The 41,766-nt window shown below is 64.1% G+C and carries 39 protein-coding genes (1 of these 39 running past the window's edge); 5 read left to right on the forward strand and 34 right to left on the reverse strand.

What is annotated here, in order from left to right; translation table 11 throughout:
* From lspA to ACF07D_RS14885, 20 genes are all read right to left on the reverse strand, one after another.
* Nucleotides 1-147, reverse strand: the beginning of a protein-coding gene (gene lspA / locus ACF07D_RS14790) for a signal peptidase II (RefSeq protein WP_391505415.1). Its footprint begins 540 nt before the window's first position; only the first 147 of its 687 coding nucleotides appear in the window; the start codon lies at nt 145-147; its stop codon lies beyond the left edge, outside the window.
* A 7-nt stretch (nt 148-154) separates the two neighbouring features.
* Nucleotides 155-802, reverse strand: a complete 648-nt coding sequence (locus tag ACF07D_RS14795; RefSeq protein ID WP_119279342.1) for a DivIVA domain-containing protein — start codon at nt 800-802, stop codon at nt 155-157.
* An 81-nt stretch (nt 803-883) separates the two neighbouring features.
* Complete coding sequence (locus tag ACF07D_RS14800) at nt 884-1,153, reverse strand: YggT family protein (RefSeq protein WP_391505416.1); 270 nt, start codon at nt 1,151-1,153, stop codon at nt 884-886.
* A gap of 26 nt (nt 1,154-1,179) precedes the next feature.
* Nucleotides 1,180-1,665, reverse strand: a complete 486-nt coding sequence (locus ACF07D_RS14805; protein ID WP_119279338.1) for a cell division protein SepF — start codon at nt 1,663-1,665, stop codon at nt 1,180-1,182.
* A gap of 30 nt (nt 1,666-1,695) precedes the next feature.
* Entirely contained in the window at nt 1,696-2,394 is a 699-nt protein-coding gene (locus ACF07D_RS14810) for a YggS family pyridoxal phosphate-dependent enzyme (protein ID WP_391505417.1), read from the reverse strand.
* A gap of 8 nt (nt 2,395-2,402) precedes the next feature.
* Entirely contained in the window at nt 2,403-3,602 is a 1,200-nt protein-coding gene (ftsZ, locus tag ACF07D_RS14815; protein WP_119279336.1) for a cell division protein FtsZ, read from the reverse strand.
* A 132-nt stretch (nt 3,603-3,734) separates the two neighbouring features.
* Nucleotides 3,735-4,904, reverse strand: coding sequence for an FtsQ-type POTRA domain-containing protein (locus ACF07D_RS14820; RefSeq protein ID WP_391505418.1), 1,170 nt, complete (start codon nt 4,902-4,904; stop codon nt 3,735-3,737).
* Nucleotides 4,901-6,331: a UDP-N-acetylmuramate--L-alanine ligase gene (murC, locus tag ACF07D_RS14825; RefSeq protein WP_391505419.1), complete on the reverse strand. Its 1,431-nt coding sequence runs from the start codon at nt 6,329-6,331 to the stop codon at nt 4,901-4,903. Before murC ends, ACF07D_RS14820 begins: the two co-directional genes overlap by 4 nt.
* Complete coding sequence (locus ACF07D_RS14830; protein ID WP_391505420.1) at nt 6,331-7,647, reverse strand: MFS transporter; 1,317 nt, start codon at nt 7,645-7,647, stop codon at nt 6,331-6,333. Before ACF07D_RS14830 ends, murC begins: the two co-directional genes overlap by 1 nt.
* Entirely contained in the window at nt 7,619-8,695 is a 1,077-nt protein-coding gene (locus ACF07D_RS14835; protein WP_391505421.1) for a glycosyltransferase, read from the reverse strand. Before ACF07D_RS14835 ends, ACF07D_RS14830 begins: the two co-directional genes overlap by 29 nt.
* A gap of 5 nt (nt 8,696-8,700) precedes the next feature.
* Nucleotides 8,701-9,921, reverse strand: a complete 1,221-nt coding sequence (locus ACF07D_RS14840) for an FtsW/RodA/SpoVE family cell cycle protein (protein WP_391505422.1) — start codon at nt 9,919-9,921, stop codon at nt 8,701-8,703.
* A 3-nt stretch (nt 9,922-9,924) separates the two neighbouring features.
* Nucleotides 9,925-11,406 carry a UDP-N-acetylmuramoyl-L-alanine--D-glutamate ligase gene (gene murD, locus ACF07D_RS14845; protein WP_391505423.1) on the reverse strand — a complete coding sequence of 494 codons (1,482 nt, stop codon included), beginning with the start codon at nt 11,404-11,406 and terminating at the stop codon, nt 9,925-9,927.
* Nucleotides 11,403-12,488, reverse strand: coding sequence for a phospho-N-acetylmuramoyl-pentapeptide-transferase (gene mraY / locus ACF07D_RS14850; protein ID WP_119279322.1), 1,086 nt, complete (start codon nt 12,486-12,488; stop codon nt 11,403-11,405). Before mraY ends, murD begins: the two co-directional genes overlap by 4 nt.
* On the reverse strand, nt 12,485-13,921 hold the full coding sequence (murF, locus tag ACF07D_RS14855) for a UDP-N-acetylmuramoyl-tripeptide--D-alanyl-D-alanine ligase (RefSeq protein ID WP_391505424.1): 1,437 nt from the start codon (nt 13,919-13,921) through the stop codon (nt 12,485-12,487). Before murF ends, mraY begins: the two co-directional genes overlap by 4 nt.
* Nucleotides 13,918-15,477 (reverse strand): Mur ligase family protein, encoded by a 1,560-nt coding sequence (locus tag ACF07D_RS14860; RefSeq protein ID WP_391505425.1) that lies wholly within the window; start codon nt 15,475-15,477, stop codon nt 13,918-13,920. The genes murF and ACF07D_RS14860 overlap by 4 nt, the downstream gene beginning before the upstream one ends.
* Nucleotides 15,478-15,488: 11 nt before the next feature.
* Nucleotides 15,489-17,306, reverse strand: coding sequence for a penicillin-binding protein 2 (locus ACF07D_RS14865; protein ID WP_255809584.1), 1,818 nt, complete (start codon nt 17,304-17,306; stop codon nt 15,489-15,491).
* Nucleotides 17,307-17,338: 32 nt separating this feature from the next.
* Nucleotides 17,339-17,926: a hypothetical protein gene (locus ACF07D_RS14870; RefSeq protein ID WP_119279314.1), complete on the reverse strand. Its 588-nt coding sequence runs from the start codon at nt 17,924-17,926 to the stop codon at nt 17,339-17,341.
* Nucleotides 17,926-18,894, reverse strand: a complete 969-nt coding sequence (gene rsmH, locus ACF07D_RS14875; RefSeq protein WP_255809583.1) for a 16S rRNA (cytosine(1402)-N(4))-methyltransferase RsmH — start codon at nt 18,892-18,894, stop codon at nt 17,926-17,928. The genes ACF07D_RS14870 and rsmH overlap by 1 nt, the downstream gene beginning before the upstream one ends.
* A 13-nt stretch (nt 18,895-18,907) precedes the next feature.
* Nucleotides 18,908-19,339, reverse strand: a complete 432-nt coding sequence (gene mraZ, locus ACF07D_RS14880; RefSeq protein WP_119279310.1) for a division/cell wall cluster transcriptional repressor MraZ — start codon at nt 19,337-19,339, stop codon at nt 18,908-18,910.
* 558 nt (nt 19,340-19,897) lie between these two features.
* Nucleotides 19,898-20,266, reverse strand: coding sequence for a DUF3040 domain-containing protein (locus ACF07D_RS14885; RefSeq protein ID WP_119279308.1), 369 nt, complete (start codon nt 20,264-20,266; stop codon nt 19,898-19,900).
* 71 nt (nt 20,267-20,337) lie between these two features.
* On the opposite strand from ACF07D_RS14885, the gene ACF07D_RS14890 reads away from it, so the two are divergent.
* The gene (locus tag ACF07D_RS14890; RefSeq protein ID WP_391505426.1) at nt 20,338-21,432 is read left to right on the forward strand and encodes a polyprenyl synthetase family protein; all 1,095 of its coding nucleotides are present in this window, start codon (nt 20,338-20,340) and stop codon (nt 21,430-21,432) included.
* 1 nt (nt 21,433) lies between these two features.
* On the opposite strand, the gene ACF07D_RS14895 is transcribed toward ACF07D_RS14890, so the two are convergent.
* Nucleotides 21,434-21,784, reverse strand: coding sequence for an Rv2175c family DNA-binding protein (locus ACF07D_RS14895; RefSeq protein WP_119279303.1), 351 nt, complete (start codon nt 21,782-21,784; stop codon nt 21,434-21,436).
* A gap of 94 nt (nt 21,785-21,878) precedes the next feature.
* Here ACF07D_RS14895 and pknB point away from each other — a divergent pair, with 94 nt between their 5' ends.
* A complete protein-coding gene (gene pknB, locus ACF07D_RS14900; RefSeq protein WP_391505427.1) occupies nt 21,879-23,861 on the forward strand; it encodes a Stk1 family PASTA domain-containing Ser/Thr kinase in 1,983 nt (660 codons plus the stop codon).
* 151 nt (nt 23,862-24,012) lie between these two features.
* On the opposite strand, the gene ACF07D_RS14905 is transcribed toward pknB, so the two are convergent.
* Both ACF07D_RS14905 and ACF07D_RS14910 read right to left on the reverse strand, forming a co-directional pair.
* Nucleotides 24,013-25,404 carry a class II 3-deoxy-7-phosphoheptulonate synthase gene (locus ACF07D_RS14905; RefSeq protein ID WP_391505428.1) on the reverse strand — a complete coding sequence of 464 codons (1,392 nt, stop codon included), beginning with the start codon at nt 25,402-25,404 and terminating at the stop codon, nt 24,013-24,015.
* Between the two features lie 109 nt (nt 25,405-25,513).
* Nucleotides 25,514-26,194 (reverse strand): 1-acyl-sn-glycerol-3-phosphate acyltransferase, encoded by a 681-nt coding sequence (locus ACF07D_RS14910; RefSeq protein ID WP_119279602.1) that lies wholly within the window; start codon nt 26,192-26,194, stop codon nt 25,514-25,516.
* A gap of 138 nt (nt 26,195-26,332) precedes the next feature.
* On the opposite strand from ACF07D_RS14910, the gene ACF07D_RS14915 reads away from it, so the two are divergent.
* Nucleotides 26,333-28,162 (forward strand): AMP-dependent synthetase/ligase, encoded by a 1,830-nt coding sequence (locus tag ACF07D_RS14915; protein WP_391505429.1) that lies wholly within the window; start codon nt 26,333-26,335, stop codon nt 28,160-28,162.
* Nucleotides 28,163-28,241: 79 nt separating this feature from the next.
* Here ACF07D_RS14915 and def read toward each other — a convergent pair whose 3' ends face one another.
* Nucleotides 28,242-28,733, reverse strand: coding sequence for a peptide deformylase (def, locus tag ACF07D_RS14920; RefSeq protein WP_391505430.1), 492 nt, complete (start codon nt 28,731-28,733; stop codon nt 28,242-28,244).
* A gap of 88 nt (nt 28,734-28,821) precedes the next feature.
* Here def and ACF07D_RS14925 point away from each other — a divergent pair, with 88 nt between their 5' ends.
* Nucleotides 28,822-29,634, forward strand: a complete 813-nt coding sequence (locus tag ACF07D_RS14925) for a ParA family protein (protein ID WP_119279297.1) — start codon at nt 28,822-28,824, stop codon at nt 29,632-29,634.
* 87 nt (nt 29,635-29,721) lie between these two features.
* Here ACF07D_RS14925 and ACF07D_RS14930 read toward each other — a convergent pair whose 3' ends face one another.
* The 4 genes from ACF07D_RS14930 to ACF07D_RS14945 form a co-directional block, all read right to left on the reverse strand.
* Complete coding sequence (locus ACF07D_RS14930; RefSeq protein WP_255809743.1) at nt 29,722-30,243, reverse strand: MerR family transcriptional regulator; 522 nt, start codon at nt 30,241-30,243, stop codon at nt 29,722-29,724.
* A 209-nt stretch (nt 30,244-30,452) separates the two neighbouring features.
* On the reverse strand, nt 30,453-31,106 hold the full coding sequence (locus ACF07D_RS14935) for a MerR family transcriptional regulator (protein ID WP_391505431.1): 654 nt from the start codon (nt 31,104-31,106) through the stop codon (nt 30,453-30,455).
* A 23-nt stretch (nt 31,107-31,129) separates the two neighbouring features.
* Nucleotides 31,130-31,513 (reverse strand): FHA domain-containing protein, encoded by a 384-nt coding sequence (locus ACF07D_RS14940; protein WP_370647881.1) that lies wholly within the window; start codon nt 31,511-31,513, stop codon nt 31,130-31,132.
* Nucleotides 31,514-31,749: 236 nt separating this feature from the next.
* Entirely contained in the window at nt 31,750-33,219 is a 1,470-nt protein-coding gene (locus tag ACF07D_RS14945) for an XRE family transcriptional regulator (RefSeq protein WP_119281600.1), read from the reverse strand.
* A 263-nt stretch (nt 33,220-33,482) separates the two neighbouring features.
* On the opposite strand from ACF07D_RS14945, the gene aceB reads away from it, so the two are divergent.
* Nucleotides 33,483-35,138 carry a malate synthase A gene (aceB, locus tag ACF07D_RS14950; protein WP_391505432.1) on the forward strand — a complete coding sequence of 552 codons (1,656 nt, stop codon included), beginning with the start codon at nt 33,483-33,485 and terminating at the stop codon, nt 35,136-35,138.
* 88 nt (nt 35,139-35,226) lie between these two features.
* On the opposite strand, the gene mnhG is transcribed toward aceB, so the two are convergent.
* From mnhG to ACF07D_RS14980, 6 genes are read right to left on the reverse strand one after another with little or no spacing between them, the layout of a single operon-like run.
* Entirely contained in the window at nt 35,227-35,691 is a 465-nt protein-coding gene (gene mnhG, locus ACF07D_RS14955; protein WP_119281598.1) for a monovalent cation/H(+) antiporter subunit G, read from the reverse strand.
* Nucleotides 35,684-35,974, reverse strand: coding sequence for a monovalent cation/H+ antiporter complex subunit F (locus tag ACF07D_RS14960; protein WP_119281603.1), 291 nt, complete (start codon nt 35,972-35,974; stop codon nt 35,684-35,686). The genes mnhG and ACF07D_RS14960 overlap by 8 nt, the downstream gene beginning before the upstream one ends.
* A 14-nt stretch (nt 35,975-35,988) precedes the next feature.
* On the reverse strand, nt 35,989-36,549 hold the full coding sequence (locus ACF07D_RS14965) for a Na+/H+ antiporter subunit E (protein ID WP_391505433.1): 561 nt from the start codon (nt 36,547-36,549) through the stop codon (nt 35,989-35,991).
* Nucleotides 36,542-38,212, reverse strand: a complete 1,671-nt coding sequence (locus tag ACF07D_RS14970) for a Na+/H+ antiporter subunit D (RefSeq protein ID WP_391505434.1) — start codon at nt 38,210-38,212, stop codon at nt 36,542-36,544. Before ACF07D_RS14970 ends, ACF07D_RS14965 begins: the two co-directional genes overlap by 8 nt.
* On the reverse strand, nt 38,209-38,661 hold the full coding sequence (locus ACF07D_RS14975) for a Na(+)/H(+) antiporter subunit C (protein WP_119281595.1): 453 nt from the start codon (nt 38,659-38,661) through the stop codon (nt 38,209-38,211). The genes ACF07D_RS14970 and ACF07D_RS14975 overlap by 4 nt, the downstream gene beginning before the upstream one ends.
* A complete protein-coding gene (locus ACF07D_RS14980; RefSeq protein WP_391505435.1) occupies nt 38,658-41,549 on the reverse strand; it encodes a Na+/H+ antiporter subunit A in 2,892 nt (963 codons plus the stop codon). Before ACF07D_RS14980 ends, ACF07D_RS14975 begins: the two co-directional genes overlap by 4 nt.
* Nucleotides 41,550-41,766: the final 217 nt, after the last annotated feature.

The following is a 41,766-nucleotide window of genomic DNA, read 5'->3' on the forward strand; positions in this document are numbered from 1 at the left end:
CTCCCCTTCGGGCAGGGTCGCGACGACCCAGTTCTTCACGAGCTGGTCGGTGACAAGGACCGTCGCCGCTACTGCACCGAGCAACAGCGGCACCAATACCCGGCGAAGGGTTGTTGGTGCCGCTGCGGCTGAAGTTGTTGTCTTCACCCTCGATTTACTCGAGGCCCTCAGGCCTCACGAGCGGCTCGGGCGAGCTGTCAAGGTCACGAAGCTGCGACTGGATGTACGAGCGCAGCGTGGAGCGGTACTCGCTCTCGAAGCCGCGGAGCTCTGCGACGACCTGGTTGAGCTTCTCCATCTCGTCGCTGTGCGCGCGAAGTTCGTCGGTGCGGCGCTTCTGCGCTTCCTCGACGAGTTCGCGTGCGGTGCGCTCTGCGTCGTCGACCATCTGAGTGCTCTTGGTCTGCGCGGCGTTGATGAGCTCGTCGCGGGTGGTCTCGCCCTCGCTGACGTACTTGTCGTGCAGCTCGAGTGCCATCTGCAGCATCGCGCTCGACTTGATCGCGTCGGGGCGCTGTGCACCGTCGGCCGCAGGTGCGGCCTCGACGACCTCGGGTGCGGGCGCGACGGCGACAGGCGCCTCAACGACGATCGTCTCGTCGGCGGCAACGGGGCCGCGCTCCTCGAGCTGAGCGGTGAGCTCGGCGATCTTCGCCTCAAGCTCCTGCTTTTCTGCGTCGCGCTGACGGATCTCTTCAACGACCGTGTCGAGGAAGTCATCGACCTGATCGAGATCGTAGCCATCACGGAACTTCGTGATCGTGAACTTCTGATTCACAACGTCTTCAGGAGTTAGGGCCATCGTTAAATCTCTTTCTGTGGGTTGGATCGCTCGCGCGATCTACACATCAACGCTAACAAACTCTCATTGAGCTTACGGGGTTTACACCCAGCCAGGGATAATCCTGAGCAAAATGATGCAGGCGAACATTGTCAAGAACCAGCCGAGATCAAGGGCGACCTGGCCGAGTCGGATAGGCGGGAGGATCTTGCGGAACATGCGAATCGGCGGATCAGTGATCATATAGACGGCTTCGACGATGATCGCGAGAATCCCTTTCGGGCGGAATCCTCGGGCGAGTACAGTCACCCAGTCAAGGATGAAGCGGGCCCAAAGCAGCAAAACGAACAGCCGCAGTGCGACACGCACCACGGTGGTGAAGATATAGAGGATCTCCACTATGCGGTGGGAGCCACGAAGAATGAACCGTCGGCTTCGCTCGCGGGCTCGTCACTACCGACCTCGATGTGCTCAGGGGTCAGCAGGAAGACTTTGCTCGTCACGCGTTCGATGCGACCGTTCAAGCCGAGCGTGAGGCCGCTCGAGAAATCGATGAGACGCTTGGCCTCATCGTCGCTCATGCGCGAGAGGTTCATAATGACGGGGATGCCGTCACGGAAGCTCTCGGCGATGACCTGAGCGTCACGGTACGCGGTCGGGTGGACAGTAAAGATCTCGTTCATTGCCTGAGGTGCTTGATTGCGAACAGGGGTAACCCGGCGAAGCGGCGCCACTGCCGGGCGCGGCGTCTGAGCGGGCTTCGCTGCGGCCTGAGCCGAGGGAGCTGGGTCGCGCTCGGGCGCGGCCTGGGCGACAGGCTCCTCTTCGAGGCCCTCCTCGGCAAGTCCGAGGAACACCATTGTCTTCTTCAACGGGTTACTCATCTGTTCTCCCAACGGTTGTTTGCCTTGAGACTACCGGGCATCCGGCCGGTTTCCTGTGATTGCGCTGCCGATTCGCAGGTGTGTCGCCCCAGCCGCGATGGCCTCGGCGTAGTCGTGAGTCATTCCCGCCGAGATCGCCGTCGCTGCCGGCGCGAGGGCGCGCACTCTGTCTGAGTATCCGGCGAGGCGCTCGAACGCCCGGGGCGCCGGCTCCTCGAGTGGCGCGACAGCCATCACTCCGCGGAGCACGAGGGAGTCTGTCGCGAGAATGTGCTCGGTCAGTGACTCGATGTCGCTCGGGGCGGCGCCTCCGCGGCCAGGGTCGTCAGTGAGGTTGATCTGCAGGAAGACATCGAGCGCTCGGTCGACACTCGACAGCGCATCGACGAGCCGTGCGCGGTCAATCGAGTGAATGGCGGAGGCATACTGGGCCGCCTGCCGCGCCTTCTTAGTCTGCAACTGCCCGATGTAATGCCAGTTCAGGTCGAGAGCCGCGAGCTGCGCTGATTTTTCTTGAGCTTCCTGGTGTCGGTTCTCGCCGACGTCTCGGACGCCAAGCGCTGAAAGCGCCTCGACGAGGCTCGCGGGGTGAAACTTCGTGACGACAATCAGCGTCGTCTCCGACGCATCACGCCCCGCTGCCCGGCAGGCCTCAGCGATCCCGTCCTGCACGGCGTGCAGGCGCTCGGCGAGCCCCTCGTACGTACTCGACGCCTCAGTGACGCTCACGTGTTCGCCTATCGCAGGAAGGCTGGGATGTCGAGATCGTCGTCATCGTCGCCGTCAAACGCGGGATCGCGCAGCTGCTCCTCGACGGGCGGGTGCTGCAGCGCTCCCCCGAACTCGCCTGTCTCTTCGGTGACTTCGGTCGTCGCCGAACGCGCGCCGGTGCCCGCAAGCGCGGCGCTGACCGCCGAGGCTTCCTCGATGCTCTCAACATGTCCGGCGCGACGGCCGCGATCCGCCGAGGCGCCGCGAGTCTGCCCTGCGGGCTCCTCATCGAAGCCTGCGGCGATGACAGTCACGCGGACCTCGTCTCCGAGAGTCTCATCGATGACAGTTCCGAAGATGATGTTGGCCTCCGGGTGCACGACGTCCTGCACGAGCGTCGACGCCTCGGTGATCTCACTGAGCGCGAGGTTCGAGGAGCCCTGGATCGAGAAGAGCACGCCGTGCGCGCCCTCGATCGACGCTTCGAGCAACGGCGAGGCGACAGCGAGCTCGGCAGCCTTGATCGCACGGTCTGCACCGCGGGCCGAGCCGATACCCATGAGCGCCGAGCCGGCACCCTGCATGACCGACTTCACGTCGGCGAAGTCGAGGTTGATGAGGCCGGGCGTGGTGATGAGGTCAGTGATGCCCTGGACACCTGCGAGCAGAACCTGGTCGGCCGCGGCGAACGCGTCGATCATGCTGATGCCCGGCTCGCTGATCTCGAGGAGGCGGTCGTTCGGCACGACGATGAGGGTGTCGACGGCCTCGCGCAGGGTATTGACGCCAGCATCGGCCTGCGCGGCACGGCGCTTGCCCTCGAAGCTGAACGGGCGGGTCACAACGCCAATGGTGAGCGCGCCGATCGACTTTGCGATGCGCGCGACGACTGGCGCCGCTCCAGTGCCCGTGCCACCACCCTCGCCAGCCGTCACGAAGACCATGTCGGCGCCAGCCAGCGCCTCCTCGATCTCCTCAGCGTGGTCCTCGGCTGCACGCCGGCCAACCTCGGGGTCGGCGCCTGCGCCGAGCCCGCGAGTGAGCTCGCGGCCAACGTCGAGCTTTACGTCAGCATCGCTGAGGAGCAGTGCCTGCGCATCGGTGTTCACTGCAATGAACTCGACGCCGCGGAGCCCGAGCTCGATCATGCGGTTCACTGCATTGACACCGCCGCCGCCGACTCCGACGACTTTGATCACCGCGAGGTAGTTCTGGTTCATGGCCACCTGGTCCCCTCAACCTTCAAGTACGAGCAACATTAAAGTTCTACTTGAACTTCAAAGTTAGTATTGCCGTATACGCTTTCGTGTCAACGGTATGGCTCAGCGCCCACCCCGCGCCTTCGACACGCCGCGAATCTATTTGAAGATGGGCGACTCGGTCGACGAGACGTCAATATGACTGACCGCGCGATCGCCGAGCGACTTCAGCATCGTCTCGAGGACGAGCGACTTCCGCTTCGTCTCCTCGGTGTTTCCCCAGAACACCTCGACGCCGCTCGCCAGCGTAAACGTCACGTCCTGCCCACTCGTCGAACTCACTTCAGCGAGCTGCGCGCGGAGCGCGGCAGGCATGTCACGCACCACGCGCGAGGCGGCCTGGAACCCCTTTGACGACGTGTTGCGCATGCCAGCGCTGCCGAGCGGCACCCCCTCGGGCCGCTCCGCAACGTCGCCAAGCACGACCCCAGCGGCGTCGTACAGGCGAAGCGAGTCCCCCTCTGCGATCGCGATGACAGGCACCCGCTCCTCAATCCGCACGATAAGCGTGCTCGGTGGCACGCGCTCGATCGCATAGCGTTGAATGAGCGGGAAGGGCTCGAGCGCGCGCAGCACGTCATTCTCGTTCACGAGCGCCAGGGGCACCCCGTTGAACTCAGTGAGCGCCTCGGCCACTTCGTCGACGTTCACGCTTGCAGCACCCTCGACCTTGATATCGCGCACAGACATGATCGGGGTAAACGCGCCGACGAGCACAAACAGCACGAGTGCCGCGACTGTCCCGAGCGCTATGAGCACGCGCCGACGTCGCCGACGCGACTCAGCGGTAAAGCGCTTTGTCTCGCGCTTCACGCGCCGCTTGTTTTGCCGCTCCGCGGCGCGCAGCCGCTTCTCGGCGGCGACGACTGGGTCAACCTCGCTCACTGCACGCCTGGGCAACAGCGCGCGGACTCTGTCCGGCGCGCTCCGAAGCCGAGCGACATCAAGCGAAGCCGAGACGTCACGTGTCTCCTGGGCATCAGCCGGATCAGGATCGCCTGCGCCGCCCTCTACGCCGGTCACCGTGTCGACTGCGTGGGTGCGTTCTGCGATCCATGCGCGCTCCGCGGCGCGCGCGGCAGTGTCGGCCGCCTCCTGCTCGCGCGCAGCGTCCGCACGGTTCTGGGCGTCGCGTTCAGCTGCCTCCCGCGCTGCCTGCTCGCGAGCAGCGGATTCGCGGGCGAGCGCTTCACGCTCGGCGCGGAGGTCGGCTGCTGTCCGCTCAGGGTCTTGCGGCCTCCCCGAATCAAACCCATCAGGACGCTTCACTCGCGGCCCGAATCCCCGACCGCCACGCCCAGCGCTTCGACAAGCTGCGGAACGATCTTGTAGACGTTGCCCGCACCGACGACGAGCACGAGATCCCCTGGGGCGGTGAGCTCAACGACCCGCGCGACTGCGGCGGCCCAGTCGTCGATGTATGAGGCGCGGCTGCGGTCTGCGAAGGCCTCGGTGACGAGCGCTCCCGTCGTCGAGGGGTCAGGCGCCTCACGCACGGGGTCAATCTCAAGCACGATCGTGTGGTCCGCGAGCGAGAACGCCTCAGCAAACTCCTTGAAAAACGTCCTTGTGCGACTGTAGAGGTGTGGCTGGTGCACGACGATGAGCTTTCCCGCGCCGGCGACCGAACGAGCGGAGTCGAGCAGCGCTGCGACCTCTGTCGGGTGGTGGGCGTAGTCGTCGTATACGCGCACCCCGCCAGGCTCGCCGTGTGACTCGAACCTGCGGTGCGTCCCAGTGAAACCTGCAACCGCACGCAGCGCGGCTCCCGGATCGAATCCGAGCCCGGTGAGCACAGCGACCACGCCGGCGGCATTGACGGCGTTGTAGCGCCCGAACACTCCGAGCTGCTCCGCGAATCGTTCGCCGGCGATCTCAAGCTCGAGGACGGCGCGATCAGTGGTGTCCACGGATACGATCCGAACGTCTGCGCCGTCCGCAAACCCAAAAGTGCGAACCGGAGCTGGAGTTTCGCCATCGCGCTCAGCGCGAAGCGCGGCGAGCACCTCGAGCGCGCCAGGATCGTCTGCCGAGATCACGAGCAACTCGCTCGCTCCCCTGGCGAAGTCAACGAACGCGGCCATGAAGTTCTCGCGCGAGCCAAAGAAATCAAGATGCTCGGGATCGACGTTGGTCACGAGCGCCACCTGCGTGTCGTAGATGAGAAACGATTTGTCGCTCTCGTCTGCCTCGATCACGAACAGGTCGTCGTCCCCCGCGGCGGAGGCGGTGCCGATGCCCGCGATGACGCTCCCGTTCACGAACGACGGGTCCGTGCCGAGCCCCAAAAGTGCGGTAGCGAGCATTCCTGTCGAGGTCGTCTTGCCGTGGGCACCCGCGACAGCGACCAGCCGCTTCGAGCGGGCAAGCCAGGCCAGCGCCTGCGAGCGGTGCAGCACCGGGATCCCACGTTCGCGGGCTTCGACGTATTCGGGATTGTCCGGCGACAACGCGCCGGTGACGACGAGCGTGTCTGCGTCCCCGACGTTCTCCGCGGCGTGACCGACCGCGATCTTGACGCCCGCGTCAGCAAGCGCCTGAGTGCTGTAGTTCGCGCCACGATCGGAGCCAGTCACCTGAACGCCCGCGGCGCTCATCATGTGTGCGATCGCGCTCATCCCGGCTCCACCGATACCGACGAAGTGCACGCGGCCGAGGTCCTCAGGGATCTCAAGCTGGGTGTCGGGATAGATCATCAGGGAGCCTCCTCAGGCTGTCGTGCGGGCGCCTCGTCGTGCGCCGAACCGGGTCCGGCTGCACGTTTGCGCGGCTTCAAGCGTACCGCCTTCGCCGTACGCGTCGCTGTGGCATGCGCGTCCTCCTCCGACGGCACAATGGGGGCCGCGACAAGCGGCGCGATGGCGACGATCGCGAGCGCGGCGGGTACCCCAAGCGCGGCGATGAGCGCGCCGATCACTGGCGGCAGCAGGCCCGACGCGAGGAACTGCCCGGTGTTCTGTGCCCCGAGGGCGCGGCCCGACCAGCGCGGCCCGGCGATCTCGGCGACGGCGGTGAAAGCAAGGCCATTGTCGGCGACGCTCACGCAGCTCACGAGTACAAACACGACCGCGGCTGGAATCGCCATATCGGCCCAACCGAAGCAAGCCGCGACAAGCAGTAGCGCGGCGCACGCGAACGCGATGATCCGGATCGGTCGCAGACGCGACCCGGCGTGATCGCTCCAGACGCCCGCGACGATTCGGCCAGCCGCCCCGATGAGCTGGGCTGCCGCGACGAGCGCCCCGGCCGCCAGCTCGCTCCACCCAAAGCCGATCACGAACCAGACGAGCCCGAAGGTCGAGAGCACGAACTGTGGAATGACGAGCAGCACGGAGACTGCATGGATCCGCAGCAACGTGCCAGACTCACGGTAAGGGCTGCTACTCACCTGGGCGAGCGTCTTCGCGGGAATCTGCGGGTCGACGACAATGATCGCGCACGCGACCAAGCTCACGGCGGTCAGCACGCCGCCAAACGCAAGCGCCCCGACGATGCCCCAGGCGTTCGCCGCCGCGGGCACCGCAAGCGCCGCGATCGCCATGCCCACGGGCTGGCATGTCTGGCGGATGCCCATCGCGAGGCCCCGCTTTTCAACCGGGAACCAGCCCGCGATCAAGCGGCCACTCGCGTTGTTGATGCACGCAGACATTGCTCCGCTCGCAACAAACGCGACCCCGAGCCAGACGAACCCCTGGGCAAGCATGGAGGCAGCAACCGCGAGGGTCGTGAGCGCGAGGCCTGTGATGAGTACCTTACGCTCGCCGAACCTGTCGGTGAGCGCGCCCCACGCGATAAGCGTGAGCACGAGTCCGAGGTGAGGTGCGCCTGCGAGCATCCCCGCGCCAGCGAGACTCATGCCCTGCTCAGAATGCAGGTAGGGAATAAGAAACGCTGGCGTTGCCGTGACGACCGTCGTAGCCGCCTGCCCGAACACCATCACCGCGAGCATCGCCCACGAACGCGGAGTGATGCCGGGTGCGGCGCTATCCTGCCGCAAGGGCTTCGCGGACAAGGTCGTAGAGCCTGGCGGTTCCGTCGAGCGATCCTGAACGCCGTGCGCGCTCGGACATCGCGCTGAGGCGCTCCCGGTCTGTGATGAGGGGCAGGAGCGTGCCGGTCACCCACTCGGGAGTGAGCTCACTGTCGTCAACAATGAGTGCCCCGCCTGCGGCAACAACGCCCGCCGCATTCGCCCGTTGCTCGCCGTTGCCGTGGCTGAGCGGCACGAAGACGGCAGGGACCCCGAGACCCGAGAGCTCACTTACAGTCGTCGATCCGGCTCGCGAGATCGCGAGATCGCATGCCGCGAAGGCCAGATCCATGCGGTCGCAGTACTCGATGACCGTGTAGCCCGCGACCTCCGGGTCCTCAATCTCGGTGAGTCCACCCCACACGTGCAGCACCTGCACTCCGGCGTCGACAATCGCCTTGGCCGAGCCAGAAATGCCGCGATTAATCGCCCGGGCGCCGAGGGAGCCTCCGGTCACCAGGAGGGTCGGCCTGTCAGGATCGAAGCCGAAATGGGCGCGAGCCTCGCCACGAAGCGCGGCAAGGTCGAGCTCCTCGATCTCGGGCCGAAGCGGCATACCTGTGACCCGAGCGTGCGCGATCGGCGTGTCGGCGAACGTGACTCCAACGAACTCGGTCGACCGTGCGCCGAGCTTGTTCGCCATCCCTGGCTTCGCGTTCGCCTCGTGAATCACGGAGGGGATGCCCTCCTTCGCTGCGGCCCGGTATGCGGGAGCGGACGCGTACCCGCCGAAGCCGACAACGACGTCGACGCCGCGATCCCGGATCAGCTCGCGAACCTCGCGGATTGCGCCGACATACTTCGCTGGAAAGGTCAGTGCGTAGCCGTTTGGCCTGCGCGGGAACGGCAGCCGCGCAATCGTCGACAGCTCGTACCCTCGCTCAGGCACAAGCCTTGCCTCAAGGCCTTCCTTCGTGCCGAGCACAACGATCTCTGCGTCTGCCTCTCTCCCGCGAATCCGATCGGCGAGGGCGAGCAGCGGGTTCACGTGTCCGGCGGTGCCGCCGCCAGCGAGGAGGTACGTTGTCATAGGGTCTATCGTCCCACGGATGCGCCCTGCGCAAGTTCCTCTCGGTAGGCCTTCGCGTCGCGCGCGACCGAGATCACGACCCCCATCGTCACAAGACACGACACGAGCGCGGTGCCGCCTGAGCTAATCAGCGGCAGCGGCACGCCGAGCACGGGGAAGATTCGAATCACCACGCCAATATTCACGAAGGCCTGCCCGACGATCCACACGAGCGCGCCGCCGACGACCGCACGGCCAAACCGATCTCGCGCCTGCGAGATCACTCGCAGCATCAGCACAGCCAACACGATGAACAGCACAATCACAAGCATCGCGCCAACAAACCCGAGCTCCTCGCCAATGATTGCGAAGATGTAGTCGTTGTCGGCGGCAGGGAGCCAGTTCCACTTCGCTTTCGACCCGCCGAGCCCGACGCCAAACATGCCGCCGTTCGCGAGGGCCCACAGGCCGTGCTGGGGCTGCCAGCCGATACCCGAGTAGTCTGACTCGCCGCCCGAGTGCTCGAAGAGACGCTTCATGCGGTTCTCGCTCGTGACGACGAAAAATATCGTCGCAATCACACCACCAGCGACGATGATCCCAAGCGACTTCAAGCTCACGCCACCGAAGTACATCGCACCGATCACCAGCGCCGCCATGATGAGCACGGTGCCGAGGTCACGACCCGCGAGCACGAGGCCAAGAGCGAGAAGCGCACCGGGGAGCACGATCGGTACGAGCTCGTGAGACACCTGCCCGAGGTATTTCTCCTTCTTCAGGAGCACCGCACCGATCCAGACGACGAGCGCGAGCTTGAGCGCTTCTGATGGCTGCGCCTGCATGCCGCCGATGAGCAGCCAGTTGCGGTTACCGCCGACCGCGAACCCCAGCGGCGTGAAGACGAGTGCCTGCAGCAACAGCCCTGCGCCGAAAAACCACCAGGCCCACCGCTTCCAAAAATCAAGCTTGCGCGTCGCCGCGAACGCCATGAGCGGTAGCCCAAGGCCCGCGAACACGAGCTGGCGCGTGAACCCTCCGAGACTCCCCTGATCCTGCGTGTATGACGTGACCGACGACGCCGACAGCACCATGATGAGCCCGATACCCGTGAGAAAGAGCGTGATCCCCCACAGCAATGCGACCGTGCGATTGTTGCCAGTCTTTGGGGCGGCGCCGAGCGATATCCGCGCACCCGCCAGGGCGGGCCGGGCACTCCCCTCGCCCGGCTCCCCGCCTCTGGCAGCCATCAGCTACTCCGCGTCCGCCGAAAGCTCCCGCAGCGCGTCCTGGAAGGCGCGCCCGCGGTCGGCGTAGTCAGCAAACTGATCCATCGATGCCGACGCTGGCGACAACAAGACAGTGTCCCCCGGCTGTGCGAACGAGGCTGCCTCGCGCACCGCGTCACGCATCACGGCAATGCCGCGCTCGGCGGTCACCTCGGCGACTGGAACGCCGGGAGCGTGCTCGGCAAGAATCCCGAGCACCTCCGAGCGCTCCGCGCCGATGACGACCGCGGCGCGGAGGCGGGACGCGTGCTCGGCAACGAGCGGCGTAATGTCGACGCCTTTGAGCAGACCGCCAACGATCCACACGACTCCGGAGAGCGCGCGCAGCGAAGCGTCTGCCGCGTGCACGTTCGTCGCCTTCGAGTCGTCGACCCAGAACACCCCTGCGTGCTCGCCGAGCTGCTGGGCGCGGTGTGCGTCGGGAGTGAAGCTCAGAACTGCGCTCGCAACCTCTGCGGGCTCAACGCCGCGTGAGCGGGCAAGCGCAGCCGCAGCGAGAATGTTCAGCCCCATGTGCGGCTGGCCGATGCCACGATCCTTCAGCTCCTCGACAGTGACGAGCTCGTAGGCCTCGTTCTGTCGCCCCGTGTGGAAGCCGCGGTCGACGAGAATCCCCTCGACGACACCGAAACCACTCGGCGGCGGAGTATCGAGCCCGAAGCTGATCGCGCGGGCGCCCTCGATAACGTCTGCCTCTTCGACCATGCGCTCAGTCTCGAGATCTCCTCGGTTGTACACGCAGGCGACCTGCGTGTTCTCGTAGACCCTCGCCTTCGCGTTGCGGTAGGCCTCGGCGCCGCCGTGCCAGTCGAGGTGGTCGTCCGCGAGGTTCAGGCACGCGCTCGCGTACGGAGACATCGAGCGGACGCGCTCCAACTGGAAGCTTGAAAGCTCGAGCACAAGCACGTCGTACCCAATGGGGTCGCGGAGCGCATCGAGCAGCGGCGTACCGATATTGCCGACCGGTGCCGCCCGCAGACCACCGGCGACGAGCATGTGCGCAGTGAGCTGAGTGGTTGTCGTTTTGCCGTTCGTTCCGGTGATGCAAATCCAGTCGGCGATCCTCGCCGTCTTATCGCGCAGCCGCCAACCGAGCTCGATGTCTCCCCAGACTTCAACGCCGTGCTCGCTCGCCCACTCAATCACTGGGTGATGCGCCGGGTAACCCGGCGAGATCACGATGAGCTCGGGATCAAAGCCTGTGAGCTCTGCGATCTGCGCATCGTCAGTCTCCGCGAGCGCACGCTCCGAACCAATCACGTCGAGCAACCGCTCGCGGTCGGCGTCAGGCTTGCCGTAGACGACGCGAACGCGGGAGCCAAGCTCGACGAGTGTGTCAGCAACGGAGAAGCCAGTCGCACCAAGACCGAGCACGGCGACTCGCAGCCCTGACCAGTCGTGGTGCCAGCTTGTCAGCGCGGCGAGACGATCCTGGACTGCGGTCATTGGCTCAGCACCCATTCTGCGTAGAAGCCGCCGATTCCGACGATCGCGAAAATACCTGCGATCATCCAGAACCTGACAACGATCGTCACTTCAGCCCAGCCTTTGAGCTCGAAGTGGTGGTGGATTGGGCTCATCAGGAAGATTCGCTTGCCCTTCGTCACCTTGAAGTAGAGCCGCTGCAGGATGACTGAGCCGGTTTCGATGATAAACAGGCCACCGATCAGGATGAGCAGGACCTCGGTGCGGGTGAGAATCGCGAGCGCAGCGATCGCGCCACCGATACCCATTGAGCCAGTGTCACCCATGAAGATCTGGGCGGGGTTCGTATTCCACCAGAGGAAGCCGGCGACGCCGCCGAGGAACGCCGCCGCGATCACCGCGAGGTCCATCGGGTCGCGAACCTCGTAGCAGCCGGCCTCGCCCGCGGTCGCCGCGCAGTTCTGTGCCGACTGCCAGAACCCGATAAGCACATACGCGGAGAACGCAAAGATCGATGCTCCCGCTGCAAGGCCGTCAAGGCCATCGGTCACGTTCACAGCGTTTGTGGTCGCAGTGACGATCACCATGACCCACAGGATCACCAGAATCGTGCCCGCGATGATCCCGAGGCTCATGAAGTCAAACGGCAGGTCACGGAAGATGGAGATATGCGTCGACACAGGCGTGAGGCCGTGCTCGTTCGCAAACTGCAGGCCAAGGAGCGCGAACGACACCGCAATCACGACCTGGCCAAAGACCTTCGCCCAGCCGCCGAGGCCCGCGGAGTTCTGCAACCTCGTCTTCATGAGGTCATCGATGAAGCCAACAGTGCCGGCGCCGACAGCCATGAGAATGACGAGCAGCGCCGACGGCGTCGGGGTCTCCCCCATGACAAGCTTGCCGACGAAGTAGGCGAGCACTGAGCCCGAGAGGAAGATCAGGCCGCCCATCGTTGGCGTGCCTCGCTTCGTCTCGTGCTCCTTCGGCCCGTCGACGCGAATCGGCTGCCCCCAACGGAGCTTGTTGAAGCCGCGAACAAATAACGGCGTCAGTAGCAGTGAATACAACAGCGAGAACCCCGCCGCGATGAGCATGGCAATCATGCGTATGCCTCCCCCAGGCGGTCTCCGAGGGCCTGCAGGCCCGCGGCGTTCGAAGACTTCACTAGCACCGTGTCATCGGTAGTGAGCATCTCGACGAGATAATCAAAAGCTTCGTCCTGTGTCTCGAAGAAGACGCTCTCGCCATCCCACGAGCCCTCGTTGATGGCGCTGATGTGCAGGTCGCGCGCGTCTCGGCCGACGACGACGAGCTGCCGGATCCGCAACCGCACGGCTTGCAGCCCGACTCTGAGGTGCTCTTCGATCGTGTAGTCCCCGAGTTCGGTCATTGCGCCGAGCACGGCGACCGAGCGGCCTTGAGGCTTCGTGATCTGGGCGAGCGTGCGCAAGGCGGCGCTCATCGAATCGGGGCTCGCGTTGTAGGCGTCATTGATGATCGTGATTCCGTCGCGACCGCCGAGCACCTGCATACGACCCGGAGCCGCCAGGGTCGCCGCTTCGAGCACCTCAACGATCGCGTCCAGCGAGAGGCCGAGCGTCGTTCCGACGGCTGCAGCAGCGAGCGCGTTCATGACGTGGTGCTCGCCGAGCACCCGAAACGCAACGGAGCGCGACTCGCCGCCAGCGTGCAGGGTAAACGTCGTGCCGCTTGCCGAAGGCTCGATATCGCTCGCACGGACATCTGCCTCCGGGTGCTGACCGAACCAGACAACCCGCGCTGGGGTGAGCTCAGCCATCTTGGCGACACGAGGGTCGTCGCGGTTGAGCACCGCCACACCGGTCGCGTCAAGGCTCTGCACCATTTCGCTCTTCGCGCGGAAGGTCGCTTCGATGCCGCCAAACTCACCGGCGTGCGCAAGCCCGACAGTGAGCACCACGCCAATATGCGGCTGAGCCATAGCCGTGAGCCGAGCGATCTCGCCGACGCCACTCGCACCCATCTCAGCGACGAGGGTCTCGGTCTCGGGCGTCGCGCGGAGCATCGTCATCGGCCCGCCGACCTCGTTGTTGAACGACTTCTCGCTCGCAACCGTCGGGCCGAGCTTCTCGGCCATCGCAGCGACCAAATTCTTCGTCGTTGTCTTCCCGTTCGAGCCCGTGATCCCGACGATGGTCAACTTGTCGTGTGCGCGCAGGCGCTGGATCACCTCGGTCGCGAGAGCGCCAAGTGCGTCAGTTGCGTCACCAACGACGAGCTGCGTGACGGCTGGAGCGCCGGCGTCGAGACCGAGTTCTGCGGCGCTGAGCTCGCGCTCCACGACAAGCAGCTTCGCGCCAGCTCGCGCGGCCTTTCCCGCAAAGAGGTGGCCGTCAGTGTCGTCACCGCGCCTCGCGAAGAAGATCTGGCCTGGCTGCACCTCGCGGGAGTCGGTCTGGGACTCCCCCGACACCAGGGTGTCAGGCGTGTCGCCTGGGGCGAGCACGAGCCTGCCCCCAATCGCGGCAGCGACCTCGGAGAAACTGAGTTCAATCACGCAAGCAATCCTGCCTCGCGGAGCGCGCCGCGTACTTCATCACGCGCCGAGTACGGGATAAACGCCCCGGCGACCTCCTGGTAGTCCTCGTGTCCGGGACCGGCATACAGAATAACGTCGCCCGGTTCTGCGAGCGAAATGGCGAGGCGAATCGCGCGCTTCGGATCCGCCTCCTCGTAGAGCGTCGCGTGGGCTGCCGAGCGAGCGCCCGCAAGCAACTGAGCGCGAATCTGCTCGGGTGGCTCGCTACGCGGGTGGTAGTCGCAGATGATGAGCGCGTCTGAACCAGCAGCGGCGATCCTGCCCATCTCCTCGCGCTTCGTCGTGTCGCGGTCGCCGTCGGCACCGAACATGAAGATGATCTTGCCCTCGGCGACCTCGCCGAGCGCGTCAAGCATCGCCTCAAAGGCCCCTGGAGTGTGGCCGTAGTCGACGTAGAACCGGGGCCCGGCGCCACCCTCGGTGATCTCCTCGAGCCTGCCGGGAATCTGCACGGGGATGAGCCCATTAGTGAGTCCCGCCTCAACCCTGGAAATAGGAATTCCCGCCTCGTGCAGCATGATGAGGGCGAGCGCGGCGTTCTCGGCCATGAACCTCCCGAACACCGGCACCCTGCCGCGGAAGTGTGCGCCCTCGGGGCCCTGAAGCACGAAGGCGACCCCGTCGAGATCCTGGGCGGTGATCGCGAGGTGCCAATCGGCGCTCTGGCCGTACTCGGTCGCGAGCGTTGTCACCGGGATCTGCGACTCGCGTGCGACGCGCTGCCCCCACGGACCGTCAACGACGACAACGCCGCGTGCGGCGTGCTCCGGGGCAAACAGCGCGAGCTTCGCCTGGAAGTAGGTCTCCATGTCGCCGTACTCTTCGAGGTGATCCTGCGAAAAGTTGTTGAACGCGACGACGTCGAAGTGCACCCCGTCGATGCGGTGGCGCCCGATGGCCTGCGCAGAGACCTCGATCGCGACTCCTTCGACACCCCGCTCAACCATGCGGGCGAGCAGGCCGTGCAGTTCGGAGGCCTCTGGGCTCGTGAGGTTCGACACGATCACCTCGTCGCCGATCCTGCGCTCAGCCGTCGAGCTCAGGCCCGGGCGCAGCCCGGCCGCCTCGAGAACCTGTGCGATGCAATACACGACGCTTGTCTTGCCGTTCGTGCCAGTCACGCCAAACGTCTTCGCAGCGAGCGCGTCAGTGCCGTAGACACGGGCCGAAAGCTCGCCGAGGATCGAGCGCGGGTGCACATCGGCGACAAGGATCGGGAGCCCGGCGACGCCTGCAGCGAGCGCGATGTCGCGGCCCGCAGCGTCAGTCAGCATCGCGGCCGCGCCGCTCGCGAGCGCCACCTGAGCGAAATTCGCGCCGTGATGCTTCGCGCCGGGAATGCCGACATAGAGGTCGCCAGGCTGGACATCACGCGAGTCGATAGTCACGCCAGTGACAACCACCTCGCCGTCTGCGTGTGCGAGTTCGAGAGAGAAGGGCTCAGCGAGCTGCGCGAGCGTCACCTTCTGCGGATGCTGGGGTCTGATCGTAAGATCACCGGTAGTGCTGGTCACGTGTATCGATCCTACCCAGCTGACGCGAGCTCATCGCCAATTGGCAACTTCTCGTACTTGCCTGTCGACGGCGGAATGTGAAACTTGCGGATCGTGGACTCGGCCGCATCGTGGAACGCAGTCACAGCCGCGGCGGTTCCGTCACCACCGTGCGGGTATGCGACTGTCGCCACGATCACGTACTGCGGGTCGTCCATCGGGAACATGCCTGCGAAGCTGTAGACGAAGTCAGTGCGGTAGCCACCCTGGCCGTCAGACTGCTCGGCGGTTCCCGTTTTTCCGCCGATCCGGTAGCCGGGAATCGCTGCCATGTCCTTGATGAGGCCGTCAGTGCCGATGGTTTCAAGCATCTTCCGGGTCTCGGCCGCCGCTTCAGGCGAAATCACCTTGACGTCGTCGCCGTGGTCGGGCGCGACAGCCTTCCCCTCCTCCGGCGTGCACTTCTTCACAATCGACGGCGGCACCCGCACGCCGTCGTTCGCGATCGTCTGGAAGACCCCGGCGGTCTGCACGATCGTCGACGACAGCCCCTGACCGAACATCGTCACGTAGCTTGTCTGCGCATCCCAGTCAGCGACGTCCGCGAACATTCCCTGGTCCTCGAGCGGCATACCGGCGTTCGTCGGCTGGCCCACCCCGAATTTCTTCAGGTACTCGTAGCGCGTCTCGGGCGAGAGCTGGCTGCCGAGCATCGAGATGCCGACGTTCGAGGAGTAGACGAGCGTGCCTGTGAGGGTCCAGTCGGCCGGGCCGTGGTTAAACCAGTCGCTGAAGGTAACGCCCGACTGCGGCTGCCAGTTGTCTGGCGCCGTGACTGTGCTCTGCGGCGTGGCGAGGCCCTTGTCAATGAGCGCGGCCGCGGTGATGATCTTGAATGTCGAGCCGGGCTCGTACGGCGAGGTGAAAGAGCGGGCGTTTCGCCTGTCACCGTCAACCGCACCAACGTCGTTCGGATCCACCGAGCCGTCCTCGGCGACCGCGACGAGCTCGCCCGTCTTCGCGTCCATGACGACGAGGTAGCCGTACTCGGCACCAACGTTCTGCACCTGCTCGTTGATGATCTGCTGGCTCGCCCACTGCAGGTCGAGATCGATCGTGAGCTCGACAGTGCCGCCGTTCTGCGCCTTTTTCGTCTCCACCACACTGCCGGGGAGCTGGATGCCGTCTGCGCCGCGCTCGTAGGTCTCTGCCCCGTCTTCGCCCGCGAGGCACTCGTCCTGCGAGAGTTCCACACCCGCCTGGGCGACCTCGTCCTGCCCGGCGAAGCCGACAATGTTGCCGCCGACGGCGCCGTTCGGGTAGACGCGCTTGTGCTGGCTTTCGAAAGTGAGCCACGGAATCTGCAGCTTTTTGAGCTCCTGCAGCTGGTTGAGGTCGACGCCCCGCTTGACGTACGCGAAGTCCGACTTCTTATCGACCTCGAGCGCGTCGTCGACGATCTTCTTGATCTCCGCGCCGCTCTGGCCCGTGACCGAGCCGATCTCCGCGTACGCCTGCTCGAGTGTGACGTCGATGGTGCCCGCGCCGCGCTCGAGATCCGGGCGGGTAAACCCGCCCTTGTTCACGAGGGTGTTCTTCGGCGAGAGCTGCACGTCGTAGCGCTCATCAGTCGTCGCCAGCACGTTGCCATTGCGGTCGACGATGTCGCCGCGCACGCTCGAGACAGTGACCGGAACTGCGCGTTTCTCGTGGGACTCCTCGTTCATCGCCGCGGCAGAGATCATCTGCAGGTCGATAAGCCGGACCATGAAGGCGAGCGCGACGAGCACGAGAATGGCGAAGACAACCAGGTTTCGCCCTCGCGTGCCTCGCAGGGTTCGCCACAACACTCGTTCGTCTCCTAACGGGCCCGCCGAGCGGACTAGTGCGTTTCTGGTGCGGGAAGTTTGCCCTGCCATGCTACGGCCGCGGCGGCGTCGACGATGGGAGCAGCCTGAGCGTTTCGGTTCGTGAGGAGACCCTTCGCGTCAACGACAGGCAGGTTCTCGAGCTGAGCGTTTGGCACAAGGTTCGGGCTAGCCTCGCGAGTCGTTGAGTTCAGGTCTCCCTGGATCGCACCATCGCTGAGGCGCATCGTCGCTGGGGCGACGTTTTGCACCATGCCGAGCGCGGCTGCATTCTCGACGAGGTTCTGAGGCGATGCGAGCTTGTCGAGGTTCTGCGACAGCACCCGTTCGACGCGGCCGAGGTCGCGCTCCTCGATCTCGAGCGCGCGGCTCTCATACGCGCCCTGCGACACGAGGATGCTGAGTGCGAGCTGAGCTGCGAATATTCCGAGGATGACGCATACGGCAACGATCGCGCCGAGCACCGGGCTCTTCTTCGGCTTCGCGGCCGGAGCCGGAACCGGGCGCAGTCGATCTGCGCGATCGCGCGAGGTGTCGCGCAGCGGCGCGGGCGCGCCGAACAGCTCAATCGGATCTACCTCGACGGGAACTGTTGCGTTCATCACATTTCCCTCACTCGTTCTGCCGCGCGAAGCCGTGCCGGGATAGCGCGCGGGTTCACTGCCTTCTCTTCGTCTGTCGCCTGCTCAGCGCCCTTTGTCAGGATGCGCAGCTCAGGCTTGTGTTCTGGAAGCTCGACGGGAAGCCCCTGCGGTGCCGTCGAGCGGCTCCGGCCCTGAATGGCCCGCTTCACGATGCGGTCTTCGAGCGACTGGTACGACATCACCACGAGCCTTCCGCCGAGGTTCAGCCTGTCGATCGCCGCGGGGATCGCGCGTTCAAGTGTCGCGAGCTCACCGTTCACCTCGACACGGAGTGCCTGGAACACCCGCTTGGCCGGGTGCCGCTTGCCGAGAACCGCGGCAGGGGTCGCCTCCTGCAGCACATCGACGAGCTGACCCGAGCGCTCGAGCGGGGCGACTTTGCGCGCCGCGACAATCGCCCGGGCGTAGCGACCTGCGAGCGGCTCCTCACCGTAACGTTCGAAGAGCTCTCGCAGTCGCCCCTCGGGCTCTTCCGCGAGAATCTCAGCCGCGGTGCGCCCCCGGGTTTGGTCCATGCGCATATCGAGCGGGGCGTCTTGAGCGTAGGCGAAGCCACGGTCGGCGTCGTCAAGCTGCAGCGAGGAGACGCCGAGATCGAACAGCGCACCGTCAATGCTCCGTGCGCCGGCTTCAGCGAGCGCCCTGTCGATCTCGTCGTAGACGGCGTGGACAGGCACGAACCGGTCGCCGAACCTTTCGAGTCTGGCGCCGGCAAGCTCGAGTGCCTCTGTGTCGCGGTCGAGCCCAATAACTGTGAGACCTGGGAAGCGTTCAAGAAGCGCCTCGGTGTGACCGCCCATCCCGAGCGTCGCGTCAACAACGAAAGCTCCGTCGCGCTCCGCGCCGGGGGCGAGAAGTTCAACGCAGCGGTCAAGCATGACGGAGGTGTGCAGCTCGGCAGGATTGCGTGGTGTGGGCTGGGCCATAACGTGTTCCCGGCTAGAACATGCCGGGAATCACCTCCTCTTCGATGTCGGAGAAGACTGATTCCTGCTCGGTCAGGTAGGTCTCCCATGCCTGGGCGTCCCAGATCTCGGCTCGCGAGCCCGCGCCAATGACGGCGAGCTCTCTATCGAGGCCCGCGTAGTCGCGAAGAGTCTGGGGAAGCGTCACGCGGTGCTGCTTGTCTGGCGTCTCAGGGTGTGCACCCGAAAGAAACACGCGGAGGTAATCCCTTGCCTGCTTCGACGTGAGCGGCGCCTGCCTGACTCTGTCGTGCATCGCCTCGAACTCGCTCTCGCTGAAGACGTAGAGGCAGCGCTCTTGGCCACGGGTGATCACGAGTCCGTCGGCGAGTTCGTCGCGAAACTTCGCGGGGAGAATCAGCCGGCCCTTCTCGTCGAGGCGCGGAGTGAACGTGCCGAGAAACATAGTCCACTCCCCTCCTCATTCGATACGTTTCTCCCACGGTACTCCACTTCCCTCCACTTATCACGCAAATGGCCGTTATTTCTCGAATAGATCTCGAAAGTTCTGTTGATTTGAATGGTGGAGCAAAGTGGAGCGATTTTGGGCGGTTTCGCGCTCTTTTGCGCTCGCCGGTGCATTTCCGGGCACGGAGAGCCGCAGTGCCAGGCAGAAAGGGTGGCCTGTACGCAGGCCCAGTGGCTCGGAGTGCGGTGTCTCAGTAGCCCAGCTGCTCAGCAGCTCGGCTGCTCAGCGGCTCGGCGGCTCGGCTGCTCAGCGGCTCAACAGCTCGGCGACTCAATAGCTCGGCGACTCAGAGGTGCGGCGACTCAGCCCAACGGCCCACCAGCAAAGCCACGCCCCATAACCCGCAGATCTGCAGTACAAATCGTGGTCTCCAAGCATCCGGGCATTTCTCGTGCAGATCCCAGGCGCAACGGTTGGCGACGGCCGACTCGAAAGGGGCATAAAAAAACGGGCCACAGCCGAAGCTGTGACCCGTGTGGAGGAAAGTGGGGCGACCTACTGGCCGCCCATCCGCTCATCCCAGCGGCGTTCCATGCGATCTGCAAGCGATTCCTTGGCCTGCGCCGTCTGACGGGCGCTTGAGGAGAACTGCTCTGGCTCAACCTCTGTTCTCTTCGAGAACATCACAAGCACACCACCAAGCATGGCGACGAACCCGAGAAGACCGAGCCACAGCTGCTGCATGGCGGCCCCACCGATGAGCAGGCCGATGCCAGCGAGCGCGAGCAGCGTGCCAAGCACGAGCGAACGGTAGTTAAAACGACGCGGCACGCCCGTCGATGCAGGAAGCAGATCAGCCTCGCTCTGATAGAGCCGACGCTCCATCTCGTCGAGCAGCCGCTGTTCGTGTTCTGACAGCGCCATGATGCCCCCTTCACCTTTAGAAAAGTCTTCCCATCCAGTCTACGACCACGGCCGCCGGATAGGCTAGTCGGGTGGACGAAACGACGAGACTCGCAGGCCTTATTCAGGAGCGATTGAACGACATCATCGACAGCCACCGCGCAGACCTCGAGCCGCTCGGTCCAGACGCGGCTCCGCTGCTCGACGAGGCCAAGGACTTCCTCACCGGCGGCAAGCGATTCCGCGCCCTGTTCGCCGTACACGGGTATCGCGCCGTGCGCCCCCTCGACATTGTCGGCCCGGTGACGACCGAGTTCGGCGCTGTCCTCGACGCCGCGTGCGCCCTTGAGCTTTTCCACGCAGCAGCGCTCATCCATGACGACGTCATCGACCGCTCCGACACGCGCCGTGGCCGCCCAGCCGTCCACAAACGCTTTGCCGGGCTTCACGGCGAACATGGCCACCGCGGCGCGCCCGAGCACTTTGGCATTTCGAGCGCGATCCTGCTCGGCGACCTCCTCCAGTCGTGGTCAGACGAGCTCATGAACCGCGCCTGCGACGCGGTAGCTGAGTCGTCCTTCTCGCGGGCAGCCCGCGCACACTTCAACAGGATGCGCAGCGAAGTCGCTGTCGGCCAGTACCTCGACGTGCTCGAGGAGCAGCGCTCAAGCTTCGCCGAACACGCGGAACAGCTCGACCGCTCCACTCGTGTGCTCGTCTACAAGTCGGCGAAGTACAGCGTTGAGGCACCGCTCCTCATCGGCGGGGCGCTCGCTGGCGCTAGCGCAGAACAGGAGGCTGCCCTCGCGGGGTTCGGTCTCCCTGTCGGAGTCGCGTTCCAGCTACGCGACGATCTCCTTGGCGTCTTCGGAGATGAAGAGCTCACGGGCAAGCCGAGTGGTGACGATCTCGTCGAAGGCAAGCGGACGGTGCTTGTGACACTTGCGCGCGAGGCGCTGCCCGTGACCCAGCGGCGCATTTTCGATGACCTGCTCGGCACCGACCTCGATACCGAGCAGGTGTACATGCTGCAGCGCACCATTCGCGACAGCGGCGCTGAACAGCAGGTCGAACAGATGATCACGCGAAACATCGACCGCGCGCACCGAGCACTCGCAGAGCTTGACGGCGCAGCGGCAGAACGCCTGAGCGCTCTCGCCGGCCGCGCCGCCAGCCGGAGTTCTTAACTCAGAACGCGAGCGACTGTGTGGCGCGGCGTACCGCGCTCTTGTGACCGGCGACGAGCGAGTCGATCGGCCGCACGCCGAGTTCGTCGTTCACCGAGAACAGCCAGTTCATCGACTCCTCAGAGTTGAGCCCGGCGTCGCTGAGCGCGAGCAGCGTGCCGCGCAGGGAGTGTAGCGGCTCGTTGTCGTCGTTGATGAACTCGACTGGCACCCGCCGAACCCCGTCGATGCGCACGATCGCGAGATAGTGGTCTTCAACGAGGCGGTGTACCTTGCCGAGCGGGATCCCGAGGCGCTCAGCGACTTCGGGGATAGTAAGGGTCGAGCCGATTGATGCAGTATTCTCTGACACCCCATAACTCTGCCAGCGTGTTCCCCGAAGCGCAATCCGCAAGCACACGGCGCGCGGCAGGGTATGCGCATGCAATCTTCCGTAGACTTTCCCCGTGACCCCTGCCACTATCGACCCGCTTATCGGGCAGACGCTCGACGCGCGCTACGTGATCCGCTCACGCATTGCCCGCGGCGGTATGGCAATGGTCTACCTTGCGCACGACCTGCGGCTAGAACGCAAGGTCGCCGTCAAGGTGATGCACGAACACCTCGCTGAAGACGCAGACTTCACACGACGCTTCGACCGCGAGGCTCGCAGTGCTGCACGCCTCTCGCACACGAACCTCGTGAACGTGTTCGACCAGGGTCAAGACCTTGGCAGGGTCTACCTCGTCATGGAATATCTGCCGAGCATCACGCTCCGCGAACTCCTCAAGAAGCAACAGCGGCTGACGCTCGATCAGAGCCTCGAGATCGGCGAAGCCGTGCTCGCTGGCCTCGCGGCGGCTCACAACGCTGGGATTGTGCATCGGGATCTCAAGCCCGAGAACGTGCTGCTCGTAGACGACGGCAGGATCAAGCTTGGCGACTTCGGCCTCGCACGAGCGGTGAGCGCAAACACGACGACGGGCCAGGCCCTGCTCGGAACGATCGCGTACCTCTCCCCCGAGCTTGTCACCCGCGGCGTTGCCGGTGAGCGCAGCGATCTCTACGCGTTCGGCATCATGCTCTACGAGATGATCACGGGCTCCCAACCGTTCACCGGCGAACAGCCAATGCAGATTGCGTACCAGCACGCGCACTCGGACGTGCCCGCGCCATCGGAATCAGGCGATGTCTCGACTCCCGCACTCGACAGTTTCGTTGTGTGGCTGACGCAACGCGATCCTGAACTTCGGCCAGCGAACGCGGGCGAGGCGCTCCTGCATATGCGCGAACTCCGCAACGACCCGTATGACATGCCCGAGGCACTCGCGACAGCCGTGCTCCCGATTGGGCAGGGCCCCGGAGACACAACCGTGCTGCCCGGCAATGCGTTCGACGACGCCGCGACGACGCGCCTCACTCCATCCACGACAGTACTGAACGGTGTCGAACAGGCATCCCTGCAGGCTGTCACCCGGGACGCCGCGGTCGCGCCTGCAGCCGCCGCGACGAGCACCGATCGCGCACACGTCCAGGGCGTTCGCCGCGCTCGCAGGGGCAGAACCATGGCGCTCATCGTCACCGCACTCGCCGTCGCGACAGGCGCCGGAGCCTTTTGGTTCGGACAGGGACCAGGCTCCGCCGTCACAGTTCCCGAAGTCTCTGGCATGACAGTTGCCGACGCTCAGGCCGAACTTGAAGCGCTCGACCTGACCGTTGCGGTGACAGACTGCTCGAGCCTCGAGGTCGAGGTTGGCCTTGCCTCGGCAGTGACCCCGGACCCGGGTTCTCGACTCGACCGCGGCTCCGAAGTCACGCTCTGTAAGTCGACGGGCCCGGAAATGCTTGCCGTGCCAACGCTTGTCGGCCTCCAGCTTGACGATGCCACAGCGCTCATCAGCGACAGCAAGTTCACATTTGGCGAGGTGTCCGACACCCGATTCTCGGACACGCCCGAGGGCCAGGTGCTCGCCGCTCTCGACGCCGACGACGCCGAGATTGGCAGCACGTTCCCAGAGCGCGGCACTATCAACCTCATCGTCTCTGCAGGCCAACCTCCGTCGGTCAACGGTCTCACAGTCGACCAGGCGACAAGCGTGCTCAGCAAGAGCGAGCTCACAGTCGATAGCGCCCACAACACCGAGGTCATTTCAGACGATGTCCCCAAGGGTCAGGTCGTCGCCGTGAACTGGACGACAGACCCAGTTCGACCTGGCGACACTGTCGGCCTGCAGATCTCGACAGGACCCGAGCTCTTCGAGATTCCTGACGTGTCAGGGCTCGGTCTCCAGGAAGCAATGGACACGCTCGCAGGCGCGGGCTTCTCACCCTCGACGCTCGTGCCTGAGGCGCTGCGCGGATTTGCCAAGGCGACGGGCACGAATCCGGCAGCTGGCGAGCGGGTCGAAGCCGGAACCGAGATCAGGATCACCTCTCAGCTCTCGCTCTAGGCGGCCAGGCTGCCAGGTGGCCAGGTGGCCAGGTGGCCAGGCGGAAGCAGCTCACGAGCGGTCGCACCTCAGGGACGGACGCAGCTCGCAGAAACAACTCACCCGCTGAGGCCAGGCTCTCGCGAGCGTGCCCTCAGCGGGTTTCAGTTGGTTAGCGTGCGCCAGCGCCCACGGTTCGCTTCAGCTCTTCAGCAACCTGGAACGCGAGCTCCAGCGACTGCATGTGGTTCAGGCGAGGGTCGCAGACTGACTCGTAGCGTGTCGCGAGCGCCTCCTCGTCGATGTTCTCCGAACCACCAAGGCACTCGGTAACGTCGTCGCCGGTGAGCTCGACGTGGATGCCGCCGGGGTATGTTCCCACCTCACGGTGTGCCTCGAAGAATCCGAGCAGCTCATCCATGACGTCACCAAAGCGGCGTGTCTTGAAGCCCGTCGCCGTCGTAATGCCGTTCCCGTGCATCGGGTCGGTGACCCACAGCGGCTGCGCGCCCGCGTCTCGCACGCCAGCGAGCAGGCCTGGGAGCACGTCCCGGATCTTTTCAGCGCCCATACGCGTGATGAATGTCAGGCGGCCTGGCTCCCGCTCAGGATCGAGCTTGTCGATGAGCCGCAGTGCGTCGTCAGTCGTGGCCGTCGGGCCGAGCTTCACGCCGATCGGGTTGCGAAGCTTCGACAGGAAGTCGACGTGTGCGCCATCGAGGTCGCGGGTGCGCTCGCCGATCCAGAGCATGTGCCCTGAGGTGCCGTAGAGCTCGCCTGTGCGCGAATCGATCCTCGCGAGCGGGCGCTCGTAGTCGAGCAGCAGCGCCTCGTGACTCACGTAGAACTCAGTCTGGGTGAGCGCCGTGTGGTCGACCCCGCACGCATCCATGAAGCGGAGTGCGCGATCGATTTCAGTCGCGAGGGCCTCGTACCGCTGGTTCGCGGGGTTTGAGACGAAGCCCTGGTTCCAAGAGTTCACCTGGCGCAGGTCAGCCATCCCACCCTGCGTGAATGCGCGAATGAGGTTCAGCGTCGAGGCTGAGACGTGGTAGCCGCGCACGAGACGGCTCGGATCCGCGGTGCGCGAGGCCGCCGTGAAGTCGTAGCCGTTCACGAGGTCACCGCGGTACGCGGGCAGCGTGACACCCTCGCGGGTCTCCTCGTTGCTCGAGCGGGGCTTCGCGAACTGCCCGGCCATGCGACCGACCTTGATGACTGGCATCGAGGCGCCGTAGGTAAGCACGACTGCCATCTGCAGCAGCGTCTTCACGCGGTCGCGGATCTTGTCTGCTGTCGCCGCCTCAAACGTCTCGGCGCAATCGCCGCCCTGCAGAAGGAATGCCTCGCCGCGGGCGGCGCTTGCGAGCCGCTCGCGGAGTTGGTCTACCTCGCCTGCAAACACGAGTGGCGGCTGCGTTGAGAGCTCTTCTTTCGCATACTCGAGCGCGGCGGCGTCGGGCCAGCTCGGCTGCTGCTTTGCCTCGAGTGCACGATATGCATCGAGCTGCTCAAAGGTCTGCTGCGCCGTCAGGGTCTCTACGCTTGCTGCGTTCATGGCCATCCCGTGTGTATCTCAAAGGCACCGCCCCAATTAGCGGCACCACTCAACACTACCCAACACGCCGCGCCGACGTGGCATTCCAGACCACAGCCATGAGCGAACGCGCCAGCTAGGAGCCCGCGCGCTCGCGAACGCTCGACGCGTACACGTCGACGTATTCCTGGCCGCTGAGCTCCTGGATCGCGAGCGTGATCTCGTCGGTCACGCTACGCAGCACGAAACGGTCAGCGCTCATACCCTCGAAACGTGAGAAATCGAGCGGCTGGCCGATCACTGTACCGATGCGCCGGATCTTCGGGAACTTCGCGCCGATCGGCATCGCCTTCTCAGTGTCGATCATCACAACTGGAACGACCGGGACGCCTGACTCAAGCACCATCCGGGCGACGCCAGTTCGGCCACGGTAGAGCCTGGCATCAGGGCTGCGAGTGCCCTCCGGGTAGATCCCAAGGACGTCGCCGCGGTCAAGCACCTTGAGTGCGGTGTTCAGGGATGCCTCAGATGCCTTACCCCCCGAGCGGTCGATTGGCAGCTGACCGACTCCGAGCATGAAGGTCTTTACGAGCCACCCTTTCAGCCCTTTACCGGTGAAGTATTCGCTCTTCGCGAGGAAGTACACGCGTCGCTCGATCATGATTGGCAGGAAAAACGAGTCGATAACCGATAGGTGATTCCCGACAAGAATTACGGGGCCAGTCGCCGGAATGTTCTCGGCTCCCTCCACCCACGGCCGGTACACCGCTTTCAAAAAGGGCCCGACGATCAGGTGTTTAAAGATCCAGTAAAGCAAAGTGAGCTGGTTCCCTTCGTAGAGCTCCAGAATAGCGGAGCCGCGCGCCCACAGGCGCATAGAGATAGGGTGAGAGCATACATGTTCGCAGCGAAACCGCTGCGAACAGCGTCCGACACGAGGTACAAAGGAGTTGCCGTGAAGCTGTCAGAAACACCACTGCTCGTTCCCCCGGTTCCCGAGGATAACATTACAGACCTTCTCGAACAGCGGGTGGCAGCCACCCCCGATCGCCCCCTCTTCGCCACACCGTCGAATGGCGGCTGGACTGACATCACGGCGACCGAGTTCAGAAACCAGGTCGTTGCCCTCGCCAAAGGCTTCGTCGAGGCTGGCGTCGAGCCAGGAGACCACATCGCGTTCATGTGCAAGACGAGCTACGAGTGGACGCTCGTCGACTTTGCGCTGCACTACGCCGGCGCTGTCATGGTTCCCGTCTACGAGACCTCGTCGGCGCTGCAGATCCACTGGATCCTCGAGGATTCGGGAGCGCGAGGGTTCATCGTCGAGACAGGCGATCAGTTCGGCAGGTTCGCAGAAGTCCAGGATCAGCTCACTCAGGTTGATCTCGTGTGGCGCCTCGACGAGGGCGCAATCGCTTCGCTGACGTCGAAGGGCGCGGGTGTCGACGACGCCGAGATCGAGCGTCGCCGAAACCTTGCATCAGGCGATGACATCGCAACGCTGATCTACACCTCGGGTTCCACCGGTCGACCGAAGGGCTGCGTACTTACCCACTCGAACTTCGTCGACCTGTCTCGCAACGCCGGCAGCGCGCTGTCGGAACTCGTCCAGCAGCCGGGCGCCGCGACGCTGCTCTTCGTCACGCTCGCCCACGTCTTCGCCCGCTTTATCTCCGTGCTGTGCGTGCACGGTGGCGTGCGCGTTGGCCACCAGGCAGACACCACCCAATTGCTCCCTGCGCTGAGCACCTTCCACCCCACCTTCCTTCTCGCGGTACCCCGCGTATTCGAGAAGGTCTACAACTCGGCTGAGCAGTCGACTGAGGCTGAGGGCAAGGGGAAGATCTTCCGCACTGCGGCGAAGGTCGCAGTTGAGCACTCCGAGGCGCTCGATGCTGGCAACGTGCCGTTCATGCTCGGCCTGAAGTTCAAGGTGTTCGACAAGCTTGTCTACTCGAAGCTCCGTGAGAAGCTCGGCGGCCGCGTCAAGTACGCAGTGTCGGGTTCTGCACCCCTGAGCCAGTACCTCGGCCACTTCTACAGGAGCCTCGGAATCAAGATCCTCGAGGGCTACGGCCTGACAGAGACGACGGCTCCGGTCACCGTAAACCTGCCCGACAAGTTCAAGATCGGCACTGTCGGCCCCGCGCTACCCGGCCACACCGTTCGAATCGCCGAAGACGGTGAGATCGAAGTCAAGGGAATCGACGTCTTCAAGGAGTACTGGAACAACCCTGAGGCAACGAAGGCAGTCTTCACCGAGGACGGGTTCTTCAAGACCGGCGACCTCGGCTCGCTCGATAGCGACGGCTACCTATCGATCACCGGCCGCAAGAAGGAGATCATTGTCACCGCTGGTGGCAAGAACGTTGCGCCTGCGGCTCTCGAGGATCCAATCCGCGCGAACACGATCATCAGCCAGGTCGTTGCAGTCGGCGAGCAGAAGCCGTTCATTGCGGCGCTCGTCACGCTCGACATGGAGATGCTGCCTGCCTGGCTGAAGAACCAGGGTGAGAACCCTGACATGACTGTCGAAGAGGCCGCGCGCCACCCGAAGGTGCTCGCCGAGGTGCAGCGTGCCGTCGACGAAGGCAACAAGTACGTGTCACGGGCTGAGTCGATTCGCAAGTTCGTCATCCTGCCGACTGACTTCGTCGAAGCGAACGGTCACCTCACTCCGAAGATGAGCATCAAGCGCGACAACATTTTGCGCGACTTCGCGTCGGAGATCGCCGACATCTACGGCGAAAACCCGCAGACTGAGGCGGTCCAGACGCAGCACTAGCCTGCACAAGACGCATGTGGGGGTGCTCCGACTCAGAGTCGGAGCACCCCCCACATGCGTTTCGTGTGTGTCCGCGCGGCTAGAACCACGTAGAGGTGCGGATCTGCCCCATTGCCTCGCCGCGGGCCTCGCGGTCGAGCCGTGAGATGTACAGCTTCCCGTCAAGGTGGTCGCACTCGTGCTGCAGGGCCTGAGCTTTCAGCCCCGTGCCCTCGATCGTGATCTCGTTGCCCTCGAGGTCGATCCCGCGCACCTTCGCGTACGGGTAGCGCATGACCTCGAACCACAGGCCAGGAACCGACAAACAACCCTCGCCCGTCGGCACGGGCTCCCCCGATACCTCAACGAGCTCAGGGTTCAACACGTACTCGACGTGGCCGTCGATGTTCAAGCTGAACGCACGCACGGTGTAGCCAATCTGCGTTGAGGCGAGCCCGGCCCGGCCCGGCTCGTCAACAGTCTCAACGAGGTCGGCCACGATTGCGTGCACCCCCGAATCGACCTCGGTCACCTCCTCGCAGACCGTGCGCAGCACCGGGTCACCGAACAATCGAATCTCGCGTTTTGCCATAGCTTCGATGCTATCGGCTCAGCGCAAATCGCTGCCGTTTTGGAAGAACACCCAACAGTTTCCAATCGGAATCCAGTAAGCTCGAAACGTGCATGTATTGAGTGTGAGCTCCCTCAAAGGTGGCGTAGGAAAGACGACAGTAAGTCTCGGCATTGCGTCGGCGGCGTTCTCACGTGGACTCAGGACGCTTGTCGTCGATCTCGATCCGCAGTCCGACGTCTCCACCGGGCTCGCAGTCGACCCTGAGGGCTTCGCGAACGTCGCAGACGTGCTTGAGTCTCCCAAGGAGAAGGTCGTGCGTTCAGCGATCGCACCGAGCGGCTGGAATGAGTTCCACGAGGGCGGCAAGATTGACCTGCTCGTTGGCAGCCCTTCCGCGATCAACTTCGACGGCCCGCACCCCTCTGCCCGCGACATCTGGAAGCTCGAGGAGGCGCTCGCGACTGTCGAGGCCGACTACGACCTCGTCATCATCGACTCCGCGCCCTCGCTGAACGCACTGACGCGTACTGCCTGGGCAGCGAGCGACCGCGTACTTATCGTCACCGAGCCGAGCCTGTTCGCCGTCGCAGCAACTGACCGCGCCCTGCGCGCAATCGAGGAGATCCGCCGCGGCGTGAGCCCACGACTGCAGCCCCTTGGAATTCTCATCAACCGCACGCAGCCGCAGTCAATGGAGCACCAGTTCCGCATCCGCGAGCTGCGTGAGATGTTTGGCCCCCTTGTGCTGAACCCGCAGCTCCCCGAGCGCCCTGCGCTGCAGCAGGCCCAGGGCGCCGCGAAGCCTGTACACCTCTGGCCTGGCGAACCTGCGCAGGAGATGGCCGCTAACTTTGACCTGGTCCTTGACCGCGTGCTGAGGTCTGCGGGCCAGGCCGCGGCGCAGGCAAAACAGGCTTAGTAGACTTGGCGCCCAGCGCGCATACGAGAGAGGGGCTCCGCGGCACATGCCGCGGAGCCCCTCTCTCGTATGCGCGAGCTACAAGAACTATGAGGTCTTTCGTGCGGCACGGCGAGCAGCAAGCTCGTCGTTCAGTGACGAGTCATCTGCGGCCTTCTCGCGGTGATCGTCGAGATCGACGAGTGAGGTCTCGACCTCACGAAGCACCTTGCCAACCGCAATGCCGAACACGCCCTGGCCGCGGCTCACGAGGTCGATGACTTCGTCGCTCGAGGTGCACAGGTAGACGCCGGCACCGTCACTCATCAGCGTCGTCTGAGACAGGTCGTGCACGCCTGCCTCATGGAGCTGCGCCACTGCGGTGCGGATCTGCTGCAGCGAGATTCCTGTGTCGAGCAGACGCTTCACGAGCTTCAGCACGAGGATGTCCCGGAAGCCGTACAGGCGCTGAGAGCCAGACCCGCTCGCGCCGCGGACTGTCGGCTCAACGAGCCCGGTCCTCGCCCAGTAGTCAAGCTGGCGGTACGTGATGCCCGCCGCACGCGCCGCGACGGCGCCTTTGAAGCCCCCGTCGATGTTCGGCTGGGGAAGCCCGTCGCTGAACAGCATCTCTGCGGAGTCCAGGTACTCCCCCGCACCAGCGCCGCTCCCGCCAAATGGCGGATCGATGTGCTCCATGACTTCCCTCTCTCGCGTTGTGCTCAATTCACCTAACGCTATCGGCGAGTGGCCCCCGAGGCAACGACCGCGAGCAGCGAATTGCGATTTCTACCTTCAGGTTCTACTTGAAGGTGAGAAAACAGCGAAATTCCGCCGATCTACAGCGCACTAAACTTGCGACGCAACACGCCGGAGCGGACAGTCTCAAGATACTCGACAAGCTCGAGCGAGCCGTCGACGGCGCCCGGAGATCCCTGCTTCTCACCGCGCGACGAAACAGCGTGAGCGAGCATCTCAGCCTCTCGCTCGGCGGCGATCCTCAGGGAGCGCAAATGCCTGGGTGTCAGACCCGCCTGAGCAAGGCGCACGAGAGCGTTGAGCTGCGCAATCGCGTCGAATGGGAAGACCTCCGTGGCAGGCAGCAGGCCGGCCGCGATCGCCTCACCAAGGAACCGCTTGTTCGTCGCAGCAGCGTGGCAGAGCTCGTCGCTCGAGAGCACTTCCTTCGACGAAAGGATCGTCGAAGCGCTGCGCTGAGACGCCCCAGGGATCACTGGATCACGCCCGGCGTCAAGCTCCTCGAGTACCTCAGCGATCTTCTTCAACGGCAGGTAGTGGTCTCGCTGTAGCGTCAGCACGAGACGAACACGCTCAACGTGCTCCTGCGAGAACTTCCGGTAGCCAGACTTCGTGCGCTCAGGCGTCACGAGCCCCTGGTCTTCAAGAAAGCGAAGCTTCGACGGAGTGAGGTCGGCGAAGTCCTCCTGCAGCGCGGCAAGCACCTGGCCGATACTGAGAAGCCCTACGGGCACAGCCCGCAGTTGCGCCGAAGCCATCAGAAGGAGCCCGGGAGATCAAACCGGGAGGCGAAGAATGTGAAGCGGAACTTTCCCACCTGCACCTCCACGCCGTCCTCGAGAACAACTTCACCCTCGATGCGCTCACCGTTGCAGTAGGTGCCGTTCAGCGAACCGCGGTCGAGCACCGAGAACACAGTTCCCCGACGTCGAAACTCAGCATGCTTACGCGAGACAGTCACATCGTCGAGGAAGATATCGGCGGCCGGGTGACGGCCAGCCACAGTCACGTCTTGGTCGAGCAGGAAGCGTGCCCCGAGATCAGGGCCACGGCGCACAACGAGCAGCGCAGCACCCGAGGGCAGCGACTGCACCGCCTCAAGCTCGTCGACGGTGAGGTCGGTGACCTGCGCGCGAATCATCGCGTTGAGATCCTCACGGAACTGCTCCGTGGCGCGTACCTCGGTATCCTTATTCCGCTTCTCGTTCACCACTATCTCACCTGTCTTATCCTTGTCGGGGCTAGAACCTCGATACTTTCCCCCTACGCTATCGCAGTGAGGCATCGCGGCGCATCCCTGGACCCGATTTCCCTCGCAGATACGCGAGAGCGCCTCTCGGCCCCGGCAGCCAGTCGTCCACTGGGCCAGGCACGCGCCTACTCGTGAGACTCGAGGAACTCGTACACCTCGTGCGAGTCGACACCTGGGAATGTGCCTGTCGGCAGGGCGGCGAGCAGGCTCGTCGGTGTCGCAGCTTCGGGCCAGGCCGAGGCCTGCCACTTCTGGGTGAGCTCGCTTGATGCTCGACGACAGCAGCGCTCGTCTGGGCAGAACGACTGCGACCTGTGCTGCGTCTCGCGCCCGCGAAACCACTTGACGTCTTCGAAGCGCACACCGACGCTCACGGAGTACTGGCCTTCCTTCGCGTTCTCAAGGCGAGACGTGCACCAGTACGTGCCCCCCGCGGCCATGTCGGTGTACTGATACCACGGATTGAAGAAGTCGGGCTGGGCGAACACCGTTCGCGCCGTCCAGTTGCGGCACACCATCGCGCCTTCGAGATTGCCAAGCGCGTCTGACGGAAATCGCACGCCGTCGTTTTCGTACGCCTTGATGAGGGTGCCAGATTCGTGCGCCTTCATGAAGTGCACGTTGAGGTCGAGCCACTCAGTCGCAAGGTTCGTGAAACGGTGCGCGGCCATCTCGTACGACACCGCGAACGCGTCGCGCAGGTCTTCCATGGAGATCTCACGGCGCTTCTTCGCGTCCTTCAGCGACTCCACCGCAGCCGCCTCGGGCAGCAGCACAGCTCCCGCGAGGTAGTTGACCTCGACGCGCTGCTTCAAGAAATCACCGTAGTTTCGGGGCTCTTCGTGGCCGCACACGAGGCTGCCGAGAGCGCGCAGGATCGGTGCCCTGGCGTCCCGTGATGGGAGGTTCGCGCTCAGGTAGATCCTGCCGTTCCGGCGATCGATGACCGACCTCGTCGAATGCGGCAAGTCGCTCACGTAGTGCAGCGTAAATCCGAGCTTCTCGGCGACCTTCGCGACAGTCTGCTGAAGCACGGGACCACCCGAGTAGCCGACGCTATCCAGCAACTCAGCCGCAGCACGCTCGAGGTCCGGGTAGTAGTTATTTGCCACACGCATGCCCGCCCGAAGCTCGGTGTTGGCGCGCCGCGCCTCCTCGGGGGTTGCGGCGCGCTCACTGTGCAGCCGCTCAACTTCCTGATGCAGCCCGATGATCGCGCGGAGCGTTTCGTCGTTCGTGGCCTTCGACACACGTATGGGTTGCAGCCCGAGCGACCTGAACACTGCGCCTCGCTGCGCGCGCTCGACAGAGATCTCGAGCGCAGCGCGCTCGCTCGGCGCTTCGTCGAGCAGGAGCTCGTCGACTGTTGACTGGAGCGCCGCCGCAAGCGCACGCAGGAGCGGAAGCCGCGGCTCGCGTTTGCCGTTCTCAAGCGCCGAAAGCTGCGAGGGCGCGCGGTCGACAGCCTGCGCGAGCTGCTCAAGAGTCATGCCGAGCTCGGTACGGCGCTCACGGATTCTACGCCCGAGCGTCAGCGCATCGCCAGCATCGCTATCGGGCTCAGCGGGGGCGAGGTCGAGGGCTTCGATCGTCATGCATCCATCGTGACAGAGCAAGATTCTTTCGGCAAGCAGAAAAAGTGCAATATTTCACGCTACAAATGGGGCACGACGGGCGATCTCCGGGCGGAAGATAGAAGCACACCACGCAGTTCCCCCGGTTCTCCGGTTCACGAAGTCATCAATGGCGAGCGACACCGACCCGGGCATTAGCAGCAACACCCAGCGGCTTCACCACACACGCACCGACACCGACTCACCACCGGGACCGGCGCACACACCACGCTAAGGACACCGAAATGAACACTCCAACCGCAACCGCTGAGCGGACACGCACCTTCTCCCCCACGGCCCACGAGCCCAAGCTCACAGTCAACGGGCGCCCCTTCGAGCGATCCGACGAGATCCTCACCCCCGAGGCACTCGCGTTCCTCACCGAACTGCACCAGCGCTTCGCGAGCACCCGCCACGAGCGACTCGCCGACAGGCAGCGCCGCCGCTACGAGATCGGCAACGGCCGCGACCCCAAGTTCCGCGAGGACACCCGCCATATCCGTGAGGATGCAAGCTGGCGCGTCGCGGCCCCGGCTCCCGGCCTCGAAGACCGGCGCGTTGAGATCACGGGTCCGACCGACCCGAAGATGACGATCAACGCGATGAACTCAGGCGCCAAGGTGTGGCTCGCTGACCAAGAGGACGCGACAAGCCCAACGTGGCGCAACGTCATCGGCGGCCAGCTGTCGCTGTTCGACGCGATTCGCGGCACGCTCGAATACACGAGCCCAGAGGGCAAGGAATACCGGGTCACTGCCGCCGAGACCCCCACGATTGTGATGCGGCCACGCGGCTGGCACCTCGTCGAGAAGCACATTCGCTTCACCGACGCGCAGGGACAGCAGGGCGCAGCGTCGGGCAGCCTCGTCGACTTCGGTCTGTACGCCTTCCACAACGCGAAGAAGCTCATCGAGAACGGCCACGGCCCATACTTCTACATTGCAAAGCTCGAGTCGAGTGAAGAGGCAAAGCTCTGGGACGACATCTTCAGTTACACCGAAGAGCGTCTCGGCCTCGCGCACGGCACGATCCGCGCGACGGTGCTCATCGAGACGCTTCCCGCGGCCTTCGAGATGGAAGAGATCCTCTACGTGCTGCGCGACCACATGGCGGGTCTGAACGCGGGTCGGTGGGACTACATCTTCTCAATCATCAAGAACTACCGCGGCCGCGGCGCCAGGTTCGTCATGCCTGACCGTAGCGAGGTCACGATGACGGTGCCCTTCATGCGGGCATACACTGAGCTGCTCGTGAACACCGCCCACCGCCGTGGAGCCCACGCAATCGGCGGCATGAGCGCGTTCATTCCGAACCGACGCGACCCCGAGGTCACGCGCCTCGCCGAGGAGAAGGTGCGCGCGGACAAGAGCCGCGAGGCAGCCGACGGCTTCGACGGCACCTGGGTTGCGCACCCAGACCTCATTCAGGTCGCGCGGGCCGAGTTCGACGCGGTGCTTGGCCACCGGCCAAACCAGATCGACCGTCAGCGGGATGATGTCGAGGTGACTGCCGCGCAGCTGCTCGACGTGCACATCGGCCGCGACATCACCGAGGCCGGGGTACGGGATAACGTCTCGATCGGCGTGCGCTACATCGAGTCGTGGCTTCGCGGTGTCGGTGCCGCCGCCATCGACAACCTGATGGAAGACGCCGCGACAGCAGAGATCAGCCGCTCGCAGATCTGGCAGTGGATCCATCAGGATCAGCGCACCGCCGACGGCACACCGATCACGCGCGCTTGGGTCTCGGATATCCTCGCGGAGACCCTGCGCGGCTTCGAGCGGTTCGAGGGCGACCGTTACGATGACGCGGCGGAGCTCTTCGCCGACGTCGCGCTCGGCGATACCTTCCCGACGTTCCTCACGGTACCTGCCTACAGCCGCTACCTCGTCGACGCGTAGAATCTCCGCGCACGTCCAAGCGCGCTGGTGGTGAAAAGGGTGGCCCCCTCCTCACGGAGGGGGCCACCCTTTTGCATCGCCAATTCGGCTAGCTTACCGTCGGGGGCCTACCGGGCGTCACCTCACGCTCAGCTTCAGCGGCTTCGAGCTCGCGGTCGCGGGCCTGCTCTGCGAGCGCCTGTTCACGATCCTGCTCAGCTGCCCTGGCCGTCGCCCGCTCAACTGCAGGGCCAAGCTCGTCGACGAGAATCGTGCGGGAGTCAAGCTGACCGGTACGGTAGGCGGCACGACCGACCATGTGAGCTGCCGTCGGCGCGGTGAGCGCCTGGAAGACGAAGACAGGCACGAGCGCGAGAAACACGCCAAGCGAGCGCTGGTCAATCGCGACGGCCGCAACAACAAGCAGCAGACCGAAGATCTGAGGCTTCGTCGCAGCGTGGAGTCGACTCAGCGCGTCGGTAAACCGAAGTAGGCCGATGCCGGCGGCCGCAGAAAGCACGGCCGCAAGCAGCAAGCAGACAAGCGCGGCAATGTCCAGTATCTGATCAAACATGCTCAGCCTCCCCCGCAGACTCGGGCAGATCCTGCTCCCCGCGCCGCTTCACGTAGCGGGCAACCACGATCGTCGCGAACGTCGCCGTCGCCGCGATCGCGACCATGATCGGGACGGAGTCAGTGTGGTTACGCGCGACCATGTCGGCGCCGAGCGCGAGAATCACTGTCGTGAGCAGCACGTCAGACGCGACCATCCTGTCGAGAATCGTCGGACCGCGCACGATACGAACGAGCGCCGCGAGCGCGGTGAACGTCAGCCCAACGCCAATCGCGATAAACATCACGAGTTCGAGAGTCACTTGCGCACCTCCGCAACTTCTTGTTTGGAGCCAAGCGTGAGAATGAGGAGCCGTTCGATCGTCGCAACGTCACGGCGCATCTTCGTAATCGACTTCTGCGACGGCGTATTCAGCACGTGCAAGTAGAGCACCGATCCAAACCGATCGACCTCGGCAACAAGTGAGCCTGGGATCAACGAGATCGTCAATCCAACGACAGTCAAAATGAAGTCGGACTTCGTGCGGAGCCGAACGGCGATGATCGACGTCATTGGCACCGGGCCCGGCCGAACCGCGAGCCACGCAACCTCGAATGAGGCCCGCGCGAGATTCCACAGGAAATAGCCGAGGTAGCGCAGCGCGTACCACGGGTTGAATCGGCCGGCGAGTGCGACGGGTGGAAGGTAGAACACACGCATCATCACGATCGAGACGACAATGCCGCTCACGAGCGAGAGCAGCGACGCCTCGCGCCAGAGCATCATCCAGAGCACAACGAGGCCAACCAGCAGCGGCAGCTCGTGGAATCGCACGATGAGTTCCATGCCCGTCACCGTGCGAGGAGTTCGCTTAGCCATTCGATACCTCCTCTGGCGCTGCCGTGGAGCCGCTGCCACCGTTCGGGTGGTCACCGTCGAGCACGAGCGAGGCGAGAACGTCTGGGTTCGCGAGATCCTCACCCGCACGCTCGGCATACCCGAATAGCGGGCCCGCCGCGAACGTGAGTACGAGACTCACCCCAATCATTCCGACAGTGGCGCCGATCATGAGCCGCGGGATTCCGCGCTTCTCTTGCGTCGGTGAGGCGTCGGGGGCATCTTGCAACCGCTCAATCATCGCCTCTTCACGCTCGCGCAGCCTCAATGCCTCGGTCGATGGCGCCTTTGCGGGCTCCTTCGCCGGACCCGACTGGACAGCTGTCGCGGGCTTCGGTCGCCAGAATGCGAGCACCCAGGCGCGTGCAAGCGCGTAGAGCGTGAGCAGCGAGACGAGTGCACCAATACCGATGAGCCAGTACGCGCCGGGTGTCTGCAGTGCCGCACCGGCCGTGAAGAGGCCCACTTTGCCGAGGAACCCAGAGAATGGCGGGATGCCGCCGAGGTTCAGCATCGGGATGAAGAACAAGACGCCGATAACCGGAGCGCTTCGCAGCAGCCCGCCAAGCCCCGAAAGCGATGTCGTGCCCCCCTGACGCTCCATGAGGCCGACTGCGAGAAACAGCGTGGTCTGCACAATAATGTGGTGAGCGATGTAGTAGATCGTCGCCGCAAAGCCAGCGGATGTCGCGATCGCGATGCCGAAAATCATGTACCCAATATGGCTAATGAGTGTAAACGACAGCATCCGCTTCACGTCGAGCTGCGAGATCGCCCCGAGGATGCCGACAATCAATGTGAGCGCGGCTATCACCATGAGTAATGGATCGACGCTGGACTCAGGGAACAGCATCGTTTGCGTTCGAATGATCGCGTAAACGCCGACCTTCGTCAGAAGGCCCGCGAACACAGCCGTCACAGGGGCGGGGGCCGTCGGGTAGGAATCAGGCAGCCAGAACGCAAGCGGGAACACAGCCGCCTTGATACCGAACGCGATAAGCAGCGCCAGGTTGAGAATGAGTTGCAGGTCGCTCGGCAACTCGGCTATCCGGGTCTGCAGCTGGGCCATGTTGACAGTCCCAGTGGCCCCGTAGACAAGGCCGATCGCCGCAAGGAACAGGATCGAGGACACGAGCGAAACGATGACGTAGGTCACACCCGCGCGAATTCGCGGCGCGGTACCACCGAGCGTGATGAGCACGTAGCTCGAGACGAGCAGGATCTCAAACCCGACGTAGAGGTTGAACAGGTCGCCAGCGATGAACGCGTTGAAGACGCCGGCTCCGAGCACCATGTACGTCGGGTAGTAGATCGAGACCGGTGTCTCCTCGTCGCCGTCGGCGAGGCCCTGCCCGATCGAGAAGATGAACACCGCGAGAAGCACAACTGCTGACACCGCCAGCATGATCGCAGAGACACGGTCAACGACGAGGGAGATGCCGTACGGCGCCGCCCAGCCGCCAACCTGCATGACGAGCGGGCCGACGCGGTCGACGATAAACATCAGCGCAATGCCGAGAATAGAGCTCGCAGTAAGGGCCACGAGGGTGATGCCGCGTTGCAGCGCGCCACGCCCCGGCGCTGCGAGGGCCAGTGCTGCGCCAACGAGCGGTATCAGAACGACGAGGGGAACGAGGAATGTCACTTGCGGGCCTCCTGCGTCTCGTCTTCTGGCACGTCTTCCTCAAACTCTGGGGCGTCCTCAAGGTCTTCTTCGGTGACCTGCCCGGTTGTGAGCGTCTCGGCGCTACCGATTGCGAGATCGTCTGCGTCATCCTCGACATGGTCGTCGCTGACGCGAGCCAGACGCCAGGAGCGATAGATGAGCGCGAGCAGGAACGCGCTCACACCAAACGTGATGACAATAGCGGTGAGGATGAACGCCTGGGGCAGCGGATCACTGATCTCCTCGTCGCCGCCAGCGATCGGTGCCGCACCGAAATCTCCCGACATCAGGAAAATGAGGAGATTCGTCGCGTTACCGACGAGCAGGAACCCGAGCATGATGCGTGTGAGGCTCCTGTCGAGGAGGAGGTACACGCCTGCGATGTACATCACTACCATCACCGCGACCAACACGAGGGGCATCGTCATCGCGCTACCTCCTCTGCGAACTCGGCTTGGTCTTCTTCTTCGTGCTCATCGATTTCGGAACCCAGACTCCTGAGCACGTCAAGCACGAGGCCGAACACGACGAGATAGACGCCGATGTCGAACAGGGTCGACGTGACGAGCGGAAGCGAACCAAATGGCCCAAGATCGACATCGACCCAGCTTGAGGAGAGCGCCGGCTGCCCAAAGAACAACGGGAGAATGGCCATCGTCACTGCAAGCGCGAGCCCGATGCCGAGGATCCTGCCAGCGTCGAGCGCCACTGTTGCTCGAAGCTCATGCCGGCCGCCCGCGAGATAACGGGCGACAAGCGCGAGACCAGCGACGAGACCGGCGGCGAACCCACCGCCAGGGGCATTGTGGCCGGACAGCAAGAGGAACACGGAAAGAATAAGGAGGCCGTGGAACACAAGCCGGACGACGACCTCAAGAATGATCGAACGACGCTCTGGCCGAAGGTAAGAGCCTGCAAGCAACCAGTTCATCCGGCTCGCGGGATCCTCTGGATCTGCAACACGGAGCAGGTGCGCTCGGGTTGCGTTGCGGGCCTCACGCCGGCTGAGATGAGGACTCTGGTCGTTTCGCGTGTTCAGGAAGACGAGGGACGCAACTCCTGTCGCAGCAGCAAGGATCACGGAGAGCTCCCCCATCGTGTCCCACGCGCGAATGTCGACGAGCATCACGTTCACGACGTTGTACCCGTGGCCTCCCTCGACCGCGAGCTGCGGCAGACCGAGCGAGATCGGGTCGGCGATCCGCGCGCCAAGCGACACGACAGCAACAGTTCCAAGAACAAGGCCAACACCCGTGCCCAACAGCAGCCTGAACGTGCGCTTCGCAAGCCTGGGCCGCGACGCCATGTGCGCGGGGAGACGACGAATCACGAGCACGAAAGCGATGAGCGTGACTGTCTCCACGAGGAGCTGGGTGAGCGCAAGGTCAGGTGCGCCGTGGAGCGCGAAGATCGTCGCCATTCCGTACCCTGTCACGCCAACAAGCAAGCCTCCCTGAAAACGTGTGCGGGCGCGCATCGCGAACAGCGCCGCGACAATCATCACGATCGCAATTGGGATATCGACCGGGCTCGAAATGAGCGACAGCTCCTCCGGCCACTGCTGCACCGAGAGCACCGTGCCGCCGAGCGCAATGACGACAACAGCGAGGATCACCGCAAGGTAGAACGGCAGCGAACCACGCTGAGTGAGCGAGGTAAACTTCACCGCCACGGTATCAAGGACGTGCGTCGCAACCCAGTAGGCGTGCGACCCCGAGAATCGCTCCGACGGTGGCGGCAGGGTCACTGCGAGGCGTTTGGCTGGGAAGAACAGGAGGACTCCGAGCACCACAATGGCGGCGGAGAAGAGCAACGGCAACGTGAACCCATGCCAGATGCTCAGGTGCTCGGGGTCACCAGCTGGCGATGCCGGAACGGCCGCTCGAATGAGCGGGTCAAGGAGCGGAGACGCAACGCCGTACAGCACGGCGATCGCAGCAAACATAGCCGGAGCGACGACGATACCCGAGGAGACCTTCGTCACAATCGGTGTAGGAGCAACACCCCGCTTTGAGGCAAAAGCACCCCAGATGAACCGGATCATGTAGCTCATTGTCAGAACGCTGCCGACGATAGCGACCGCGAGTGCCACGTAGGCTGCGGGCTGCGATGCCCCCACCTCGAGTAGCTCGGCGAACGCAGACTCCTTGGCAATGAAACCGAAGAACGGCGGCAGGCCAGCCATCGACGCTGCAGCGACAATCGAGACAAATGCGAGTACAGGAAGTCGCTTGCCGATGCCGCTCAACTTCCGGAGATCACGAACTCCAGTTGAGTAGTCGACCACGCCGACTGCAAGGAAGAGTGGAGCCTTGGCGACCGCGTGGGCGAACAACAACACGAGTCCTGCAAACGTTGCTCTCGGGTCTCCCACACCAATGACCATCACGAGGAGGCCAAGCTGGCTCACGGTCCCCTGCGCGACGATCAACTTGATATCGAACTGGCGCAAAGCACGGAATCCGCCGACGAGCATTGTGACGCCGCCGAGAATCACGAGCGTCCACCGGTAACCGGGGACATCAGCGAACGGCTCACTCATCCGAGCAATCAGATACACGCCGGCCTTCACCATGGCGGCCGCGTGCAGGTAGGCACTCACGGGCGTCGGCGCGGCCATGGCACCGGGGAGCCAAAAGTGGAATGGGAAAATAGCCGACTTCGACAGCGCTCCGAGAAGCACAAGGTAGACCGAGACTGTCACAATCGTTCCCTGCGGCGGATCTGCAATGATCTCAGAGAGCAGCGGAGTGCCGCCTGCCTGCACGATCAGCACGAACCCGACGAGCATGGCGAGTCCGCCAAGCGTCGTAATCATCAGCGCCTGGAGCGCGGCCGAGTTCGCAGTGCGCAACCGCAGAACGTGCCCGATGAGCAGGAAGGAGAAGACTGTCGTCGCTTCCCAGAAGATGAACAACAGGTAGACGTTGTCTGCGATGACAAGACCAAGCATGCTCGTGGCGAAGCCCATGAAGACTGCGGCAAATCGCGGGATGCCGAGCTCACCGTCGTCGAAGTAGTGGGAGCAGTAGAGCAGCACGAGCGCGCCGGCTCCGGTCACGAGAAGCGCGAACAGGGCAGAGAGCGGGTCAAGCCTGAACGTGAGATTCACGTTCAGCTGCGGGATCCACTCGAGATGTTCGACGAGCGTCTCGCCCCCAAACACCTCGGCCGAAAGCACGACAAAGACGCCGAAAACGGCAGCCATAGCCGCGGCGAGAGCGAGAAAGACGCGACGCCCAAACCGCTTCACAAGCGGATGAGAAACAAGAGACACGAGCGCGAGGAAGAGAATAGTACCCATCATCGCGCCCATTGGCTGCCTACTTTCGCATTGTCCGTCGTCCAGCTACCAGTTTATCGGATGATTGAGGGCAGCGATGGCCTCTCTACCAATCCGGTGTGAACTTCGAGGACGGCGCGCCGGCGAGCGGATGCGTCCCTGAAATGACGAAAGCCCCGGAGCGCAATTGCTCCGGGGCTTTCTCAACAAAATGTTCGGCGGTGTCCTACTCTCCCACGAGGTCCCCCTC

It is taken from the genome of Leucobacter sp. NPDC015123, from assembly GCF_043080205.1.
Lineage (GTDB): Bacteria > Actinomycetota > Actinomycetes > Actinomycetales > Microbacteriaceae > Leucobacter > Leucobacter aridicollis_A.

Bases quoted from the DNA above. Each gene is read 5' to 3' on its own strand.
- ACF07D_RS14930 (WP_255809743.1), bottom strand. From the start codon at position 30,243: ATGCTGTTCAGCGACGGGCTTCCCCAGCCGAACATCGACGGGGGCTTC.
- ACF07D_RS14965 (WP_391505433.1), bottom strand. From the start codon at position 36,549: ATGGCTAAGCGAACTCCTCGCACGGTGACGGGCATGGAACTCATCGTG.
- rsmH (WP_255809583.1), bottom strand. From the start codon at position 18,894: ATGGCCCAGCCCACACCACGCAATCCTGCCGAGCTGCACACCTCCGTC.
- ACF07D_RS14840 (WP_391505422.1), bottom strand. From the start codon at position 9,921: ATGGCTGCCAGAGGCGGGGAGCCGGGCGAGGGGAGTGCCCGGCCCGCC.
- ACF07D_RS14870 (WP_119279314.1), bottom strand. From the start codon at position 17,926: ATGAACGCAACAGTTCCCGTCGAGGTAGATCCGATTGAGCTGTTCGGC.
- ACF07D_RS14975 (WP_119281595.1), bottom strand. From the start codon at position 38,661: ATGACGATGCCCCTCGTGTTGGTCGCGGTGATGGTAGTGATGTACATC.
- ACF07D_RS14885 (WP_119279308.1), bottom strand. From the start codon at position 20,266: ATGGCGCTGTCAGAACACGAACAGCGGCTGCTCGACGAGATGGAGCGT.
- ACF07D_RS14795 (WP_119279342.1), bottom strand. From the start codon at position 802: ATGGCCCTAACTCCTGAAGACGTTGTGAATCAGAAGTTCACGATCACG.
- def (WP_391505430.1), bottom strand. From the start codon at position 28,733: ATGGCAAAACGCGAGATTCGATTGTTCGGTGACCCGGTGCTGCGCACG.
- ACF07D_RS14940 (WP_370647881.1), bottom strand. From the start codon at position 31,513: ATGATTCGCGCGCAGGTCACCGACCTCACCGTCGACGAGCTTGAGGCG.
- ACF07D_RS14835 (WP_391505421.1), bottom strand. From the start codon at position 8,695: ATGACAACGTACCTCCTCGCTGGCGGCGGCACCGCCGGACACGTGAAC.
- mraZ (WP_119279310.1), bottom strand. From the start codon at position 19,339: ATGTTTCTCGGCACGTTCACTCCGCGCCTCGACGAGAAGGGCCGGCTG.
- aceB (WP_391505432.1), top strand. From the start codon at position 33,483: ATGAACACTCCAACCGCAACCGCTGAGCGGACACGCACCTTCTCCCCC.
- ACF07D_RS14960 (WP_119281603.1), bottom strand. From the start codon at position 35,974: ATGTTTATCGCGATTGGCGTTGGGCTGACGTTCACCGCGCTCGCGGCG.
- ACF07D_RS14905 (WP_391505428.1), bottom strand. From the start codon at position 25,404: ATGGCCATGAACGCAGCAAGCGTAGAGACCCTGACGGCGCAGCAGACC.
- murC (WP_391505419.1), bottom strand. From the start codon at position 6,331: ATGATCTATCCCGACACCCAGCTTGAGATCCCTGAGGACCTCGGCCGC.
- mraY (WP_119279322.1), bottom strand. From the start codon at position 12,488: ATGATTGCCATGCTCATCGCGGCGGGGTTCTCGCTGTTGTATTCACTG.
- murD (WP_391505423.1), bottom strand. From the start codon at position 11,406: ATGACCGCAGTCCAGGATCGTCTCGCCGCGCTGACAAGCTGGCACCAC.
- ACF07D_RS14805 (WP_119279338.1), bottom strand. From the start codon at position 1,665: ATGAGTAACCCGTTGAAGAAGACAATGGTGTTCCTCGGACTTGCCGAG.
- ACF07D_RS14945 (WP_119281600.1), bottom strand. From the start codon at position 33,219: ATGACGATCGAAGCCCTCGACCTCGCCCCCGCTGAGCCCGATAGCGAT.
- ACF07D_RS14980 (WP_391505435.1), bottom strand. From the start codon at position 41,549: ATGGGCGCGATGATGGGTACTATTCTCTTCCTCGCGCTCGTGTCTCTT.
- mnhG (WP_119281598.1), bottom strand. From the start codon at position 35,691: ATGTTTGATCAGATACTGGACATTGCCGCGCTTGTCTGCTTGCTGCTT.